A 57671-nucleotide genomic window follows, 5' to 3' on the forward strand; every position below is an offset into this window, starting at 1 on the left:
ATGTTCTAGGACACCTACACCTCGACCGCGACAAGCGATACCAAGGACAACTCCACGCCCCCGCCGCCTAGAATCGACTCTCACATCTATGTAGACATCGTGTCTCACATCTATGTAGACAGCACATACAGAGGGCTATACATTCCCACTCACATGTGCAGTGTCACTTCTTCCCCCTCGGTCCGCTCGGTGCAGATCAGCATGCCGTCGGGCCTGCCCTCGACCGGCACGCGGCAGGTGCCGCAGAATCCCTGGCGGCACGAATAGGCAACGTCGGGCCGAAAAGGCTTGACCGCGTCCAGGATCGACTTGTCGGCGGGCACTGTGATCCGCTCACCGGTGCGATTCAGTACCACGGTGAACGGTACGCCGTTCACGATCGGCGGCGCCGAGAAGCGCTCGAAGTGGAACTCCGACTCCGGGTGAACACCGCGGTGCAGGCTGTCGATCATCGGCATCGGACCGCACGCATAGATCGCGGATGCCGGCGTCGAACCTTCGAGAAGTGTCTGCGCAGAGGGGATTCCGTCCACGTCGTCGGTTCGGATCGACACACGGTCGCCGAAGCTGCGCACGTCGTCGAGGAACGGCAGCGAGTCCTCGCTACGACCGGTGTAGACCATCGAGAAGTCGACGCCCAGACGCTGGGCCAGCCGCGCCATCGGCAGGATCGGCGTGATCCCGATGCCGCCCGCGACGAAGTGCAGATGATCGGCGTCGGAGCCGTGCCCGGGTACCGCGAATGCGAACGCATTGCGCGGGCCTCGAATCGTCAGCTGCGTGCCGACGCTCACCTCGTCGTGCATCTCGATCGAACCGCCGTCACCGTCGGGTATGCGGCGCACGGCAATTCGATAGGTCGTACTGTCCGCCGGGTCGCCACACAGCGAGTACTGCCGCAGTCGCCCGGACGGCAGTTCGACGTCGATGTGCGCACCCGCACGCCACGACGGCAGCTCACCTGCACCTGCCAACACGAAACCGACGACGTTCTCGTCGTGCGCCTCGACGGTTCGTCCGACCACGACGACGGACATGCGTCGATCGTTCTGCTCGCCCACGACATCCTTTCGATGCCAGAGCCGCAGAGACTGCATGTGCGCGTTCATCAATCGTTCCAACACGCGGAGCAGCGGATCCCGCTCCCGACGTCCGTACAGGTCGCCTGGGATGGCGTCGGGAACGGGTAGCGCGACGTTCATCGGTGTGCCGCCCGAGCCGCGGGCGACTTCGCGAGGTAGGCAACGGCTTGCGCCGTGCTTCCTTCGTTCTCCGGTGTGTACGACGGCTTCAGATACCGCGCAACGCCTTTCGTCATCTGCATCAGCGACGGCAGCGCGCCGCGGCGCGTCGCGCCCAGCCAGCCGAGCCACAGCCTCACGTACCCGCGATTCTTCATACTCGCGTCCTGGGTGACGATGTACCGGGTGCCGCGCAGCAACAGCACCATGAAGGCGACGAACGCAATGACCATCGCGACGTTGCGCCGAAAGTACCCGACCCCGAAGTACATCGCGACGTCGTGTGCGACGTTGCGGTGCTCCACTTCCTCGGCCCCGTGCCACCGGTAGAGGTCGATCATCGTTGCGTCGCCGCCCAATTCGTCCCAGCGAGAGTTCAACGCATAGTCACCGAGGAATGCGGTCAGATGCTCGATGGCACCGATCAAGGCGATGCGTTCGACCAGTTGCTGCTTCTGCGCTGTGGGCGTCGACGCAGGTCGGGGTCCGAGAACCTTGCGCATCAGGTATTCGGCGTGCGCCGCGAACGGCCTTGGGTCGACGCCGTGCGCGTCGAGAAAGTCGTACAGCACGACGTTGTGGGTCTCCGCGTGCATCGCCTCCTGGCCGATGAATCCGAGCACGTCCTCGCGGAGTTTCGCGTCGGCGATCAGAGGCAGGGCCTCGGTGTACGTTGCGCAGAACCACCGCTCACCCTCGGGCAGAAGCAGATTCAGCGCACTGACCGTGTGCGACGCGACGGGTTCCGACGGCATCCAGTGCAGCGGCGTGCTCGACCAGTCGAACGAGACATTGCGTGCATGCAGCGAAATATCGCCTGGCTCATGGGCGTTCACTTCGAGTTCCTTTCGACGAACGAGGCGGTGGCGGTGGCGACCAGTTCCGGGTCCTTCAGCGGCAGCCAGTGGCCGGAGCGCACATCGGTTCGGCTGACGTCGGCCACCCAGCGATCGATTCCTGCGAACGACGCAGGCCGGACAGCGGGGTCGCGCGACGGGACGAGCAGTTGAACCGGAACGTGGGTGTAGCGCTCGTCGGGACGCAGGATCTTGCGCGGAATATTGGCGCGGTAGATGCGAAGACCGCGAATCATGTCCTGCTGCAGGGTATCCGCGAGATGAATGTGTCGCCCCGGAACCCGCTCGAACAGGCGTAGGCCGAGTGCCCACGTCCAGCGACGGCCGAACACACGAAAGACCGCGCGCGGCAATGCTCCCGCCATGAAGAACAGCGTGTACGCACCCGATACGAGCTGAGTGAACAGCTGCCACAGACCTTTCGGAGTCGACGGCGCCTGCCGCATCCACTTGCCCAAGTGATCGAGACTCGGGCCGGAGATCGACGTGAACGAGGCGACGCGCACCTCGGCACCCGGTTCGCAGATCGCCTCCCACACCTGGATCGACCCCCAATCGTGGGCGAGCACATGTACCGGCGTCGAACCGGCCACCGCGTCGACGACGGCCATGAAGTCGTCGGCCAACTGCTCGAGCCGCATCTCGGCGACGGTTCCCGTTCCGGTGGACCGACCGTGGCCGCGCGTGTCGTACGAGACGAGACGGAAGCGATCGGCGAGACGCGACGCGACCCCGTCCCACAGATGGTGGGTATCCGGCCAGCCGTGTACGAGGACGAGCGTCGGTCCGGTGGGGTTGCCGCTGACGAACACGGCCAGTTCGGCACCGTCGACGCGCACCGACGTGATCTGCCGTTCTCTCTCGATGGTCATGCGTACTCCAGGTCGTTGTTACCGACGGTACGATAAACGTTACCGCCGGTACGGCTCACTCGACAATCCACCATCTGCGACGGCGGTGTCAAGGCTTCGCCACGACTACCTGCGGTAACACCTAGGATGGTGCGATGCCGACGTCACGAGACCCGGAAGCCCGCAGGACGCACATCCGCGAAGAGTTCGTCGATGCTGCCTTTCGCGTTCTCGACGACCAGGGCCCGAATCCGAGCATGAACGACATCGCCCGCGAGGCCGGCACGACGAAGCCACGGCTGTACCGCCAGTTCGCGGACAAGGCCGATCTCTACAGCGCCGTCGCACAGCGGATGGCCGACGAGGTCTACGAGCTCGCCGTGTCGGACTTCAACTTCCTGCTCGACGCCCCGTCGTCGGCGCTGAGACATGCGATCACCGGTTATGCGCAGGTCGTGGCCAGGCATCCCAACGTGTTCCGCTTTCTCGCCCAATCACGTTCGGCGCCAGAGGGTTCGGGCGCCGCTCCGCCGCTCGATATCGGACGCGACATCAGCGATCGGTTCACAGGCGTGGCGACGTCGATCTTGAAGTCGGTCGACGTGGACACCGACGGCATCGACTACGCCTGCCGCGCCGCTGTCGGGGTTCTTCTCGCGGCGACCGACTTGTGGCTCGACGCACCCGACGCTCAGCCGGCCGAGTTCGTCGACAACGTCACCGACCTCGTGTGGGGAGTGCTCGACGCGTTTCTGCGGCGCAAGAAAGTGGATCTCGACGCCGACGAGCCCATCTTCGTCACCCTTGCCCGGTTGAAGGGAGAGTAGCCGTCGCGAACGGGTCATCCACCCATGACGGTCGGTATGAGCATGGGCAGGTTGATCAGCAGGTGCAGAAGCATTGCGGCCGGCAGATTGCGACGCACCAGGGCGATGGCGGCGATGGCGGCGGCGCCGGGAAGTTGATGCAGCAGCCACGACGGTCCGAAGAACACCAGGTGCGGTAGAACGAAGATTGCCAGGCTCGTGGCTGCCCCGAATCACCGTGCGGCCTGTCCACCCCCGAACAGCTCCCCGAGCCGTTCGGCGAGAAATCCTCGGTAGACGATCTCCTCGGTGACGGCGGCGGTGACGATCAATGCCAGAACGCCGACCACTCCGAGGGCGATGACAGTCTCGATGCCGTCGTTGTTCCGCTGTGGCGCAATCAGGCCTATCAGCCAGGCCCACGACATGACTGCGCCGAACGCGTACAAGACCCATTCGATGTCGCGTGAGGTCGGCCTACGAATGAGCAGCGATCCGAGACCACGGCGTTCGACAGCGACGACGACGACCAGCAGCAGCGCAGCGCCGAACCACTTCCATGGATCGCCCGCCGACGGTCCGCTCGATCCGAATCGCAGATCCAGCCCTGCTATTTCGATGTCCGGCGGACGACCGTAGATGCCGACGATCACGGTCGCCCCGAGGACCAGGCTGAGCAGCAGTCTTTTCCGCGACATGTCCAGCGCAGACGATTCCTCCGCTACCATGATCGCTAGAGTACATACTCTAGAGCGAACACTCTAGCGATCATGATTCGGAGGATACGATCGGTGACCCCACGAGCGCGCTCCACCGATCGACGAGACGACATCGTGGCCGCCGCCTATCGCTGTATCGCCCAGGATGGATACGAACGGACGAGCACAGCGCAGATCTGCTCGGCTGCAGGCGTGTCCTCGGGTACGTTCTTCCACCACTTTCCGACCAAGATTTCTGTTCTCGTTGCCATACTTCAGCGGGACCTCGAGCGCATTCGACAGCTGATGAACGACATCGCTCGGCACGCGACGCGCGACGCCGACGGTGCGCTGGCATTGTGGACGGAGTACGTGATTGCCGACGCGTCGGACAGCGATCTTCCCGGGTTCGTGGCGGCTCTCGCCACCGTCCCCGACCACCACGACGTGACCAGTGCGTTGAACGCCGAGACAGAACTCGTTCACGACACTCTTGTTCGGATCGTCTCCGAAGGGCAACGTCAGAAGACCATGCGCGTCGACCGGACGGCTGCGAGTAGTGCACTCTGGCTTCGCATTTTGTCGGACGGCGTGCTGCACCACGTCGTCGAGCACAGGCCGTCGACGGTCACCGAACATCGGCACGAATTGTTGGACGCTGCACGACGTCTGGTCCAGCCCTGACATCCGATCAGGGCAGCTAGCTCAGGCCCTGATCCGCCGCACGACGAACCAGAGTGCAGCCAGGAGGCCCACCAGCACCGCCGACGCCATCATGCTCGGCTCACCGCGCACGATGCCCGCGACCGCAGCGACGAACGCCATCAGCGCGAAGAACCCGAGGATGCCCGCCACGAGCTGCAGGTGGTCCTGAGCACTCACGACTTGACGCCGCCCGCGGTCAGACCGGAGATGATGCGGCGCTGGAAGATCAACACCATGACGACCAACGGAATGGCGACGATGGTTCCTGCGGCCATGATCGCCGCGTACGGCACGACGTGTGGGTCGTTGCCCGAGAACCGCGCGATCGCGACGGTGACGGGTTCGGTCTTGTCGCTCGACAGCTGGCTCGCCAGAAGGTACTCGTTGACCGCGGCGATGAAGGCCAGGATCGCGGTGGTGAACAGCGCGGGTGCGGCCATGGGCAACATCACCAGACGGAAGGCCTGGAAGCGTCCTGCACCGTCGATGCGCGCGGCTTCTTCGAGCTCCCACGGCAATTCGGCGAAGAACGCCGTCAGCGTGTAAATGGTCAGCGGCAGCACGAACGAGATGTTCGGGATGATCATCGCCTGGTAGCTCCCGATCCACCCGATATCGGTGAAGAACTGGAACAGCGGCGTCACGAGGGCGACGACCGGGAACATCGACGCACCCAGCACGATGCCGACGACGATGTACTTGAAGCGGAAGTCGATGCGGGACAAAGCATATGCGGCGAAGATGCCGATGACGAGACCGACGAGCGTCGTCACACCACCGATGATCAGGCTGTTGACGACGGCGCGCAGGAAGTTGTTGCCGTTGCTCGTCGACAGTGCGTTGGAGAAGTTCTCCATCGTCACGTGCGTCGGCCAGGGCGTCGTGTCGAACGTGTAGCGCGGATCGCGCAGCGCGGTGACGACCATCCAGTAGAACGGCGCGAGACCCCAGACGAGGATGATCACGACACCGAGGTAGATGCGTGCTGTCTTCATAGGATCTCACCTTTACGCTGCTTCTCCTGCGTCGCAACCGCATTGGCGCCCAGGAATTTCACCAGGACGAACGCGACGATGAAGATCATGATGAACGAGATGGTCGACAGTGCCGCGGCGCTGTTGAATCCTTGGCGGATCTGTTCGACGACGAGGATCGAGATGGTGCGCGTCGCGGGATTGCCCTCGGTGAGAATCGCCGGAAGGTCGTACATGCGCAGCGCGTCCATCGTGCGGAACAGAATGGCAACCATCAGAGCGGGTTTCACGAGTGGCAACGTGATCCGGGTGAACCGCTGCCACGCCGACGCACCGTCGACGCGCGCAGCTTCGTAGACGTCGGCTGGAATCATCTGCAGCCCAGCGAGAATCAACAGCGCCATGAACGGCGTCGTCTTCCAGACGTCGGCGATGATGACCGCGAACCGCGCTGGCCACGCATCACCGGTCCACAGGATGTTGGTTCCGAGAATCTTGTTGGCGATTCCGTCGTACGCGAAGATGAAGTACCAGAGCTTCGCGGTGACGGCCGTCGGAATGGCCCACGGAATCAGGATGGCCGCACGCAGCAGAGCTCGCCCGGCGAACGTCTTGCCCATGATGACGGCCATCGCGAATCCGATGACGACCTCGATGGCCACCGTCACCACCGTGAAGAAGGCCGTGTTGCCGACGGCTCCCCAGAACTGGGAACCGAGAGTGCCGGGGGGACAGGGCACGAGCGTGCCCGACGCCGACGTGCACTGCTGCAGAATCCAGTGCGTGTAGTTGGAGAATCCAGCACTGCCGCCCTTGACGAACATTCCCGTCGCGGGATCGAGCCCCTGGTCTTTCTGGAAGGACATGATCACGGCTCGAATGACCGGGTAGGCGATGACGATCGCCAGAATCACCAGTGTCGGCGCGATCAGCAACCAGGCCCGGCCGGAGGTCAGTCCGAACCGGCGCTTCTTCTCGGTGCGTGCATGTCGACCGCGGCCGGGGGAATCCCCCCCGGCCGCGGTCGTCGGTGCAGCCCCACTGGTTTCACCAGTAGGCACAGCCATATGAATTCTCCTGCTGAAGAAAGAGGACGTCAGTTCGAGCTTGCCGACTCGATACCGGCCTGCATGTCCGCGATGGCCTGGTCCACGGTCTTCTCACCCTTGATAGCGGCGAAAGCGTTGTCCTGCACGGCCTTCGAGACGGCCGGGTAGAACGGGGTGACCGGGCGAGGAACAGCGTTCTCGATCGACTGCTTCAGAGCCGGGAGGTACGGCATCTCGGCGATCAGGGCCGGGTCGTCGTACAGCGAGCCGAGCACGGGAGGCAGTGCGCCTTCGGCGATGATGCGCTGAGCCTGCTCGCCCTGCAGGAAGCGCAGGAAGTCGGCAGCCGTGGCCTTGTGCTCCGAGTACGCGCTGATCGCGGCGTTGTAGCCGCCGAGCGTCGAGGTGCCGACACCGGTGACTCCGGGCAGCGGTGCGACCGCGTACTTGCCTGCGACTGCCGAGCCTTCCTTGGCGGCGGTGCCGTAGACGTACGGCCAGTTGCGCAGGTAGAGCGCCTTGCCGTCCTCGAACGCCTGCTGGCTCTCGGGCTCCTTGAACGTGGTGTCCTGAGCGGGGATGACATTGTTCTGGAACGCCGTCACCAGTGCCTGCAGACCGGCCTTGGCCTCCGGGCTGTCGACGGTCGGCGTCGTGCCGTCCTCGCCGACGAAGGATCCGCCGTGTGCGTTGATGATCTCCGACGTGTTGACCGTCAGACCCTCGTACGACGCGAACTGTCCTGCGTAGCAGTCGATGTTGTTCTCCACCGCAACAGTGCAGCTCGCGGTGAGCTCGTCCCACGTGGTGGGCGCAGCGGGAACGAGGTCGCTGCGGTAGAACAGCAGGCCGCCGTTGGTGTTCTTCGGTGCTGCGTACTGCGTGCCGTTGTAGGTGGCGCTCTCGACGGTGGCCGGGAGAACACCGGCGTTGTCGAGTGCGAACTCGCCTTCGAGCGGAACGAGCCAGCCCTTGGCTGCGAACTCGGCGGTCCAGATGACATCGAGTGCCATGACGTCGTAGTCGGTCTGCTCTGCCTGCAGGTGCTGGACCAGGTCGTCGTGGGCCTGGTCGGCGTCGTTCGACTGTTCCTTGAACGTGACCTGCTCGTCGGGGTTGGCCGCGTTCCACTCGTCGATGATCTGGCGGACGACACCGGTCTCGGTGGTGTCCTTGCCCTCGACGTAGGTGATGGGGCCGCGACCGTCGGTGTTTTCCGACGCAGAATCGCTCGAGCCGCTGTCACTGGAACATGCGGTGATCGTCAGCAGGGCCGCAGCGGTCGCCGCCACCGCTACCTTCGTGATCGAAGACGCCATTTGTCTCTCCACTTGATTCGTACAACGTGGTGTGCGCGGGAGAAGTCACACGGGAACACCGAATGTGCCGTCCCCCACGCACATGTCGATAGGCACTGTGGCACACAAATCACCCGAAAGGGGTGATTACGCCATCACTGAATCGGTCAACAATGCTGTCGGTGTCGGGGAGTACCGTCACGCGGGTGAGTTCCGAGAAGATGCTGACCCGCATCGGCGGGCTGCTGCGGCAGGCGGAGTCGACCGACAACCCGCACGAGGCCGAGGCCTTCATGGAGGCTGCGCAGCGGCTCGCGACGTCGGCTTCGATCGATCTCGCGGTCGCGCGGTCGCACAGCGCGTCCCGTGAGAAGCAGGCGACGCCGTCGCACCGCGTCATCACCATCGGTGAGCCCGGCAAACGCGGCCTGAAGACGTTCGTGCATCTCTTCGTGTCCATCGCGTTCGCCAACGACGTCAAGTGCGACGTGGCCAGGACGTCGACGCAGGTGTTCGCCTATGGCTACGACTCCGACATCGATACCTGCGAGGCCCTCTACTCGAGCCTGCTGATCCAGATGGTTCGCGCGTCGGACGCCTACATCAAATCGGGTGCCTATCGCAGCGAGACCGCGGTGCGGACGGTCGTCGAGACGGTCGGGCGACGACGATACAAGCGTCGGGAAACAGTGCCGGTCGCCGCGGTGACGGCCCGTCTCAACTTCCAGACGGCGTTCGCCGAACGCATCGGGAAGCGCTTGGAGGCGGTGAAGAAGGAGGCCGAGGCCACGGCCATCGCGGAGGAAAGGGCCGACGCAGGTACCGCGCTCGCGCTGCGCAACAAGGAAGTCGAACTACAGGACTACTACTCGTCGACGTCGACTGCACGGGGCACGTGGAGGCGTCAGAGCGCCGGCGCCGGCTACTCCCGCGGCGCGCGTTCGGCGGGCGACCGAGCAGGCCGGGCGGCCCGGCTCGGCGGTGAGACCGAGATCGGTCACTCGACCAGGCAGCTCGGGCGCTGATGCGCGAGTAGTTTGAACGCCAGCTCCGACGGCTCGACCACCTTGTTCGTCCTTCTCGGCCGCATCGCCGATCGCACTCTCGACGACGCAACTCGTCGAGAAGCCGTGCTCGTCGAAGCCACCTTGCGAGACAGCATCCGCGCGAAGGCACTCGACGTGCCGGACATAGCCCAGGCCGCACGGGCGGCGCGGGAACGGGGCGTCACCGTTCACCTGCTCGACGACGGCGGCCTCGGACCGTACGAACCCGACGTCGCCGACGAGATCCGCGGTGCCGTCGTCGACCATTTACGCTGCGCCACATCGGGTTCCATCACGGTGCGCATACTGCCCGCCGGTAGGCCGACGCTCGCGGCCGTCGTCGTGCAGTCGGGCGATCACACGAAGCGCTACGAGTTTCCAGCGCCGACGGGCGAACAGGCGCACACTCTCTTCCATGGCTTACGACGCGGAGTTGGCAGATCGTATTCGTGACGCGCTGGCGGGGGAACCACCGGTGGTGGAGAAGAAGATGTTCGGCGGCCTCGAATTCATGGTCCGCGGCAAGATCGCCGTCGGCGCGCATGCAGATGGCGAGATGCTCGTGAAGATCGATCCTGCCTGCAACGACGAACTGACGGCACGGCCAGGCGTAAGGCGGGCCGTGATGGGCGGCCGCGACATGGGAGACAGTTGGATCGTCGTCTCGGCCGACGCGTTGGAGGGCGACGGCGTGCGGTTCTGGGTCGGCGTCGCGCTGGAGTACAACGCGGCACACACCTAGGACATTAAGCTCGCGCCGGTGAAGACGAAGGATGCGCAGCGCTCCAAGGTGTACGACGCGGAGACCATGGTGCGTCTGATGTTCGACCGCGCCGACGAGCGCAACCTGCGCACCGTGCAGATTCACGGGTCGACCATCACGCTGCCGATCGAGCGGAAGTTCGCGTCGATCGAGTCGGTGCAGGCCTACGTCGACGCGGTCCTGCAGCTGAACTGGGTCCGCGAGCGCTGGCCGGATGCGGGAGGCGTCGTACATGTGCGAGAACGGTCGGGAGCGGGCGCGTCGCACTACGAGCGGGACACGCAGACCATCGCGGTTCCCCTGCATCGCCGGAACGAGGCGTGGGCACTTCGGGAGCTGGTCGTGTTGCACGAACTGGCCCACCACTTCGAACCGCCCGACAGCGAATTGCCCTCGCACGGAGGTGAATTCGTCGAGCGTTTCGTGACGCTCGTCGAGGAGATCATCGGGCAGGAGGCAGGCTTTCTGCTACGGGCGACGATGCTCGAGGCGGGTGTGGAAATTCGTTAGGGCGGCTGCGCCGCCCGTGCAGGCGCACAATGGCGGAATGACTGTGAAGATCGGTGTTCAGCTTCAGCCCCAGCATGCTCCCGACTACGGCCTCATCCGCGACGCGGTTCTGCGCTCCGAGGACGCGGGCGTCGACATCGTGTTCAACTGGGATCACTTCTATCCCCTGTACGGCGACCTCGACGGCGCCCACTTCGAGTGCTGGACGATGCTCGGTGCGTGGGCCGAGCAGACGTCGAACGTCGAGATCGGCGCCCTCGTCACCGGCGGTGGCTATCGCAACCCCGACCTGCTCGCCGACATGGCCCGCACCGTCGACCACATGAGCGGCGGCCGGCTGATCCTCGGAATCGGCGCCGGATGGAATCAGAAGGACTACGACAACTTCGGCTACGACTTCGGCACCCCGGGCTCGCGCCTGAAACTCCTGGCCGAATACCTGCCCCGCATCGTGAACCGCCTGAAGGTCGGCAACCCGGCACCGACGCGGCAGATCCCCCTTCTCATCGGTGGTGGCGGCGAGAAGAAGACGCTGAAGCTGGTCGCCGAGTACGCGAACATCTGGCACAGCTTCGCCGATCTGGATGAGCTGAAGCGCAAGTCCGGCATCCTCGCGGGGCACGGGCAGACCGTCGGCCGCGACGTCACGTCCATCGCTCGGTCGGTGTCCTGGCCGGGGGCCGACAAGGCGCAGGATTTCGTCGACGCCGGTGCCACGCTGTTCACCGTCGGAACGGGCGGTCCCGAGTACGACCTGACCGAAGTGAAGGACGCCATCGCGTGGCGTGACGCGCACCGCTAGAAGACACGGACCGATCGCGGCGGAATACGATTCGGTCGGTGCTGGTTGGTTCCAACCGCACTCCGATTTCTGGACGTCAGCGCAGCCGCGCTAGCCTCAGGAGTCTTTCATCCACATATCGAGGAGTTCCGCCGTGACCAGTCGACGTTTACGAGGCCGTGCCATCGCAGCCATTGCTGCGACGCTTGCACTCACACTCGGGGCCGTCGCCTGTTCGAGCGACAACAGCTCCGGCGGGACGGGTGAGAACGCGCTTGCGGGCTCCGACCAGGCATCTCTCGACAAATACACGACGGACGACGTCACCCCGCTCGATCAGATCGACACCGCGAACCTCGGTCTGATCGAGCCGGGCAAGCTGTACGTCGGAACGCTGTCCGACGCGCCGCCGAACATCTTCATCGACGCGGCGGGCAACTTCACCGGCTTCGACAACGAGCTGCTGAAGGCCGTCGCCGCAAAGCTGAACCTGACGGTCGAGTTCTCGGCCACCGAGTTCTCGGCGCTGCTCGCCGCCGTCAACAACAAGGTGTACGACGCCGGCTCCTCGTCCATCTCGACGACGGATGCTCGCCGTCAGACCGTCGGCTTCACCAACGGGTACGACTTCGGTGAGATGGCACTGGTCGCGAAGAACGACTACGCCATCAAGAAGATCGCCGAGCTCGACGACCAGCAGCGCATCGGCGTCGTGCAGGGCACCGTGCAGGACGACTACGTCACCAACACGCTCGGCATCGAGCCGGTTCGGTTCCCGGACTACAACACCGCGTACGCCAACGTGAAGTCCGGACAGATCGATGCGTGGGTCGCCCCGTCGCAGCAGGCATCGGGTCAGGTCAAGGCAGAGGACGGCGTCGCCATCCTCGAGAAGACGATCAACACCACGAACTTCACGGCATTCGCCGTCGCGAAGGACAACCAGCCGTTGATCGACGCGCTGAACTCCGGACTCGACGCGGTCGTCGCCGACGGCACCTGGGCCACGCTGGAGAAGCAGTGGTACCCGGACCGTGAGGTTCCGTCCGACTGGAAGCCGGGCAGCAAGGCTTCCACGCCTCCTGCCAACTGATTCACCGATTTCATGAGCACACTGTCGAATCTGTACGACACGTTCTTCGATTGGGAACTCATCTGGGAGACCGTTCCCAAGCTGATCACCGTCGGATTGCCGAACACCCTGATCTTGGCTGCGTCCTCCGGGGTGATCGGTACGGTGATCGGACTCGGGCTTGCGGTGGCGGGCATCTCCCGCTCCCGCTGGCTGAGATGGCCTGCGCGGGTGTACACGGACGTGTTCCGTGGCCTCCCGGCGGCCGTCGTCATTCTGTTGATCGGGCTCGGTTTCGGGCCGACGCTCACGCAGTTCACCGGCAGCCGAAGTCCGTTCCCGCTCGGAATCGCTGCGCTGTCGCTGATGGCGGCGGCGTACTTCGGTGAGATCTTCCGATCCGGTATCCAGAGCGTCGATTCCGGACAGCTCGAAGCGTCACGAGCGCTCGGGTTCAGCTACCGGCGATCGATGGCACTCGTCGTCGTCCCGCAGGGCATCCGACGCGTCCTCCCGGCGATCGTCAATCAGTTCATCTCGCTGATCAAGGACAGCTCGCTGATCTACTTCCTCGGGCTGCTCGCGTCGCAACGCGAGTTGTTCCGAGTGGGCCAGGACACCGCTGCACAGACCGGCAACCTGTCGCCTCTGTTGGCGGCGGGCGTGTTCTATCTGATCCTGACGATTCCGCTGACGCACCTCGTCAACTACATCGACAAGCGGCTGCGCTCGGGCAAGGCCGACACTTCGGGAACCCTCGATCCGGTCGAGGTCTCGCTCGTGGTGGAGAGGTAGACATGACATCAGTGTCGTTGACCGGCACCGACATTCACCTCGCGTTCGGTACCAACAAGGTGCTGCGCGGGGTCAACGTACACGTCGACGCAGGCAGGACGACGACGGTCATCGGGCCGTCGGGGTCCGGCAAGTCGACGCTGCTGCGCGCGTTGAACCGGCTGCACGAACCCGATCAGGGCGACATCCTGCTCGGTGGAAAGTCGGTCCTCAGGGACAATCCCGACGAGCTACGTCAGCGCATCGGCATGGTCTTCCAGCACTTCAACCTGTTCCCGCACAAGACCGTTGCGGACAACATCACGCTCGGTCTGCGCAAGCTCAAGGGGATGTCCAAGGAGGAGGCTCGCGCGGCCGCGCTCGAACAGCTCGAGCTCGTCGGGCTGAGCAACAAGGCCGATTCGCGGCCCGGCAACCTGTCCGGTGGTCAGCAGCAGCGCGTCGCGATCGCCCGCGCCCTCGCGATGAAGCCGCAGGTCATGTTCTTCGACGAGGCCACGTCGGCGTTGGACCCCGAGCTCGTCAAAGGCGTTCTCGCGTTGATGGCCGACCTCGCATCCGGTGGTATGACGATGGTCGTCGTCACGCACGAGATGGGTTTCGCCCGTTCGGTGTCGAACAAGGTGCTGTTCATGGATCACGGCATGGCCGTCGAAACCGGCACGCCCGAGCAGCTTTTCGACGATCCGCACACCGATCGCTTGAAGCAGTTTCTGTCGCAGGTCTTGTAGGCGCCTTCGGCGCACGTGCACGAAAATACATAGGCCGCTATGTGTTTTCGTGCACATGGGACGTCAGTCGCCTATCTCCAGATCGTCGATATCCGCGAGAGTCCCACCCGCCGCGAGGATCTTCTGGTAATTGATCCGGCGGCGATTGTCGATATCCGTCGTGCTCACGCCGCGCTTCCAGTAGCCGAACACCGCGACATCGTCCTTCTCGAGTCCGTGCGTCGTGCGGAAGAACTTACGGATCGCACGCATCTCGTCGCGCTCGCCGGCACCCCACACCACATGTGCGGCAGGAGTTTCGAGTCGCAAAGCCTGCTCGGCCAGACTGTCGTTCTTGCCGATCAGGTGCAGTTCGACGCCCGGGACATCGGGCAGTTCGTCGAAAGCCTCGGCGTCGTCGGTGGCGACCCAACCGATGGCGGTTCGTCCGACAGGCCACTGCTGCAGGATCGCAAACAGTGCAGGGATGGCCGTGTCGTCGGCGAAAATTGCTGCGCGCCGGTCCTTCTCGGGCACCACGAAGTGAGGCCGCGGACCGGTCAGCGCGAACGTGTCACCGATCTGCAGGGAATGCACCCATCGCATCATCGGGCTCTCCTCGCCATGTAGAACGACGTCGACCATCATCGAGCTCGACTTCGCGTCGAACGACCGAACGGTGTAGACCCGCGACACGTCGTCGAACTCGGGGCCGAGCTGAATCCGCAGAGCGGTATTGGGCCGCAACCAATTCGGGTTCTCGGTTCCCTGCGTCAGTCGCGCGGTGAACCGCAGGATGCTCGGAGCCGGACGCTCCAAAGCCTCGATCTGCGCGACGGTGTCGTCGAGCTCACGGTCGTGTGCGCTCTCGCGTAGTACTGCCATCTCATCGTCCCTTCTGAAAAAGCGACACCAGCAGATCGACTGTCTGCATAGCGCTGTAGTAATCGAGCCTGAATGCTGCTGTGCCGAGCGAGAACACGCGGTTCTGCGAGACTGCCACCTGATTGGCCAACAACGGTTCCGCCGTCAACGCACGATCCTGATCCGCCGGCCCCATCGACACCGCGAACAATGTTCGCGAATCCGCGAAAGCCGCAGACAAGTTCTCCGGACTGACCACCGCTACGCCGGACGCGCCCTGACGCGGGGTCTGCAGATCGGCGGGTGGATCGTTGTACGTGAACCCGAGTGAGGTCAGCAGCTTGCCCTGCGGACTGTCCGACGTGAATGCCCAGACGCCGTCGGCCTGCAAGTACACGAGAGCGGTGACGGGCTGTTCCGGAAGAGCGATTTTCGCGGCCTGCTCGGCGACCCACGCGTCGTAGTCGTCGACGACGCGCTCGGCCTCGTCGTCGAGCCCCGTCGCCGTACCGAGTTCGCGAGTCACGTCCTCCCACGACGGCGTGCCGTAGTCGATCAGCACCGTGGGCGCGATGGCGCTCAGCTGGTCGTACGCGTCGAGCGTCGAGTCACCACCGTTCGACGACCCGATGATCAGATCCGGCTCGAGGAGTTGCACGGCCTCGAGGTTCAATGCGAGCCCGTCGTACGCGACCTCGACGCCGCGCGCATCGGCCTCGGACGCCCACTGAGTGAAGAAGCCCTTGTCGTCCGACAGACCCGACGGCGTGGTCGCAGCACTGCCGACGACGGGGGCACCGATCGCCAACAACGCCCCGGTCAACGACGGCGATGTCGAGACGATGCGCGTCGGTTTCGACGTCAGTTCGGTTGTGCCTGCGGCGTGCTCGACGGTTCGGGACCAGCCGCCGCTTCCCGCCGGCGGGTTCTCGGGCGTCGCGCAGCCCGCGAAAAGAAGGGCGGCGAACAGTGGGACTGCCGCCCGTGTGGATCGAAGCATTCGTCGGTCTCTCTCGCTCAGGGGTGGAACGCACGTAAAGTTAGCCAAAACTAAGTACGAAAAGTTGCCCGGGAGCGCCAACGTGTTACCAGTACCGCCATGCCGCGGCGAGACGACGGCTGCGCCGAGCTCGATGCTGTTCTGGACAATGACGGGGACGGCGCGAGTGACTGTCGATGACACGTCCTACGACGTCCCGGCCGGCACGTCGGTGCGAATTCCAGCAGGTCGACGCGTCAGCATGAACACCGCAGCAGGGACCGTCGCATTCCCGATCCTGCTGCCGCGTGCCGATCCTGCGACCGAGCCGACCGTCGTGACGCAGGCCGTCGTCCCGCCGGAATGGGACGACGGCCTGGTGCACGAGTTCGCCTTGAACCTCCGATACCTGCGCGGCGACGCGTCAGCCAGGTCCAATCTTGCCGGGTCCGTCCCGCCCGGCACGTCGACGCTTCCGCCGCTCCCGCGTTCGGCGGAGTCGTTCGACGTCGCACAGGCGATTCTCCGGGACCCTGGCTCGCGACGGTCACCCGCCGAGTTCGCCGATTTTGCCGGGATCAGTGTCAGGACCATGCAACGACGATTCGCTCACGAGACAGGACTCTCGTTCACGCAGTGGCGAACTCGGGCGCGCATTGCTGCCGCAATCGGTCATCTGGCCGATGGTCGCAGCGTCGGGTGGATCGCGAACGAGGTCGGGTTCTCGACAGTGAGCGGCTTCACCACAGCATTCACGGCCCATATGGGCGTGAGCCCGAGACGGTATCGAGCTGCACCGATACCGAACGTCGAACTACTTTCTGCACCAACGTTACCCGCGGGATCGACGTGGCCCCGCGTGAACGGTGCGCACGTCGCGGTCTGGATGTACCGAGGATGTGGGACCGCTCGGATCGGCGAGCGAGTCGTACCGCTCGACGAAGGGCAGGCAGTCATCCTGCCCGCAGGTGTCCGCAATACTATCGACGTCGACGAGGGCTCTCTGTTGTTGCCTGTCGGTTTTCGGTCACCGCAGGATGTGTCGACGACAGGCGGGCACGTGCACTTCACCCGTGCCGACGAGCCGTATCTACTGCATCGGGTCGTGTCCACCTACACGACGCTGCGGCCTCGAGTGTTCGACAGCGCCAGCCTGTTCGATTGGATGGCGTCGACGTCCGACACCGGCGCGCCGACCACATCCCTCGCCGCACGATTGGCCGCCACGATCGCCAGGCATCCGGCCGACACACGCACGCTCGCCGAGTGGGCGTCGACACTCGGCGTCGACGAACGCCGATTGCGCACGGAGTTTCGCACCGAGACGGGATCGACGTACCCCAGGTGGCGGGCGCTGTCACGAATGACGCACGCGCGCAATCAACTTCACCTGGGTGTCGCGCCGAGCGTCGTCGCCCGACGGCTAGGGTACGCGCACATGTCCGCGTTCACCCGGGCGTTCACCACCGCGCACGGAATTTCGCCCAGAGATTTCGGGCGGCTTCGCCATGTGCATAGAAATACATAGCGGGCTATGTATTTTCGTGCACGTGCGCCGAAGGCGCCTCCCGTTGGTCCCGGCGTAACCGAGACGTTCCTTTACCTTTGCTTTTGACTGACACTGTGCCGAGTCATGAAGCCACTACCCCTGTTCGCGGTGCACGACGGAAGCTCCGCACGCTCCAACATGACCTGCAAGTACAAGTGCGGCGACGCCTGCTTCCACGAGGTCCCGAACACCTCGAAGGGGCAGTACTTCGGTGACATCGTCAAGACGGCCATGACCAGGCGCGGCATCCTGCGCGGCGGTGCGATGGCGGTCGTCGCAGTCGGTGCAGGCGGCGTGCTCGCAGCGTGCAGCAGCGACGACTCGTCGACGACCACCGCAGCGTCGGGCAGCACCACCGCTCCCGAGGTCGACGGTGTCGACTTCACCGCGGTCGCGCCGAACACCGAGGACGCCGTCGTCGTCCCCGAGGGCTACGAGCAGCAGGTGTTCCTTCGCTGGGGCGACCCGGTCGTCGAGGGTGCACCGGCGTTCGACTTCGACAACCAGACCGCTGCGGCTCAGGCCATGCAGTTCGGCTTCAACAACGACTTCGCGGGCCTGCTGCCGATCGAGGGCACCCCGAACGCGTACCTCCTGGTCGTCAACCACGAGTACACGACCGAGCCGTTCCTGTTCAAGGGATACGACGAGGAGAACCCGACCCGCGAGCAGTTCGAGATCGGCCTCGCCGCTCACGGCCTGTCGGTCGTGCAGGTCAACGGCGAATCCGGTTCGGGAAAGCTGACTCCCGCGTTCGGCCAGTACAACCGTCGTATCACCGGCACGACCGAGTTCCTCGTCACCGGCCCCGCTGCGGGTAGCGACCTGCTGAAGACGTCGGTCGACCCGACGGGCACCCGCGTGCTCGGTACGTTCAACAACTGCTCCGGCGGCCTGACGCCGTGGGGCACGGTGCTGTCCGGCGAGGAGAACTTCAACCAGTACTTCGGCAACGCCGAGACGGTCACGGATCCCGCTGCGGCAGAACGCCTTGCGCGCTACGGCATCGAAGGGGCCGGCAGCGACCGCAAGTGGGAACGTTTCGACAAGCGCTTCGACATCGCGCAGGATCCCAACGAGGTCAACCGATTCGGGTACGTCGTCGAGGTCGATCCGTGGGATCCGAACTCGACCCCGATCAAGCACACCGCCCTCGGACGCTTCAAGCACGAGGCCGCGACTATCTACGTCACCGACGACGGCACGGTCGTCGCCTACAGCGGTGACGACGAGCGCTTCGACTACATGTACAAGTTCGTCTCGAGCCGAAAGGTCATGCCCGGCAACGGACAGGCCGCGATGCGCGAGAACATGCGCATCCTCGACGCGGGCACCCTGTACGTCGCCGTCCTCACCGGCGATGCTCCCGACCAGATCGACGGCAGCGGAACGCTTCCCGAGTCCGGCAAGTTCGCGGGCAAGGGCGAGTGGATCCCGATCCTGCGCACGAACGAGGACGGACGCGGAGAGTCCCTCGTCGACGGCATGTCCGCCGAAGAGGTCGCCGTGTTCACGCGTCAGGCAGGCGACAAGGTCGGCGCGACGAAGATGGACCGCCCCGAGGACTTCGAGCCGAACCCGGTCACCGGCAAGGTGTACGTCGCGCTGACCAACAACACCAACCGCGGCACCGAGGGCAAGGCAGCAGCCGACGAGGCCAACCCGCGCAACAAGAACAAGAACGGTCAGGTCCTCGAGATCGAGGACGACCACGCGGGCACATCCTTCGTGTGGAACCTGCTCATCGTCGCCGGCGACCCGAACGAGGCCGACACCTACTTCGGCGGCTTCGACAAGAGCCAGGTCAGCCCGATCTCCTGCCCGGACAACCTCGCGTTCGACAGCAAGGGCAACCTGTGGATCTCCACCGACGGCAACGCCCTCGAGTCCAACGACGGCCTGTTCGCCGTCGTGCTCGACGGTGAGCGTCGCGGCGAGACCCGTCAGTTCCTGACCGTCCCCGCAGGCGCCGAGACGTGCGGCCCGATCATCCAGGACGAGCGCGTCGTCGTCGCCGTGCAGCACCCGGGCGAGTTCGACGAGGCGTCGGCCGACAACCCCATCTCGCACTGGCCCGACGGTGGCAGCTCGCAGCCGCGGCCCGCGATGGTGGCGGTCTGGAAGGCCTGACTGCCAGCACGACGCTGACCGAGGAGGGCGCGTACTAGCCGGTTCGTTCCGGCTGTGCGCGCCTTCCTCGTTGTTAGTTCTCCTCCAATCGTCACAGCAGTTCTGTGACTTCTCTTCAGGCTCTCGGCGCACCCTGTAACGCGGTTGACCGGTGGTAACGATTGTGTAAACCTCGTGTGCACACAATCCGGTGACCAGGGACTTTCCAGGCACGAGTGCAGACGGCGTTACGGGGCAGCGCGGTTCTGCCTTTCATCCCGACGAACTCCGTCATCGGCAGGGCTCCCGAACTCGAGAGAGCGACTCGTGGAATCTGTGGAATCGCTGGAACTGCGTGAATTCAGCGTCGATCGTCGCGCCGACGGAACGTCCGAGCCTTTTCCGCTCACGGCGGCACAACGTGGCCTCTGGTTCGCCCAGCACCTCATGCCGGACGTACCGATCACGATCGCGAACTTCATCGACATCCGCGGCGAGGTCGACGAGCAGGCGATGCGGTACGCCGTACGTCGCGCCGTGCGTGAACTCGGTGCGGGATCACTACGACTGGTCGAGATCGATGGTGAGCCGCACCAATATCTCGAGGCCGCCGACGACGCCGCGGAGCAGCTCGACTTCGGTGGCGAGTCCGACCCAGTTCGGGCCGCACACGATTGGATGCGTCGGACCTACTCCCGTCCGATCGATCCGACACGCGGGCCTCTCGTTCACGCCGCGATCCTTCGAGTCGCTCCCGACCGCACCTTCTGGTACTCGCACGTCCACCACCTCGCGCTCGACGGGTACGGGGCCGTTCAGCTGATGAACCGTACGGCCGAGATCTATTCGGCCGTCTCGGCGGGCGAGGAACCGATTCCGTCGAAGGCGGGCAGTCTGCGCGACGTCTACCGAGCCGAGGACGAGTATCGGGCGTCGTCGCGCTTCGACAAGGACGCACGCTACTGGCAGGCCAAGACGCACGACCTGCCGTCGCCGCCGAGCATCACCGGTGTCGTTGCCCCGCCTGCCGCTCGGTCGCGGATCTGCGGCGCACCGCTGCCCGCCGCGATGGAACAGGCCCTCGCCGGTGCCATCGACCGGTTGGATTCCGCCTTCGCACCGATCGCCGTCGCCGCAGTGGCCGCGTTTCTGTCGCGGATGACGGCCTCGGACGACGTCGTACTGAGTCTGCCTGTCGCAGGCCGGACGACGGCGCTTCTTCGACGGTCCGGCGGCATGGTCTCGAACGTGCTGCCCATTCGGGCCCGCATCGACGCGTCGACGACCGTTGCCGGTCTCGTCTCGGCCGTGCAGCTCGAACTCACGGGAGCACTGCGGCATCAGCGATACCGGGCGGAAGACATTCGGCGAGCGGGAAATTCGTCGCAGGACCAGCGCGGCTTCTTCGGCCCGGCGATCAACATCATGGCCTACGACCGCGACGTCCGATTCGGCTCTCGAATCGGTGAATTCAACATTCTGTCCACCGGACCCGTCGAGGACTTGTCGGTGAACATCTACCCGGCAGGCCCGTCGGGCAGCTCGCGCATCGACTTCGAGGCCAACCCGAACATCTACACGCAGGACATGTTCGACGGCCTCTACCGGCGCTTCCTGGGAATGCTGGGTCGTTTCCTCGACGCGGATCCGGCCGCGGCGGTGCACGACCTCGAGATTCTGCACGACGACGAGGCCCGCCTGCTCGTTCCGGCGCGCGGCCCAGGCGTCGCGACGCCTGCACTGCTCCCGGACATTCTCGCCTGCGGTCCGACCACCCACCCCGACGGCACGGCACTGATCGAGGGCGAACGGCACGTCACGTACCGCGAGCTGGCACGCCGCAGCAACGCGATCGCGCGAGCTCTCATCGCCCGCGGCGCGGGACTGGAGACCGTCGTCGCCGTCGCGTTTCCGCGCGGCATCGACTCGGTGACGGCGTTCTGGGCCGTCGCCGCGACCGGCGCCGCGTTCGTGCCCGTCGACCCGTCGTACCCGCCCGAACGCATCGCACACATGGTCACCGACTCGGGCGCGCTCGTCGGACTCAGTACGCTCGCCGTCGCAGATACCCTGCCGGACCGGGTGCACTGGCTTTCCCTCGACGACCCGTCGTTCCAGTCCGAGATCGCCGACAGGTCGGATGCGCCGATCACGTCCGACGACCGCCGCAGCCCGCTGCGTCCGGACAACACGGCGTACGTCATCTACACGTCCGGTTCGACGGGGACACCCAAGGGAGTCGCGGTCACGCACGCCGCACTGACGACGTTCACGGCGCGGGAGCGGCCCGAACTCGAACTCACCCCGTCGGCGCGTGTGCTGCGGTTCTCGTCGTCGAGTTTCGACGCGTCCCTGTTCGAGATGATCGCCGCGTTCGGTGCGGGCGCGACGATGGTCATCGCACCGCCCGACGTCCACGGCGGCGCAGACCTGACCGACCTGCTGAACGAGCAGCGCGTCACGCACGTCATCACGGCCCCCGCATTGTTGTCGACGGTGGACGTCGGTGCCGTCGAATCGTTGGAACACGTTGTCGTGGGCGGAGATTCCTGCCCGCCCGACCTCGTGGAGCGGCTTCGCGGCCGCGCCGTTCTGCACAACAGCTACGGCCCCACCGAATCGACCATCGTCATCACGATGACGCCGCCGCTGACCGATCCGCGGGCCGTCACCATCGGCACCCCGCTGCAGGGCGCATCCGCGCTCGTTCTCGATCGGTGGCTGCGACCGGTTCCGCTCGGCATCGCCGGCGAACTGTACGTCGGCGGGCCTGGTCTCGCCCGCGGCTATCTGCATCGCGCGGGCGTCACCGCCGACCGTTTCGTCGCCGACCCGCACGGCAGCGGCACTCGGCTGTACCGGACCGGTGACATCGTGCGCTGGCGCGGGCACGATCCCGCCGACGCCGAGCTCGAGTTCGTCGGACGCAGTGACTTCCAGGTTCAATTGCACGGTCTCCGAATCGAACTCGGCGAGGTCGATGCCGTGCTGTCGTGGCATCAGTCCACGGACTTCGTCGTGTCCGCTGTTCTCGAGCGGGGTGACCGGTCACAGCTCGTGTCGTACGTCAAGATCAAGCCGGACCACGAGTTCGATGCCGCATCGCTGCATGCGCTCGCATCGGATTTCCTGCCGTCGCAGATGGTTCCGGTCCACATCGTCGAGTTGACGTCGGTGCCTCTCACACCGTCCGGCAAGGTCGACCGGTCCGCACTGCCCGACCCCCGGGACCACGACGAGGCCACGCCCCACCGTGCCCCGACCGACGAGACCGAACAGATCATCGCCGACGCGATGGCCGAGGTACTCGGGCGTGACGCCGTCGGCATCGACGACTCGTTCTTCACCCTCGGCGGCGACAGCATCGTCGCGATCCAACTGGTTTCGCGGGCCAAGGCGTCGGGAATCGCATTCACCCCTCGCGACGTGTTCGAGCAGCGCACGGTTGCCGGCCTCGCACGCGTCGCGACGTCCGTGGCCGACCGCGTGCGACTCGACGAACTACCCGGTGGTGGCGTCGGGTCGATGCCGCTGCTCCCGATCGCCCGCAGCGTGCTGGCGCGCACGTCGCGGCCGTCCGACATCGACTACTTCTTCCAGGCGCTCGTGCTGACATCGCCACCGGACCTGACCGACGACGATCTCGTGCGCACAGTCGCCGCCGTCGTCGACCATCACGACATGCTGCGCGCTCGCCTCGTCGGTGACGAACTCGTCGTCGACCCGGTAGGCACTACCGTTGCGGCGAAACTGGTTTCGACCGATACGGGTGACCTCGACGCAGTCGTTCGACGCGCAGGCGAGCGGTTGCGTCCGCGCGACGGAGTCGTGCTGCAGGTGGTACGCCTGACGGACGCGGATCGCATCGTGCTCGTCGCCCACCACTTCGTCGTCGACGGTGTCTCCTGGCGCATCCTGGTTCCCGATCTCGCGACGGCATGGTCGCAGCGTGCCGGGTCGATCGTGCTGCCGCCCGTCGAGACCTCGACGCGACGGTGGTCGCACGCGGTGCAGGATCTCGAAGTCGTCGCCGAAACCGATTCGTGGAGAGCCATTCTCGACGGTCCGTCCGGTCCGTTCGACTCGGTGAACACACGAATCTCTTCCGCGCACAGCGAACTGACCGTCGAAGCCGACCTCACCGAGAAGCTTCTCGGCAACGCCGCCACCACCTACCGGATGAGCGCCGACGACGTGCTGCTGACGACGCTGGCGATGGCGCTCTCGCGCTGGCAGTCGTCCCCGTCATTGCTTCTGCAGCTCGAAAGCCATGGACGGGACGAGGATTCGATACCGGGGTCGGATCTCACCCGGACGGTCGGCTGGTTCACCACGACCTATCCGGTGCGTCTCGACGTACCGAACGCCGACGTCGATGTCGTCGCGAAGTCCATCAAGGAACAGATCCGCTCGGTACCGAGCCGCGGTCCCGCATACGGTGTGCTCGCGGCGTCCGGCGCCTTCGACGACCTGCCGCGCCCGCAGATTTCCGTCAACTACCTCGGACGCCTCTCCACCCGCATTCCCGACGCTCTGGCCGGCCAGGGTTGGATTCCGGATCTCGCGAGAACCGTGGGGTCCGACAGCGGACGCGACCTGGCCCAGGAGTTCGCCGTCGAGATCGACCTCGCCGTCGTCGACGGAGTTCTGCAGGCGCGCATCGGATATGCCGTAGACCTCGTCGATGCCGACGCGCTCGGTGAACTGTGGCACCGCTCGATCGCCCGGATGGCCGACCGCGCGTCCGCTCCGGACGCGGGCGGGCTCACGCCGTCGGACATGTCGTTGATCTCGGTCGACCAGAAGCGAATCGAGCTGTGGGAGAGTCGCTTCGGTACGCTCGACGATGCTTGGCCACTGTCACCGCTGCAGCGCGGACTGCTGTTCCACGCCGACCTGACGCGCGGCGGGGTGGATCCGTACACCGCGCAGATCGTCTTCGCACTCGGCGGCGACGTCGACACCGCACGGCTGCGCCGCGCTGCCGGCCGCCTGCTGGACCGTCACGCCGCGCTGCGCGTGTCGTTCGACTCCGACGCTCACGGACGCCCCGTGCAGATCGTGCATCACCACCACGACGTGCCGTGGTCCGAGATCGAGGCCGACGACCTCGGTGACGCCGTCGCCCGGATACGTTCGCAGCCGTTCGACCTGGCCACGGGCCCGCTCGTCCGATTCGCCGTCGTGCGCAGCGGGGAGCGAACGCACCTCGTCGTCACCAATCACCACATCCTGTTCGACGGTTGGTCGATGCCCATCTTCGTCCGGGATCTGCTGGTGCTGTACGCGGCCGACGGTCCGATCCCGACGCCCGCTCCGTCCTACCGCGACTACCTGGCGTGGCTGTCCCGACGCGACGGTGCCGCGGCGCTTACGCGGTGGACGGACGTGCTGTCGGGCTCGACCGAACCGACCCTGGTGGCCGACCGATTCACGGGCACGACCGTTCTGCCTCAGGACGTTCCGGTGCGACTCGACGGCCCCGCACTCGACGACCTGGCACGCAGCCTGGGCGTCACGATCAACACCGTCGTGCAGGTGGCCTGGTCGATCGTACTGTCCGCGGTGCTCTCTCGACGCGACGTCGTCTTCGGCGCGACGGTCTCCGGTCGTCCCGCCGAACTGGCCGGCGCGACGGACACTCTCGGACTGTTCATCAACACGTTGCCGGTCCGGGTGCGCACCGAGGTCGCGGACACCGCACGGACACTGCTGACCCGCATCCAGCAGGATCAGGCAGACCTGCTCGATGTCCACCACGTCGGGCTGGCCGAGATACAGGCAGCCGCGGGACCGGGCGCGATGTTCGACACGCTGACGGTGTTCGAGTCGTACCCCGTCGACCACAACGCGCTCGGCGACGCCACCGACATCGGCGGCATGCGCGTGCTCGGCATCGACGTCGCCGACTCGACGCACTACCCCCTGACCCTCGTCACGGTGCTGGAACCGACACCGGCCATGACGCTGCGGTACTCGCCCGACGCGTTCTCTCACGGCGAGGTCACGACGATCGCGCAGCGACTCGAACGCGTCATGGCCGCGATGATCGACGCTCCCGAGGGTCGCGTCGTCGACATCGACGTCCTCGGCGAGGAGGAGCGACTCGCCGTCACCGATCGGTGGATCGACACCAGGCGGGAGGTGGCACCGACGACACTGCTCGATCTACTGCGCGAACCGGCGTCGACGCACGCGGACAGCACGTGCGTGGTGTCCGACGGCCGGTCGCTGACGTACGGCAACTTCGCCGCCCGCGTGCGGTGCATGGCGCGCTTCCTGATCTCGCGCGGGATCGGGCCGGAAAGCGTCGTCGCCGTGTCGCTGCCGCGATCGATCGACCAGCTCGTCGCTATCCACGCGATCGTGCATACGGGAGGCGCCTATCTCCCGCTCGACCCGGCACTGCCTGCGGCTCGGCTCGCGCACATGATTGCCACCGCCGCGCCGACGCTCGTCCTGGGGACGCAGATCGAGAGTGCCGTGCCGGTCATCGATCCGAGGACGCTCGACCTGTCGTCGTTCGACACCGGTCCAATTCTCGACCGCGAGCGCCCTACGCCGCTGCGCGCCGACAACACCGCGTACGTCATCTTCACGTCGGGCTCGACCGGAGGGCCGAAAGGCGTCGCGGTATCGCATCGATCCATCGTGAACCGACTGGTGTGGATGCAGGACACCTACCCGATGGACGCGTCCGACGTCGTCCTGCACAAGACCCCGACGACGTTCGACGTGTCCGTGTGGGAGCTGTTCTGGCCGCACATGATCGGCGCTCGGACCGTCATCGCCGAACCCGGTGGTCATCGCGACCCCAAGTACCTCTCCAGCCTGATCCACGAGCAGGCCGTCACGACAACGCATTTCGTGCCGTCGATGCTCGATCTGTTCCTCGCTCACGGAGATCTCGACGCGTGCGGCTCGCTGCGGCAGATCTTCGCGAGCGGCGAAGCCCTTCCTCGCTCGACGGTCCAGCGCATCCATGCAGCGCTGACCACCGAGCTGCACAACCTGTACGGGCCCACCGAGGCCGCCGTCGACGTCACCTACCACCGCACCGACGCAGACGGCGACGGTGCCGTTCCGATCGGCGTGCCGGTGTGGAACACCGGCGTGCGCGTACTCGATTCGGCGCTGCGCACGGCCCCGATCGGCGCCGTCGGCGAGCTCTATCTGTCGGGTGTGCAGCTCGCTCGGGGATACGTGACACGCAGCGCGCTGACGTCGGATCGTTTCGTCGCGGACCCGTTCGCGGTCGGCAGCCGCATGTACCGCACCGGGGATCTGGTGCGGTGGACGCCGGGCGGAGAGCTGGAGTATCTGGGCCGCAACGACTTCCAGGTGAAATTGCGCGGGCAGCGTCTCGAGCTCGGTGAGATAGAAGCATCGATCCTGGGGACGCCCGGCGTCGCGTCGACCGTTGCGACGGTGTACGGCGAAGGAACGAAGGAACGCCTCGTCGCGTACGTCTGTGGAACTGCCGACGTCGACACGATCCGCGCACATGTCGAGTCGGAACTGCCCGCGTACATGGTGCCGACGGTCTTCGTCGAAATGGACCGCATGCCCCTCGGGCGCAACGGCAAGCTGGACCGTTCGGCACTACCGGAACCGTCCGCGTCACCTGTTGTTTTCGAGCCACCCGCCGGTGACGTGGAAGTTGCCGTGGCGCAGATCTTCTCCGATGTGCTCGAGGCAGTCGACGTCGGTGCCACGACGAGTTGGTTCGAACTCGGGGGGAACTCGCTGACCGCGACACAGGTGATCGCACGCATCAACTCCGACCTCGGCGGCTCCCTGAGCGTACGTGATCTGTTCGACGATCCGACGGTGCGTGGTCTGGCTTCCAGAGTCGAGATCGGTTCGGCAAGCACGACTCTCGTTGCCGGCCCGAGACCGTCGACCATTCCGCTCGCGCCGAACCAGCATCGCATGTGGCTGCTGAACCGGTTCGATCCGTCGTCGCCCGCCTACAACATCGCAGGCGCGGTCCGGCTCGACGGCATCGTGGATGTCGGCGCACTCACCCAGGCCGTCGCGGACGTCGTCGCACGACACCACCCCCTGCGCACCTTCTATCCGGATTCGCCGACGGGCCCACGCCAGGTGATACTCGACGATGTCGCACTCGATGTTCCGGTCGTCGACACCACCGCGGACCGCCTGACCGCCGCGCTGCTGACCGCCGCGGGCCGCGGGTTCGACGTCACGGATCGGCCGCCATTGCGCGCTACGGTGTTCCGTCTGTCCGCGACCGAGCATGTCCTGCTCGTTGTCACGCATCACATAGCGGCCGACGGCTGGTCGATGCGGCCGTTGGCGCGAGACGTGATGCTGGCGTACACCTCTCGCGCGCAGGGTGTCGCTCCGTCGTGGAGCGCCCTGCCCGTAGAGTACGCCGACTATGCGCTGTGGATGCTGGACAAGCTCGGAGCGGAGGACGATCCGGAGTCGGTGGCGTCACGTCAGATCGAATTCTGGACGCGAGAACTCGACGGTGTTCCGCACCGGCTTGCGTTGCCGACAGATCACCCTGCGCCGCAGCTTTTCTCGTATCGCGGAGACTCGGTGTCGTTCGCAATCCCCGACGACGTCCGCACATCCGTCGCCGACCTCGCCGCGCGCACCGGAACGACCCCGTTCATGGTGCTGCACGCGGCACTCGCGGTTCTGCTCGCACAGTTGTCGGGGGAGCGGGACATCACGATCGGTACCCCGGTCGCAGGCCGCGGTGAGCAGGCGCTCGACGATCTGGTCGGAATGTTCGTCGGCACGTTGGCACTACGGGCCTTCGTGGACTCGGCGTCGAGCTTCACCGAGGTTCTCCAGCAGGTCCGGGACCGTGACCTCGCCGCCTACGCGCATGCCGACGTGCCGTTCGACCGCCTCGTCGAACTCCTCGCTCCCGCACGTTCCACCGCGCACCATCCGCTCTTCCAGGTGATGCTGTCGCTCGACGAGCCTGCCCCGGCCGTCGAACTGCCGGATCTGACCGTCACCCCGTTGACCGGCGTTGCACCGATCGCAAAGTTCGATCTGCAGTTCGGTCTCGACTCCAGTACGTACGACGGAACTCTCACGTACGCAACCGATCTCTTCGACCGCAGTACCGTCGAAAGATTCGCCGAGCAGTTCGTGCGCATTCTGACGGCGGTGCTCGCAGATCCGGCGACGGTGGTCGGGGACATTCCGGCGAGCTGCCCGTCGGTGCGGCGCGGCCGGCCGGTCGCCGCGCGACGAACCCTGCCGGACATCATGGCTGGAGCGCTGAAAGCCGGAGATGTAGCTCTGCTTCACGATGAAAGAGTCTGCAGCTACGACGAACTCGACGCAGTCTCGAACTCCGTGGCTCGACAACTGATCGCCCGCGGCGCAGGACCGGAGACGTCGGTCGTCGTCGCTCTCTCTCGGAGCGTTCAGTCGATCGCCATGGTGTGGGCCGTCGCGAAGACCGGTGCCGCGTTCGTGCCCGTCGACCCGCGCTATCCGGCGGACCGGATCGAGCACATGATCACCGATTCCGAAGCGGTGCTGGGTATCTCCGACACGGTCCGGCTCGGGGGCATCGAATGGATCGACCCGGGCGATCTCCCCGACGGTTCCACGGCACCGATAACCGATAGAGACCGCCTGCTGCCGCTGAGGCCCGAACATCGCGCGTACGTCATCTACACGTCCGGTTCGACGGGCGTGCCGAAAGGTGTTGCCGTCACACACGCGGGCCTGGCGCATCTGACGGCCGAGTTCGTCGAACGCTTCGGACTCGATCCGCGCAGTCGCACGCTTCATTTCGCGTCACCGAGCTTCGATGCCTCGATTCTCGAGCTGCTGATGGCCGTCGGCGCCGGGGGCACGATGACGATCGTCGACCCCGACGTCTACGGTGGCGCGGAGCTCACGGCTGCGATGCACGGCGTCACGCACGCGTTCCTGACGCCTGCGGCCGCCGCCACGGTCGATCCGGACGCACTTCCCGAGCTACGGGTACTCCTCGTCGGCGGCGACGTGTGCAGTCCCGAGCTGGTGCGGACCTGGGCCGACCGCGTCTCGCTGTTCAACGCCTACGGGCCGACGGAGTGCACGATCGTCGCCACCCTGGAAGGCCCGCTCGACGCCGACACACCGGTTCGTATCGGCGGACCGACCCGCGGGATCGACGCCTACGTACTCGATGCGCGACTGCATCCCGTCGGCCTCGGGGTCGTGGGCGAGCTGTACGTGGCCGGTGACGCACTCGCCCGCGGGTACCACGGCAACCCGGCACTGACGGCAGCGTCGTTCGTCGCCGGGCCCGGTGGTGAGCGGCTGTATCGCACCGGCGATCGGGTGCGCGTCGTCGGGGACCGCCTCGAATACCTGGGCCGGGCGGACGCCCAGGTGAAGGTCCGCGGCTTTCGCATCGAACTCGCTGAGGTCGACGCGGTGCTCGCGCGGCATCCGAGCGTCGCCCACGCGGTGTCGGCGGTGCACGCGGACAGCGTCGTCGGCTACGTCGTCCCCGCAGGTGGGGACGTGGACGACGCGGCGCTGACGGACTTCGCGCGACAGTCTCTGCCGTCGCACATGGTTCCTCGCTCGATCACCACGATCGACCGCATCCCGGTGACGGCGGCGGGCAAGATCGATCGAAAGGCGTTGCCGCGACCTGTCTTTGTAGGCGCCGTCTACGTCGCACCGCGCACGAACAGCGAGATTCTGGTTGCCGACGTGTTCGGGACGGTCTTCGCGGTGGACCGCATCGGCGCCCACGACGACTTCTTCGACCTCGGCGGCACGTCGCTCGTCGCGACGCGTGTGATCGCCCGCATCAACGAGGAAGCCGGGACCGCACTCGCGGTACGCGCTCTGTTCGAAGCATCGACCGTCGCCGGGCTCGCGGCGCGGGTCGACGGTGCGGAGCGGTCGTCGCTGCCGCGGTTGGTCGCCGCCGATCGTCCGGACCGAATCCCGTTGTCGGCCGCCCAGACTCGCATGTGGTTGCTGAACCAGGCTGCGCCGGAAAGCCCGGCGTACAACATCGCGTTCGCGGTACGACTCACCGGAGAGCTCGACGCCGATGCGCTACGCCTGGCCGTACACGACGTTCTCGAGCGGCACGAGTCGCTGCGCACGCTGTACCCGGTCGCCGACGAGCCCGAGCAGGTGATCGTGGACGCGGCCGATGTCGGCCTGGATCTGCGCGTTGCCGAGGTGGAGGAGAAGAACGTACTCGCCGCCGTGACCGATGTTCTCGGTCGCGGCTTCGACGTCACCGCGGCTGTTCCGATCCGCGGCGCTCTGCTGCGGACCGGCGTCGACCGCTATGTGCTCGTCCTCGTCGTGCACCACATCGCGGCCGACGGCATGTCGATGGCGCCACTGGCTCGGGACGTCGTCACCGCGTATTCGGCTCGGCTGCAGGGAACTTCACCCGGATGGGATCCGCTTCCCGTGCAGTACGCCGATTTCGCGGTCTGGCAGCGCACGGTACTCGGATCCACCGACGATCCGGACTCGGTCGCGTCACAGCAGCTCGGCTACTGGCGTCGCACGCTCGACGGGCTGCCCGACCTGCTCGAACTCCCCACCGACAGGCCGCGTCCGGCGGTGGCGTCGCAGCGCGGTGCGGAGGTCGGATTCGACCTCTCACGAGACGAGGCGGTGGCCGTCCGATCGCTCGCACTGCGCTGCGGTGCCTCGGTGTTCATGGTCATGAATGCCGCGTACGCGGTCCTGCTTGCGCGGCTGTCGGGAACGACGGACATCGCCGTCGGTACCACCGTGTCGGGCCGCGGCGCCGGGACACTCGACGACGTGGTCGGCATGTTCGTCGGGACGCTCGTGCTCCGGACCGAGTACCGCGCCGGCGAGAGCTTCGAGGACTTGGTGCGACGGGTACGCGAGACGAGTCTGGACGCGTTGGCGCACAGTGACATTCCGTTCGAACAGGTCGTTCAGGCGATCGCGCCCACGAGGTCGACGTCGCACGCGCCGTTGTTCCAGGCGTTGCTCGCGTACGAACCGCAGCGGCCGTCCACGCTGGAGTTGCCGGGTCTGACCGTGTCGGAGTTTCCGTACGAGTCATCCGTCACGCGATTCGATCTGGCACTCACCCTCACAGACGTGGCCGACGGCATCCACGGATCGCTGCGCTACAGCACCGACCTGTTCGACGCGGCCACCGCGAGGCGGTTCGCATCGATGTTCGGTGTGATCGTGACTGCGGCGATGCAGGATCCGAGTCGGGCGGTGGGCGACATCGAGTTGCTGTCCGCGGCCGAGCGAGCGGCGTCGACGCCGGTACACGGCGCGAATGCGGTTCGGCCACAGACGCTCTCGCAGCTGATCGACACGGCCGTCATGGCCAACCCGAACGGCATCGCCGTCCGGTGGAACGGTCACGGACACACCTACCGTGAGGCGGACGAGGCGTCGAACAGGCTGGCTCGGGTGCTTCTCGGGTACGGAATCGGGCCGGACACCGTCGTCGCACTCGGTCTTCCGCGGTCGTGGGAGTCGGTGGCGGCAGTGTGGGCGGTGACGAAGACGGGAGCGGCCTATCTGCCCGTCGATCCCACCTATCCGCGAGACCGAGTGGCGCACATGGTGTCCGATTCCGGAGCGGCGATGGGGATCACGCTCGCCGCGCACAGATCGTCTCTGCCCGACGGGATCACGTGGCTCGAACTCGATGACGCGGACACCGTCGCCGATCAGGATGGAGCGTCCGCCGAACCGCTGGGCGCGGACGAACTCGCCGGGGTCGTAAGGCTCGATTCCGCCGCGTACGTCATCTACACGTCCGGCTCGACCGGGCTGCCGAAGGGAGTCGTCGTCCCCCATCGCGGTCTGGCGAATCTCGCTGCAGCACGGCGTGATCTGCATCGCGTGACGGCCGAGTCGCGGTTCCTGCACGCGGCGTCCCCGAGCTTCGACATGGCCGTCGGTGAGATGGTGTCGGCGCTGTCCGCGTCGGCCACGCTCGTCGTGTCTCCGCCGGAGATTCTGGGTGGTGACGAACTGGGCGACCTGATCCGATCCGAGGGCGTCACCCATGCGCTGATGACACCGTCCGCGCTGTCGACACTCGACCCGGACGGCCTCGAGACGCTGCGCGTCGTCTGCGTCGGAGGTGAGGCGTGCAGTCCCGAGTTGGTCGCGCGCTGGGCACCGGGGCGGCTCATGCTCAACGGATACGGACCGACCGAGGCCACCGACATCTCGACACTCGGCGCAGTCGACGTCGGCGCGCCGGTCGACATCGGTGCACCCATAACAGGTTTCGAGGCAGTCGTACTGGATTCCCGCCTGCACCCGGCGCCGGTCGGCGTTCCCGGTGAGCTGTACGTCGCAGGGCCCGCGGTGGCGCGCGGCTACCACGGGCGAGAAGGCCTGACGTCGACGCGTTTCGTCGCGAACCCGTTCGGAGCGGGCCGGATGTATCGCACCGGCGACATCGTGCGGTGGACCCCCGGCGGCCGTCTGCGCTACAGCGGCCGCGGTGACTCCCAGGTGAAGGTACGCGGCTTCCGCATCGAACTGGGGGAGATCGACGCGGCACTGTCGACGCATCCCGACGTCGACTTCGCCGTCACGATCGGCCGACCCGGCCCGTCGGGGGAGACGATTCTCGTCTCCTACGTACTCGGCAGTCCCGACGACGCGCGTGCCCATCTTCGAAAAATGTTGCCGAGCTACATGATTCCGTCGGCTGTCGTCGTTCTCGACGCGGTGCCGCGGACACCGACAGGCAAGTTGGACACGGCACGGCTCCCCGCTCCGAATCACGCCGAGCGGAGCTACACACCGCCCACCACAGAATCCCAAGAGATCGTCACACGTGTATTCGCGGAGGTACTCGATATGAACAAGGTTGGCATCGACGACGACTTCTTCGCCCTCGGCGGGACGTCGCTGACGGCGATGCGCGTCGTCTCGGCCATTCGAGAGAACACCGGGACGGTGTTGTCGCTGCAGGCGCTGTTGACCGAACCGACGCCCGAATCGATTGCGGCTCTGCTCGATTCAGAGGGGTCGGCGGGCTCGTCCTACGACATCGTGTTCCCCATACGTACGGAGGGAACGTCCGCGCCGCTGTTCTGCATCCATCCGATCGTCGGATTGTCGTGGTGCTACACCGGATTGGATCGATACACGGACGGCCCGATCTACGGCCTGCAGACGCCCGGTCCCGCCGACTTACCCGATTCTCTCGGCGGTGTGGCGCGCCGCTACATCGAGGAGATCGAGAAGATCGCACCCGACGGGCCGTACCACCTGCTGGGCTGGTCGCTCGGCGGCACGATCGCGCACGAGATGGCCGTGCAACTCCGCGACGCAGGCAAGGACGTGGCGTCGCTGACTCTGCTCGACAGCCACGCCATGCAACCCGAGGACGTCTGGAACGCCGAGATTCCGGCGTCGGATCTGCTCGACGCGGTGGGACTGTCGTTGCCCGGCGTCGAGAATCAAGTCGTCGCGCTCGACACTCTGCCGACATTGCTCGGCGGGTCCGGAATCATCGAGACCTCAGACGCCGAACGGCTTCTCGCCGCGGCACTGCACAATCACGATCTGGCGGTGCGCCATCGTCCACGTGTGTACGACGGCGACGTCCTCTACGTCGCGGCAGGGATGGAAGATCGGTCGGGTGTCGCCACGTGGCATCCCTACGTCCGCGGTGAAATCACGAATGTGTCCGTCGCACACTCGCATTGGCAGATGATGTCCGCGCCTGCCGTCAAGACCTACGGCCCGGTGGTTGCGCGGCGGCTGTCCCGAGGTGGTGGGCGGTGATCTGGTTACGCCGCGCGGTCCTCGGGGTTCTGGCTCTGTTTCTGCTGATGCCGACGGCTGTTGCCGTCGCCGATCCGCCCAGCTCGGTGGACCGTATCGACAAGAAGGACGATCGCCGCTGGGACGTCTTCGTCTACTCGCCGTCGATGGATCGCGTCATCCAGCTGCAGGTGCTTCGTCCCGCAGACACGTCCGCACCGCGGCCGACGCTGTACATGCTCAACGGTGCAGGCGGCGGCGAGGACGGCGCGAACTGGTTGCGGCAGACGGACATGTCTCAGTTCTTCGGAGACAAGAACGTCAACGTGGTCATCCCCGTCGGCGGCTATCTGTCGTACTACACCGACTGGCAGCACGACGACCCGGTGCTCGGCCGCAACAAATGGCAGACCTTCCTGACGCAGGAGCTCCCGCCCGTACTCGACGACGCACTGGATGCCAACGGCGTCAACGCAATCGGTGGACTGTCCATGTCGGCCGGATCGGTGCTCGATCTCGCGATTCAGGCTCCCGGCCTGTATCGAGGAGTGGCGTCGTACAGCGGGTGTGCGCAGACGTCGGATCCTGTGGCACGCAACTTCGTTCGACTGCTGGTCGAAGCGCGCGGCCGCGGCAACACCGACAACATGTGGGGTCCCGACGGAGACCCGCGCTGGGTCGAGCACGATCCGTACGTCAACGCCGAGAAGCTTCGCGGACTCGAGCTGTTCGTCTCCAACGCGACCGGGTTGCCGGGGCCGTACGAGGTGCCGGGCGTCGTCCGGCCGGCGGGATCGCCTCCGCTACCCGATCAGATCGTCGTCGGCGGCGCGATCGAGGCCATCACGAACAGCTGCGCGATGCGGCTGCAGCAGCGTCTCGACGACCTGGGCATCCCCGCCGACTTCGACCTCGGGTTCCCGGGCACGCACTCGTGGATGTACTGGCAGGATGCGCTGCGGGCGTCGTGGCCGACGCTGGCGAGGGCGTTGGGCGCCTGACGGCGCACGTGCACGAAAATACATAGTGGGGTATGTATTTTCGTGCACATGGGCCGAAGGCCCCTACCAGCGCGCCAACCGCCGGAGATCGCCGCCGGACCCGCTGTAGTTGTTGATGTCGGTCGGCGCCTCGATGCCCGGGATGCGACCGTTGTCGGTGAACTGCCAGAACATCCACTGCGTCCACCCACCCGGAAGCGGACCGAGCGTGTCGTTGTAGTCCGCGATCCACAGGGGATAGTGGTTGAACTCGTGAGTGTCGGCCATCGCCGTCCGCCAGAAGTTCGGATAGGTGTAGATGATCGGCTGGCGTCCGGTCAGCGCTTGCACCGTGTTCAGGTAGCGGTGTGTCCAGTCGATCAGTTGTGCCGGCGAAAGACCATGCGACTGTTCGAGATCCAGGACGGGCGGCAGATCACCCGGTCCGTTGATGCCGAGGACGACCGTCGAGTAGTACGCCGCCTGCAGTTCGGGTGATTCCCGGACGTCCGCGTAGTGATACGCGCCGCGAGCAACACCCGCGACCCGCATGACGACGCAGTCCTGCACGAAGTACGGGTTGACGTAGTTCAGACCCTCGGTGGCCTTGACCATCGCGAAGTCGTGGCCCGATTCGCGCACCGCGAACCAGTCGATCGTGGTGCCGTCGATGTGTTGCCACGACGACACATCGGGCCCCTGTGGATTCGCCGACGCCACCGCAGGCATCGCGCACACGAGCGCACTGGCAAGAACGACTGTCGCAACACTGCGTTTCATGGCCACTCGCTGACGGTAGGTAGCCGGCAGCGACGGTTCAATGGTGAGTCGTCACAGACCTCGTGCGCGCGAATGTACAGCTCGCTATACATTCGCACGCACGTGCGCTAGCCGAGCCAGTCCAATACCGCCGCCGCCGTCCACGACTGCTGCATACTCCCGAGCGGCTCACCGGTGAACGGTTCGTAGTACTCGGCGAAGCTGCCGTCACTGGCCTGACGCAACCCCTCCTCGCGCAAGGACAGTGACCGTTCGGCCCACCCTCGCCGCGCGAACGCCCACGAGAAGAGCCACGTGATGACGGGCCACACCGGCCCGCGCCAGTACTCGCGTGGACGGAAGTCCCTCGACACCGGTGACGTCGACGGCGGAACGGCGTATCGCAGGTCGGGGTGTCCACAGAAGCGGGTGCCTTCGAACGTCCGCAGCAGCGTCCGTTCCTGTTCCCGCGGCAACCCACCGCACAGCAGCGGTGCGAACATGGCGATGGTGTCGGTGGTGATCCACCGGTTCGCGCGCACGTCGTAGTCCCGGGCTGCACCGGAGCGGGCATCCGTCGTCGCGATGACGCCCTTCCCGAACCGTTCGGACCACGCGCGGAGTTCACGGACATCGGAATTCGGTTTCGAATGTTCCTCGCCGATCGTCGCCAACACGTCGCACGCCATCGCGAACACCGCGCTGACGAAGACGTCCTCGACCGCGAAGCTCATCGTGGCCGCCAGGGCCGCGTCGTCGTAACCCGCTTGTTTCATCTCTTCGACGAGCCAGATGTACCGGTCGTATTCGTGGTTGGTCGGGCGCTGCGACGGGTCCGTGATGACGGCGTGGTCCTCGCGCTGGTACGGAGGCATGGCTCCCGCAACGACATTCCGGTACGACGCGTCCCACCGCGGCGAGTTGTCCATGCCGGATTCCCAGCCGTGGAAGAGGGTGATGCGCCCGTTGTTCTCGATGTCGCGCGCCTCGGCGAGCCAGCGATGCCATCGCACGAGGTTCTCCCAGCGACGGTCGAGAAACTCCTCGGCGACGGCCCGAGTCGTCCGACCGTGGCGTCGCGAATGATCGAGAATGCGTTGGACGGCGATGGCATGCACCGGCGGCTGCGTGATGCCCGACGTCTGAGGCGCTGTCGGCGCATGTGCGGCCAGCTGTCCCGTCTCCCACCGTGCCGGGCCGGGGAAGTAGCCGTCGACACCGTTCGCGAACACGATGTGCGGAATCATCCCGTTCTTCCACTGCGCGGACAGCAGCGTGTCGAGTTCGACGACGGCCCGTTCGACGCTGAGCGGTGCGAGTCCGACGGACACGAACGCCGCGTCCCAACTCCACATGTGGGGGTACAGCCGCGGGGCGGCGCTGGTCATCGTGCCGAGGTCGTTGCCGCGCAGAAGGTAGGCGGCCCGAGCGGCCAGCTGTGTCGAGGTGAATCCGCGGTCGGCCATGAGACCCAGTGTGCGACCAGTCCCCGTTTTCCGCCTTTCGAGAGACCGAATCGAAAGCGGACCGTATCTGTCCGCAATCGTACCTACAGTAGTTCTCACCAGCCACGAAAGGACCCGACATGACCCTCACCGGTGAGAAGGCCGACATCCTCCGCATGTTCGCCGACCAGCGCAAGAACTTCCTCTACACCGTCCGCGGCATCACCGACGAGCAGGCGAGGCAGCGCACCACGGTCAGCGAACTGACTCTCGGCGGTCTGCTCAACCACGTCGTCAGTAACGAACGCGGTTGGATGAAGGTCATCGCGGACATGGACGAGAACGCCGAGTTCGACCTGTCGCGCATGGGCACCGAGTACGTCATGGGCCCCGACCAGACCGTCGAAGGGTTGATCGCCGAGTACGCGCGCGTCGCCGAGGCGACCGAAGCCGCCGTCGCCGATATGGATCTCGACATCCAGGTACCTTTGCCGACGGCACCGTGGGCGCCCGAACGTGCTTGGCAGTCAGCACGTTTCACGCTGCTGCACATTCTGCGGGAAATCGCGCAGCACGCGGGACACGCCGACATCATCAGAGAGTCGCTCGACGGCGGCAACACGACCGCGGCCATGGCTGCCGAGGCGGGGATGCAGTTCGACTAGTTTGGGTTTGTGACTCTTACAGCTTTGGTGACGGGCGCGAGTCGGGGCCTCGGCGCAGCGGTGGCGAGGCAGCTCGCGTCCGATCACGGTGTGTTCCTCGGTGGACGGACGGAAGAGTCGCTGGCCGACATCACGCGAGAACTGCACGGGGCGACGCCGTGGCCCGTCGATCTCACCGACCACGACGCCGTCGCACGCGCAGCACGCGAGATCGACTCGCTCGACGTGCTGGTACACAACGCAGGCGTCGCGTCCCTCGGATCCATCGCCGAATCCTCGATCGAGGAGTGGCGTCGCCAGTACGAGAGCAACGTCCTCGCCGTCGTCGCACTGACGCAGGCACTGCTTCCTGCGTTGCGACGCGCGGGAGGCCACGTGGTCCTCGTGAACTCCGGCGCCGGCTTGCGCGTCAATCCGGGCTGGGGTGGCTATGCCGCGTCGAAGTTCGCGCTGCGCGCGTTCGGCGACGCCCTGCGACAGGAGGAGCCGTCGATTCGGGTCACGTCGATTCACCCAGGGCGCATCGACACGGACATGCAGCGAGCGATCGTCGCGCACGAGGGCGACGACTACGACGGCTCGAAGTTCCTGCAGCCCGAGACCGTCGCGCTGGCGATCCGGAACGCCGTCGACACCCCCGCCGACGCGCACCCGACCGAGATCGTCATCCGGCCGCGGTAGGCGGCGTTGCCGGGCGGGTTCCTACAACACTCCCGCTCGTTCACAACGCACAGGACTGTTGTAAACGAGTGGCAGTGTTGCAAGAAGCACGGCGATACTTGCCCCCATGATCGTCCGACGCGAACGCCCCGCCGACCGTCCCGAGATTCTCGCCGTGATCCGCGCAGCGTTTCGGAAAGACTCCGAGGAGCCCATCGAAGTGGGCCTCACCGAAAAGCTGTTCGACGACGGTTACCTGCCCGAGCTGTCACTGGTGGCCGTATCGGAGGAGCAGATCGTCGGATACGTCATCGGGACGCTCGGGTGCATCGGTGACACCGAGGCCATCGGCGTCGGGCCGCTCGCCGTCCTGCCCGAGTTCCAGGGACAAGGCGTCGGGCAGGCGTTGATGTATGCGCTGATCGGAGCATCGGAGGCATTGCACGAACGGGTGCTCGCGCTGCTCGGTTCGCCCGAGTACTACTCGCGCTTCGGTTTCCGGGCCGGATGCGAGGTGGGTGTCGATTCACCCGATTCGACGTGGGGTCGCCACTTCCAGGCGCTACAGCTCACCGACGGGCCGGTGAACGGTGCGTTTCGATACGCGAAACCCTTCGACGACCTGTAGCGATCGCCCTATGGTTGCTGCATGCCACTGTCGAGATCGGAACGTGAAGAATTTCTGTCCGAGCCGCACATCGCGGCACTGTCGGTGTTCGCCGGCAACGATCGAGGTCCGCTGACGGTGCCGATCTGGTACCAGTACAGCCCGGGCGGTGAAGCGTGGGTGCTTACCGGAAAGTACTCGAAGAAGGCCGAATTGATCAGGGCTGCAGGACGGTTCAGCCTCATGGTGGAACGCGTCGAACCCACGATCAAGTACGTCGCCGTCGACGGGCCCGTCGTTCGCGAGGAGGAGGCAACGGACGCGTACCTCCGCGAAGTGTCCGAACGCTACCTGGCGCCCGAGAAGGTCGAGGGATACGTGCAGTTCGCCAAGAGCGACCACGGTGAAAGCACGGTGTTCTTTCTGAAGCCCGAGCACTGGCTGTCTGCCGATATGGGCGCCATCTAGTGCGGCTGCGCCACTGATAGATTTCCGACGTGAGATCACCGGTTCCCGATTACCTGCGCGAAGTCCTCGACAGCCTGGCCGACAACACGAACGGGGAGGTCGCCGACTACATTCCCGATCTGGCACAGGCGAATCCCGACGTCTTCGGAATCGCGGTCACCACCGTCGACGGCCGGACGCACTCGGTGGGCGACGACGAGGTCGAGTTCTCCATCCAGTCCATCTCGAAGCCGTTCGCGTACGCGGCCGCACTGACCGACCGCGGGTTCGACGCCGTCGCCGCCATCGTCGGTGTCGAGCCGTCGGGAGAGGCCTTCAACGAGCTGTCCCTCGAAGGCGGGACGCGTCGACCGAAGAACCCGATGATCAACGCAGGCGCCATTGCGACGCACTCCCTTCTGGGTGCCTCGGTCGACGAACGCGTATCCCGCGCACTGAGTTTCTTCTCGACGCTCGCCGGGCGGCAGTTGTCCGTCGACGAATCGGTCTGCCGATCCGAATTGGACACCGCAGACCGAAACCTCGCCATCGCGCACATGCTGCGTAACTACGAAATTCTCTCCGACACTGCCCACGCCGTGGTCGAGGGCTACACGACGCAGTGCTCGATCAACGTGACCGTGCGCGATCTCGCGGTCATGGGTGCGACGCTCGCCGCCGGGGGAGTGCGGCCCGGAACCGAAGAACGCATCGTCTCCAGAGCCGTTGCGCGACAAGTACTGTCGGTGATGGCCGGCGCAGGCATGTACGACGCCGCGGGCCACTGGTTGACGACCGTCGGCATCCCTGCGAAAAGCGGTGTCGCAGGCGGTCTTCTGGGTGCACTGCCCGGCCAGGTGGGCATCGGCGTCATGTCACCGCGACTGGACAAGCACGGCAACAGTGTTCGCGGCGTGAAGGTCTTCGAGAGATTGTCCGACGACATGGGCATGCACCTCATGGCGGCCGAGCCTTACGGATCGTCGGCGCTGCGAAGCATGTCCGACACGTCGGGTGAACTGCGCGTCGAGATACAGGGTGCGGTGCGTTTCAGCGGTGCGGAGAGCATCCTCGACGCGTTGTCCCACGACACCGGTACCGGCACGGTGGTGTTCGACGCCTCCCGCGTCGATCGCTTCTCCGACGTCGGCCGGCGGATGCTCCTCGAGGGGATGCGACGCATCAAGCTCGACGGCCGCGATGTGGTCCTCGTCGATCCCGACGGGGTGCTGCCGGACCCCGACCTCGGCGACGGTACGTTCCCGCTGCCCCGCTGAGTCAGGACCCCTGCCGAAGCAGGTAGTCGGTGAACGCCGCGGTGACCGACGTGGTGTTGCTCGGATTCGTGACGACGGACACCGTCCGGGTGGGCGCGTCGACCACGTCGATTCTGTGCAACCTCGGGAACAGCGACGCCAACGACGTCGGCAGCAAGGTCACGCCGAGGCCCGATTCGGTCAGTCCGGCAACGATGTCCGAGGAATCGGCTTCGATGATCGTGCCCCTCGGCACCGAGGACTGTGTGAACGCGTAGTCGGTCTGCATTCGGGCTTCGCTGCCCGCGGGCCGGTCGATCATCGTCATGCCGTCCAACTCGACGAGCCTGACGGACCGCCTCCGCGCCCATTCGTGCTCGGCGGCGACGAACAGCGACAACGGTTCGGTCCACAGGGCCGTCGACGTCAGACCCGTGTGCGTGCGACCGGGCGCGAGGCCGACGATCCCCACGTCGAGCGAGCCGTCGGAGACCCCGTCGAGCGTGATCGCGCTGCCTCTGGGAAGCAACGACACCGCCGTGTTGGGGTGAGACGCCGTCAGCGACGCGACCGCTGCCACGACGTCGACACGCGTCAGCGGCACGATCATGCCGACGCGAAGGCGTCGTACCTCGGTGGTCGACGGCGAGACGTCGGCGACCAGGCGCGACACCGACCCCAGAACGCCGTAGGCGCGTTCGAGAAAGACGCGACCGGCATCGGTGACGGTCACGCTTCGGCTCGTTCGGGAAAACAGTTCGACGCCCAACTCGCGTTCGAGGTCGCGGATCTGACTGCTGAGCGCGGACTGCGCCACATGGAGTCGGGCGGCGGCGCGGCTGAAATGCTGCTCCTCGGCGACTGCGACGGCGTATTGGATGTGACGGAGTTCCACGCCGCTGATTCTATCGCTGTGACAGATGGATCATGCTGATCGATCTATTGGACAGCACAGTCGCTCGAGAGAATGCTGTTACTCGTGAACACATCGTCCAGAGAATCCGGCATCGGCACCCCGGTCGTCGCCCTGATGGCCGTCGCGACCGGCCTGAGTGCCGGAGGCAACTACCTCAATCAGCCACTGCTCGATCTCATCGCCACCCAGTTCGGAGTCTCGCAATCCGCTGCCGCGGTGTCGGTGACCGTTGCACAGGTGTCCTACGCGCTCGGACTGCTTCTTCTCGTACCGCTGGGTGATGTGGTCGACCGCCGGACGTTGAGCGTCGGACTGATGGTGCTCGCCGCGACGGGGCAGGCGATCGCCGGATTCTCCCCAGCTCTGTCGTGGCTGTTGGTCGGTACCGCGATGGCCGGATTGTTCTCCGTCGCAGCGCAAGTCATCGTTCCGTTCGCGGCCTCGATGGCGCATCCCTCGGACTCGGGGCGCATCGTCGGTATCGTCATGGGTGGGCTGCTGACGGGAATCCTGTTGGCGCGCAGCATCTCCGGCGTTCTGTCCGGAGTCACCGGATGGCAGGGGGTCTATAGACTGGCGGCGGTACTGATGCTGCTGTCGGCCTTCGGCCTCTGGCGAGTGCTGCCCCGCAACACGACGACTGCCGGCGTCGCATATCTGCCCGCCCTGGTGTCGATGGGCCGACTCGTGCGTCGTCACCCACGGCTGCGCACGCGGTCGCTGCTCGGAGCGTTGTCTTTCGCGTCGGTCAGTACGGTGTTCGCGACGATGACGCTCCTGCTGACCACGAAGTACGGATTCTCTGCGGCCCAGATCGGTCTGATCGGACTCTCGGGCGTCGCCGGTGCGTTGATGGCGTCGGTCGCCGGTCGCCTGGCCGACCGCGGATACGTGCAATGGGCCACCGGCTCGGGCGTCGTGCTGCTGGTCGCGGTGTGGCTGCTGTTCGCTGTCGGAGGCACGTACTGGCTCGTGTTCGTGCTGGCGTTCGTGCTCGTCGACCTGGCGTTGCAAGGGGTGCACGTCAGCAACCAGAACGTCGTCTACGCGCTGGAGCCGGAGGCCAGGGCACGTATCAACTCGATCTACATGACGACGTACTTCGTCGGCGCGTCGGCGGGATCGGCTGCAGGCACGTTCGCCTGGACGCACTTCGGCTGGACGGGCGTCTGCATGACGGGAGCTGCTTTCGCAGTCGTGGCGTTGCTGGTCTGGGTGCGGGATCTGCAGCTGAACAAGACCGGGGACCTCGTCACCGTCTAAGGCGCGTCGGTCTTGATGAGCTTCATCGTGATGCGCGAGTCGACGCGGGCGATGGCCTTGTCGCCCATCAGCTGGACCGTCAACCATTGCTCGTAGGCCGCGAGATCGGCGACGCGCACGCGAATGAAGTAGTCGGGGATGCCGAACATGCGCCGGAGTTCGGCAACCTCGGGCATCGCTGCGATCCGATCCTCGAACGCCTGCGTCGTCGCCAGATTCTTGGCGACGAGGTCTGCGTGAATGATGACCTCGAACCCCTTGCCGAGGCGGGTCCGATCGACGATCGCGGAGTATCCGGTGATGATGCCGTCGTCCTCTAGCTTGCGGACACGCCGCAGGCACGGGGCCGGGGTGAGGCCGACGCGGGCCGCCAATTCCTGGTTGGTCAGGCGACCGTTCTCCTGCAGGAGCAACAAGATATGTTCGTCGATCGAATCCACGTGAATATCTTGCGCGTGCATCCCCGTATCGGCAAGATCGGGCAATAAAATCACGCGCCGAATTTCCTATCCTTGCGTCATGACCGTGCACGAAGAACTGCAGCCGACCACCACGGGATCGTTCGTCGACGCGTTCCGCTCGGCGGGCGTGATCTGGTTCGGGCTGTTCACATTGGGACTCGGCTTCGGCGTCGTCGTGACGTCGCACGGTTTTCCGTGGTGGATCGCGCCGATCATTTCGGGAGTGCTGTTCGCCGGATCGGTCGAGTTCGTTCTCATCGGCATGCTCGCGGCGGCTGCGCCTCTGGCAGCGGTTGCGGTGACGACGTTTCTGGTCAATTCGCGACACCTCTTCTACGGGCTGTCGTTCCCGCTGCATCGTGTCGAGGGCCGATTCGCCAAGCTGTACAGCATCTTTGCGCTGTGCGACGAGGCGTTCGCAATGATCACCAGCCGCATGCGCAGCGGTCGAATCCTCTGGACGCAGCTGGGACTGCACATGTCGTGGATGGTCGGATCGTTTCTCGGAGGGCTCGCCGGGCACACGGTGCTCGGCGACGTTCAGGGCCTCGATTTCGTGCTGACAGCTCTGTTCGTCGTCCTCGTAGTCGACGCGTACCGCGCGGACCCGAACCGCGTGACGCTCGTGCTTGCCGTGTTGTCGGGTGCAGTCGGGTTGCTGTTCTCGCCCGGGTCGATGCTGGTGGTGTCGATGTGCGTGTTCACGATGACGTTGATCGTTCGGCATGTGAGGAGCGCTCGTGCCTGATTACGGCTATCTCGCAGGAGCGGTCGGGGTGGCCGTTGCGATCACATTTGCATTGCGCGCCATACCGTTCGCGGTTCGCGCACGGCTACGTGAATCGGCACTGCTGGACTCCATCGGACGGTGGATGCCTCTCGGCGCAGTCGCGATTCTGGCCATGTACGCGCTGTCGTCGATCGACGTCGGCGCTACGCATCACGGGATTCCGCAGATCGCAGGCGTTCTCGTCACCGCAGGCGTACACCTCTGGCGACGCAACGTCGCCCTGAGCATCCTCTCCGGGACTGCAGTGTGCGTCGTGCTTCTGAACTGGGTCGTCTAACAGCTGTCGACGCGCGGGATACCCAGTGCGACAAGGTCGTCGAACAACCGGTCGGCCATCCGCGCGTGGCCGCGGGTGTTCGGGTGGATGCCGTCGGGCGCATAATCGGTCGAGAAGTTCAGCCAACCCTCGGCCCGTGGGTCGAGGAAGGTGACGCCGGTGAGCTGCGCCGCGTCGCGCAGGGTGCGTCGGATCGTGTCGATGTTGTCGTGCTTGGCATTCGGAGCACCCGTCGGCGCGACGACGACGATCCGTGCCTGCGGTGCGATGACGCGGAACGTCGCGTACAGACCGGTGGCCGCGACGAACAGCCTCGCGTCACCGCGGTCGTTGCCGGAGCCCTGGATGACGATGACGTCGGGCAGCGTCGACGCGGCTTTCGTGACTCGTTGCAGACTGACGAACGGGTTCGGGCTCGCCGCATAACCACTGCCCGACTCGGCGACGAGGTTCGAGTCCCAACAGCCGCGCGCTGCAAGCACGGTGGCGTACCCGGCTCCGGCGCTCGCTCCGACGCCGGCGCTGAACGAATCGCCGATGATCGACACCTTCAGGGGCGGGGCCGCAGCGTGGGCGGTTCCGGTCGTCAGCGAGGTCGCGGCGAATGCGACGGCCGCGCACAGTGCCAGCCGGATGCGTCGGCGTCGAGCAGCAGTCTCGGTCACATGTGGATGGTAGGTGTCGGGGTCGCCAGGTTTCCGCTCTTCGCTCGACGGCTTCTGCATGAGTGCCGATTCGTTATGAGACCCGGGTAACACATTGCGACTCTCACCCGACATATTCGTCAGGCAGAACGAAGACACACACCCCCTCGGAGGCTCAGCATGACCGTCGTCAACGATTACTCGAAGCCGGCCACCGAGCTGCCCGATCACACCATCACTGCCTACGCGGCCCCGGCCATCGTGCCCATCCGAGCAACCGGAACCCAGGCACCCGTCTTCTGCATCCACCCGCTCGAAGGCCTGACCAGCTGCTACGCCGAACTCGTCGAATACATCGACGACGATCGCCCCGTCTTCGGAGTCCAGGCGATCGGTGAGCGGCCTGCATCGTTGACTGCACTCGCGGCCCGTTACGCCGACCACATCCTCGACGTCCACACCGACGGCCCGCTGCATCTGCTCGGCACGTCGTTCGGCGGACTGCTCGCGCACGCGGTGGCCGTCGAGTTGCAAGCCAGGGGCGTGGCGGTCGACAGCCTGGTCCTCGTCGACAGCGATCCGCTCGCCCACCGCCCTCAGCCGGACCTGCTGTCGCGCATGGGTGACGTCATCGACCGCAGCCGCGTCGAGGAACTACTCGCCGTCGCCGCCCACAACGAGAAGCTGGCCAGCCGTCACTTCCCGGGCGTCTTCGTCGGCAAGGCGTTCGTCGTCTCCGGGGTCGAATCCGACGGCGGGCCGGCATGGCACGCGTTCGTCAACGGAACCGTCGCCAAATACCTCGTTCCCGACGCCTCGGCCTTCGGTCTCGTCGGGCCGTTGGTCAATCGATTCTTCTGAAATTTACCCTCCTATTGTGCGGTTTCGAGCCCGGATTCCGCACAATAGGAGGGTAAATTTCGACGGTCAGAGCGCCAACCGCTCCAGCAGTGGCGCGATCGGCCCGAGGTCGATGCATCCACTTCCGGCTGCTCGTTCGGATGCCGCCGGCAACAACGCCTCGTGAACGCGCTGCATCGAATCCCTATGTCCCACAGCGAGTGCCGCCACACCCGTCAGGTACCAGCACACCTCCGACATCAGGTCGTGCGGCGGATCGGGAACGGAATCGAGCACTTTCGGCTCGAACAATCCACGCGCCCACGGCTCGTAGGGCCCGAAATCGCCGTCGGGCAGCGGCTTTCCGTTCCGCACGGCGACTGTCAGATCGGACAGTGCGTGCAACCCGGTCACGAAACCCGGCATCTCGGCCGTCTCCACAGGATCCGGTCCGTCCTCGAACGTGTACCGGAACCACGCGATGAACACCGACGCCAGGGGACGATCGAACCGCTGAGCCAACCCGTCGATCAGGTCTGCTTCCCTCGAAGCGGCTGGGATGTCGTCGAGCGCGCACAGTGACTGCATCCGGTACAGCCGGCCGGCGATCTCGAACGTCGACAGTTCCGCCTCCACCGCGAGCTCCACTGTCTCGTCGGCTATGTCGCATCGGTCGCGCGCCAGACCAGTCGACTCGAACGCCTGCAGGTAGCGCGCGCCGAGCGTCAGGCACAGCAGCGCGGGGTCGCCGAGCCGTCGGGCAATGGCCTCCGCTTCCACAGCCTCCGCCATCCGACTCCCCACCCCGCGGGATTCCATCGCGATGGTCGAAAGCAACCGCGCACGAACACGTTTCGACGCCGACGCCGGCAATCCTGTGAGCGCCCGGTCCGCTGCGGCGACGATCGCGGCGGACAACTCCGAATCGTCCGACCGCGTCCAGCTGCCGGGAACGTCGTAACCGACGATTACCCGTGCGGTCAGTTCCGGGTCGCCCACCTGCTCGGCCGCGGCGATCGTCGCGAGACGTTGTTCGGTCGCCGCACCGACGGATCCCGACAGGGCAAGCAAAGGCACGAGCGCAGAGGCACTTTCGAGCTGTGACCGTGTGCTCGGCCGAGACTGCTCGGCTACCTGCATCAGGATGGAGCCGCTTCGGTCGAGTCCCGGATCGCGGTTCAGGATTCGCTGTTCCATGTCGCCCAGACGATCACTCGGATCCAAACCGAGTCCCTCGGCGAACGTCACGCGGGCACGGCGCAGCACCGCAAGCGCATCCGCCTGTCGCCCCACGCGATACAACGCCAGGGCGAGGATTCGCCATCCTTCCTCACGCCACGGGTGCTCGTCGACGAACGCGTCGACTAAGGGAACCACCGCACCCGGACGCCCCTCGTCCAAGAGCTCGCCCGCGCGCCGCTCCGTCATTCCTGCTCGAAGCTCGGCATTCCGAGCACGCTCCCCGGCCGCCCAGGGACGCGTCGCGAATTCGTCGAAAGCCGTTCCGCGCCACTCGTCGAGGCCGGCTTCTCCCGCCTCCACCCGCCACAGGTCGACGCTGCACTGTTCGAGCGCATATCCGGATCCTCGCGTCACGACGACAGCCGACGCCGCCCGCGGCGGACGCGTCGGCTCCAGGATCCTGCGGAGTTCACCGATGAACGTGCGGACGGATCCGACGGCGCCGGCGGGGGCGTCGTCCCACAGGTCGTCGACCAGGCTGGACGTCGACACCGTGCGTCCGCGCCCCACCACCAACAAGCTCAGAATCTCGCGGTGCCGCGGTTTCGACAGGGGCACTGCCACGCCGTCGATCTCCGCCTCGACCTGGCCGAGAACGCGGATTCGTAGCTCGCTCACCGGCCGAATTCTAGTGTGCGCTGATCGAGTGCTGATCGGACCGCGCGACGATCGGGGCATGGATCTGAAACTCTCCGGCAAGTCGGCGTTCGTCAGCGGGTCGACGCAGGGAATCGGCTACGCGGTCGCCCGAACACTCGCCCGAGAAGGCGTCGACGTCACCCTCAACGGCCGCGACCGCGACACACTCGCGACGGCCGTCGAACGCCTACGGCGCGACGCACCCGGTGCATCCGTCGACGGCATCGCAGCCGACTTCTCCGACGACGAGCAGGTGAACCGACTGTGCAGCACCATCGCCGACGTCGACATCCTCGTCAACAACGTCGGCCTGTTCGAGCTGAAGGCGTTCGACACCATCTCCGACGCCGACTGGCGCCGCTACTTCGACGTCAACGTCATGAGCGGGGTGCGGTTGTCGCGCCGACTGCTACCCGCCATGCTCCACCGAGGCTGGGGCCGTGTCCTGTTCGTGAGCAGTGAGTCGGGCGTGAACGTCCCGGCGGACATGATTCACTACGGCACGTCGAAGTCGGCGATGCTGGCCGTCGCCAACGGCCTCGCCAAGCTCACGAAAGGCACTGCGGTGACGGTCAATTCGGTGCTCGGCGGCCCGACGTACTCGGACGGCGTAGCACGGACGGTGGAAGCCATCGCCGATGCACAGTCCATACCCGTCGCCGAGATGAAGGCCGCGATCATGGCCGGCAACCCGACGTCGTTGCTGCAGCGGTTCATCGAGCCCGACGAGATCGCGAACATGGTGGCGTTCCTCGCCAGTCCCGCAGCGTCCGCTACGAACGGCTCGGTAGTGCGCGTCGACGGGGGAATCTAGTGCGCCTGCGGCGCATCACGGCACGGGCGTCGGGGCGAGACTATTGCCGACCGGGATGGTGGCGCAGTTGCTGTGCGTCGGCGATCCCGCGAAGCGTTCGGTCAGGAACTGCAGGCCCTGAGCTTCGAAGGGCAGGAACGCTTCTCCGTGCGTCAGCCCGTCGTACTGCGCGTACTGAACATCGACGCCGTCGGTGCAGTACTGGTGCGCGAGCGCTTGCACATCGGCGGTGATCATGATGGTGTCGCCGATCGGATCCGCGTGACCCACCGCAAGGAACATCGGGGTCCTCGGTGTGCCTGCCGTGCCCATGATGTTGTCGTTGATGGCCTCGACGACTTCCGGCACATCCAGCAGCGAGGTGTACGGCGCGCGCACCATGCTCGCGTCGGTCAGGGTGGGGTAGTCGTCGGCGAACTGCGCGATGCACTCCTGGTCGACTTGATCGATCACCTGTGCACCGTACTCGGACAGGAACGACGCGGTGTCGAGTCCGTATGCGCGCTGGTACGCCACGATCAACGCCGGAATGACGCCCGCCCACTGCGCACTTCCGCTCACGTACGGCAGGTTGTGTGCCAGATCGACGGGCAACCCACCCGCCGCGATTCCGACGAGATTCAGCTCGGGCGCGTACGTCGGCGCGACCTCGGCGCCCCACTGCGTCGGCACCGATCCGCCTGAATAGCCGATCATCGCAACGGGTGTCGACGACGGGACCTGCAGGAACGACTGAGCCGCACGGATGCCGTCCAGCGCCGCGTACCCCGACTGACGCCCGATGGTCCATTCGAGCTCTTCGCCTTCGTAATCCGGTGCGACGACGGTGTATCCGGCAGCCAGATAGCCGGCGATGACGCCTTGCTCCGCGGTCGCGATCGGGCTCGTCGCACCGCCGCTGAGCGTGTACGACGGGTCGCACTGAGAACCGAGGGCGTCGTACGCCATGTGGTACGAGACGATCTTCGTCGGCCCGGGAACGAGGGGTCGCAGAACCGTCGCCACGGTCACGACGGCGTCACCCTGCTGATCGGTGGTGCGATACAGCACCTGCTCACCCCGGATGGGCGTGGTCAGCGTGGGCGTCGCGAACGTCATCGGCCGGGACCGCAGGACGGCTCCCGGCGCGACGTCGAGCGAGGAGTCCCAGCTGTAGAACGGGTCGTCGGCCGGAATGGGCGAGCCCGGCCCCGGGTCGGCCTGCGCGACGAGAGCGCTTGTTCCGACGACGAAGGCAATCAACGTGAGGACGAGCGCTTTACCGACCTGTGACATGGAACGAATTAAAGCGCATGCCAAGAATCTCGGCTGTGCATTCACACGAAAAGGGTGAGAGTGCGGCGTCGCCACCCGTGCGCGGAAAGTTGCAGCGGAGGCCGACTTTCCGCGCACGGGTGCGTCAACGCACTATTTCACGACGATGTTGACCATCCGACCCGGGATGACGATGACCTTGGTCGGCGCCTTGCCACCCAGCAGAGCAACGATCTTTTCGTCTGCCAGCGCGGTCTTCTCGACGTCGCCGTTGGTGGCATCCGCGGGCACGGTGATGCGGCTACGCACCTTGCCGTTGACCTGGATGGGGTAGTCGACGGTGTCGGCGACGAGCCACTTCTGATCGGCACGCGGGAAGGGTCCGTGCGCGAGCGAACGGTCGTGTCCGAGACGCTTCCACAGCTCCTCCGACAGGTGCGGAGCCATCGGGGCGAGCATCAGGATCAGCGGCTCGACGACACCGCGTGGGGCGCCGTCCGGGTACGCCTTCGTCAGATGGTTCGTCAGCTCGATGAGCTTGGCACCGGCCGTATTGTCGCGCAGCGCAGTGTAATCCGCTTCCACACCGTCGATGACACGGTTGAGCACACGCAGTGTGTCCTCGGTCGGCTTGTCGTCGGTGACGCGGACAGCGCCGGTCTCCTCGTCGAGCACGAGACGCCACACGCGCTGCAGGAAACGCTGTGCGCCGACGACGTCCTTCGTCGCCCACGGGCGCGACGTGTCCAGCGGACCCATCGACATCTCGTAGACACGCAAGGTGTCGGCTCCGTATTCGGCGAAGATGTCGTCGGGAGAGACCGAGTTCTTCAGGCTCTTGCCCATCTTCCCGTACTCCCGGTTGACCGGTTCTCCCTGGTAGAAGAACCCGCCGTCCCGCTCCTCGACCTCGTCGGCCGGCACGTAGACACCGCGCGCATCGGTGAACGCGTACGCCTGGATGTAGCCCTGGTTGTACAACCGGCGGTACGGCTCGCTGGAGCTGACGTGTCCGAGGTCGAACAGCACCTTGTGCCAGAAACGCGAGTACAGCAGGTGCAGCACCGCGTGCTCGACGCCGCCGACGTACAGGTCGACACCGCCGGGGTCGTTCGGTCCGTGCAGCTCGGGACGCGGTCCGACCCAGTACTTCTCGTTCTCCGGGTCCGCGAACGTCTCGGAATTGGTCGGGTCGATGTAGCGCAGCTGGTACCACGAGCTGCCTGCCCACTGCGGCATGACGTTGGTGTCGCGGCGGTAGGTCTGCAGGCCGTCACCGAGATCGAGCTCGACGTTCACCCAGTCCGACGCCTTGGCCAGCGGCGGCGACGGCTCGGAGCTCGCGTCGTCGGGATCGAAGGAGACCGGGGCGTAGTCCTCGACCTCCGGAAGTTCTACGGGCAGAACCGAATCCGGCAGTGCGTGAGCGTTGCCGTCCTTGTCGTAGACGATCGGGAACGGCTCACCCCAGTACCGCTGACGCGCGAACAGCCAGTCGCGCAGCTTGTACTGGATGGTGCCGCGGCCCTTGCCGTCCTCCTCCAATTTCGCGACGACCGCAGCCTTGGCGTCGTCGACCGAAAGTCCGTCCAGGAAACCGGAATTGACCAACGCGCCGTCGCCGACGAAAGCAGCTTCGGTGACATCTCCGCCCGAGATGACCTCACGGATGGGCAGATCGAACTTGGTTGCAAACTCCCAGTCGCGCTGATCGTGACCCGGGACGGCCATGATCGCGCCGGTACCGTACCCGGTGAGCACGTAGTCGGCGATGAAGACCGGAACCTGCTCTCCGTTGACCGGGTTCTCGGCATAGGAGCCGGTGAACACACCGGTCTTCTCCTTGTTCTCCTGACGCTCGAGATCCGACTTCGCGGCGATCGACGCGCGGTAGGCCGCAACGGCTTCCGCAGGAGTGGCAGCGCCTCCGGTCCAGACGGCAGGCACGTCGGACGGCCACTCGGCCGCAACCAGGCCGTCGACCAGATCGTGTTCGGGAGCGAGAACGACGTAGCTGGCACCGAACAGGGTGTCGGGGCGCGTCGTGAACACCTCGATCCCCGAGAACGAGACCTGCGCGCCGCGGGAGCGGCCGATCCAGTTGCGCTGCATGGTCTTGACCTTGTCAGGCCAGTCCAGGTACTCGAGGTCGTCGATCAGCCGGTCCGAGTACGCGGTGATGCGCATCATCCACTGCCGCAGGTTCTTTCGGAACACCGGGAAGTTGCCGCGGTCGCTGCGGCCGTCGGCGGTGACTTCCTCGTTCGCCAGCACGGTGCCCAGACCCGGGCACCAGTTGACGAGCGAGTTGGACTCGTAAACGAGGCGGAACCCGTCGAGCACCGACGCGCGCTCACCGGCACTCAACGACGACCAGTCACGGCCGTCCTCCAGCTGCCGTGAGCCGTCGGCGAATTCCTTCTCGAGCTCCGAGATCGGACGCGCCTTCTTCACGTCGACGTCGTACCACGCATTGAAGATCTGCAGGAAGATCCACTGCGTCCAGTGGTAGAAATCGACGTCTGTCGTCGCGAGCGAACGGCGACGGTCGTGTCCGAGCCCGAGGCGACGCAGCTGACGGCGCATGTTGGCGATGTTCGCCTCGGTGGTGGTGCGGGGGTGCGTGCCGGTCTGAACGGCGTACTGCTCGGCCGGCAACCCGAAGGCGTCGTAACCGAGAGCGTGGAGAACGTTCCGTCCGTGCATCCGGTGGAACCGCGCGAAGACGTCCGTCGCGATGTACCCGAGCGGGTGTCCGACGTGCAGACCGCTGCCCGACGGGTACGGGAACATGTCCTGAACGAAGAGCTTGTCCTGAGGCACGTCACCGGCAAGCGGGCCGACCGGGTTCGGGGCGTCGAACGTGCCCTGCTCGTCCCACAGGTCCTGCCACTGCTGCTCGATGCGCCCGGCCACATCCGCGGTGTAGCGGTGCTCGGGAGTTGCGTCCACTGGATCAATCACGCAACCAGAGTAGTGGGGTCCATCGGGCCGCCTGGTATGAGGACCCGTGGTGGCCGTATCCTTACCGGCGTGATCGTCGTGTCGATACTGCTCTTCGTACTCGCTCTCGTCGTCGGCTCCGTCGCCGCCGCGAGCCTGACGGGCAAACTCCCCCGTAACCGCTGGGCAGGTGTCCGTACCGCAGAGTCGATGCGTGACGACGAAACGTTCGCCATGGCCAACAAGGTGGCCGGTCCCACCACGGCCGCGTCGGCACTCCTGCTGCTGATCGGCGGCGCCGCCGGCCTCATGCTGAGCGGGGTGTTCGCCGTCGTCGCGGTGGTGGCCTGCTTGATCGCGGCGTTCGTCACCGCGGGTGTCGGTGGTTCCATCGGCGCCCGCGCCGCCGCCGCGAAGCCGGTCGAGGAGACGGGCGGATGCGGGCACTCCTGCATCTCCTGCAGCCTCAAGGATGCGTGCGCTCCGAGCTGATGCCGGGAGCGGAGCCTGCGGAGTGAGCAAAATCCGATGTCGGGAGCGGAGCCTGCGGAGTGAGCAAAGCTGAACCGGCGATGAAGCAACGGACGTTCGATCCGGCAGGCGTTGTTTTCGGCGTCTTCCTGCCGATCGCGGCAGGTGTGTTCGGGATCGTGCTCACCCGGATCTGGCGCCCACGCCTACCCGACCAGATCGCGACGCACTGGTCCGGCACGGCTCCCGACGGCTTCACCAGCCCGACGACCAGCTCCATCACCCTCGCCATCATCGTGATTCTCGTCGGCGGTGGCTGCAGCGCGATCGCGTCGCTCGCGCATGCCCTTCTGATCATGCGCAGAACCATGCTGATGATCGGCTCGACCGTCGTCGGCCTGATCGTCGTACTGCAGGTAGCCATCCTGTCGCGCCAGCTGGACGTCACGGACGTCACGACGATCGAGATTCCCGGCTGGGCGCTCGCCTTCGGAACCGCCGTCGGGTTCGCCGTCGGCCTTCTCGGTGCGTCGCTGCTGCGTGACTACCGCGATCGCGTCGTCGCCACCGAGCCGCCGCCCTCGTCGCTCCCACGCGCCGACGCGGACCTGCCGATCGTCGAGCCGCTTGGTGCCGGCCGCGTCGGGACCATCGTGCTCTTCGCGATCGTCGCTGCCGCGGCCGTCCTGACCTGCTGGCTGGTCGAGTCGTGGTGGCCACTGGCCATCTTCGTCCCGCTGGCGATCCTCCCGGTGTCGCTGATGCGCTACGAACTCGTCGTCGACCGTGCGGGTCTGCACGTGCGCAGCCTCGGAATGGCGGCGTTCGACTACTCGATCGACGAGATCACCGGAGCGTCGGTCCGCGAGGTCACTCCGTTCGAGGACTTCGGAGGGTGGGGCCTACGCGTCAAGGGACGCGGCAACTACGCCGTCGCGACCGCGAAAGGTCCCGCGGTGTTCGTGACGTTCGCCAACGGCCAGCGCCTGACCATCACCACCAAGCACGCAGAACGTATTGCCGGGGCACTCAACACGCTCGCGTCCTCCCGGTGATTCGCCGAAAACAAACCGATCGCCGTTTTTGTCGTTTAGGCTCTTTTTCAACCACTGGGTGACGACTGGAGGCTCGCACGAACGAGAACAGGCCGTCGGCACAGGACGCTGTCTCACGTAGCCGACCCGCGAGTCATCGTCGGCCGAACACCTATTCGGTTCGTGCCGTACTGACGGAGTGGTACACCCAGCCGTTCGACTACGAATGGATCGTCTCCCATCGGTCGACGCGTGGACTGCACGGACCACTTCGAATCGTGTTCGGTTCAGCGACACTGCTGTTCGCTGCGTCGTCCATCCTGATGTTGTTCTCCTCGCGCGGGCCGCAGGGATTCTGGGCACAGGCGTGGGTCGGCGTCATGCTGCTCGTTCAGCTCGCCGTCGCGCTGCGGTGCTTCTTCGGTCCGCTCCCCGTACGACGCGATTTCATCGGTTTCGCCGTGTTCGGAGACCTCGGGTTGACGTCCGTCCTGGTGCTCTACGAACCGATCGGGGCCTTGATCGGGTGCTGCCTGTTCGTCGTCACCGGCGCGCTCTGCACCTACTTCTGCAGCCCGAGGTTGCTGCTCGCGCATCTGATCTGGTGTGTGGGCTTGATCGTCGTCATCACCATTCGTGCGTGCCTGTCCGTCGAAGAAGACATTGCGACGATCCTCGCCGCGGGTCTCGTCGTCCTGGCCGTCAACGGCGCGATCCCGTTGTTCGCGCACATCGCGTGGACCGCGATCGGCCGTGACGCGCGGCGGTCCCTCGTCGACCCGCTCACCGGCCTGCTCAACCGCCGGGGCCTCGAGGACGCGGCCGAGGAACTCGTCTCGTTCAGTCAGGAACTCGGGCAGTGTCTCGTCGTTCTCGTGATCGACATCGACCGCTTCAAGCAGGTGAACGACTACTTCGGCCACGACACGGGAGACCGCGTCATCGTCACGGTGTCGGACCGTCTGGCCGCGCTCTTCGACCGGGACGGCCTCGTCGCGCGGACGGGAGGGGAGGAATTCGTCGTCGTGTTCCGCGCGCCGTACGAGACCACTCATGCTCGCATCGGTCAGGTGGGCCACGCTCTGTATCGGCGCGACGATCAGGTTCCCGTCACCGTCAGCGTCGGCGCTGCCATCATCGCTCGACCCGGCGAGATCTGGGGCGGGGAAACATCGGTGGTCACCCGGGCCACCCGCGCCGCGGACTCGATGATGTACCAGGCCAAGTACGACGGCGGAAACCGCACCGCGTCGACATTTCTCTGACGACGCGATGCGGTTCGGTTTCATCCGGCGATCAGCCGCCGGTCACAGGTCCGTTCCACACGCACGGGATGGCACTGGCCGGCGTGCCTTCCGGATCGAGCGCGTTCTTGATGATGCCGATTGCCCTCGGGGACACCGAGATCGACAGGTGGTCCGAGAAGTCGACGCCGCAACCGTCCTGAAGCAGAACATTGTTGACGGTGGCACCTTCACCGGCGGTGAGGAACGTCGTCTTGTACGGAGTCACCACCTCGTCGAAGCGAGTTCCGATGACCGTGTAATCGATGCCGGGTTCGGTGTCGCCGCCCGCGTCGAGTGCCTTGACGAGCGGTGAGTCGATCACCTGATCGGATGCCGCGGGTCCGGCGATGGCGCCCACGAGACCGAGCACGTTCAGTCCGAGGTTGTTGATCGTCCGGCCCAACGAGCCGATGCCGACGAGAGTGGTTCCGTGATTGGATCCGGCGACACTGACGACCGTGCCGACCTTGTTCTGGCTCGGGTCGGCCGGGTTGGCTCCGCCTTCGAATCGAAGGTACTGCCTGGTCACCAGACCACCCTGCGAGTGACCGACGATGTCGACCTTGTCCGCCCCGGTGCGAGCGAGGACCGCGTCGACATACGTGGCGATTTCCTTGGCACTCTCGGCGACAGGGCCGGTACCACGGATGGACTTGACGTGTCCGAGTCCGCTCGAATCGGTGTCACCGTAGTTCAACGCGAACACGCAGTGACCCGCTTCCTTCAACGCCGGCGACAGACGCGCGAAGTTGTTGTACGCGTTCTCCCACGTACCGTGAAGCAGGACAACGGGATTCGGGTGGGCCTCGGTCGGCTTGCAGTTCCAGTCGTTGGCGCCCTGCGGTGCCACGTCAGGATGGACGATGTTGTAGAGGAACCCGGCGATGAAGTTCTTCTGAACCGGGCCGTAGCCGACGGTTTCACTCTCCGGATCGTAGGTGGATCGTGCCTCGGACGGCACCTCGGAGATGTCCGGGCGCTCGATTCCCTGTTCCTCGGCCTTGGGGCGCTCCTCCTCGCTACCCTCCGGAGGAACCACCTCTGTCCCGTCCTCGGTGACGACGGCCGGCGGCGCCGGTTCCTCGGCGGGTTGCGCCGACGCGACGGACATGCCCGCGCACATGATCGCGGCCGACAGCGCGGCAACGGACGCGGTAGTTCGGGACATGTTTCCAGCTCGGACTGTTCTGATCGACATTCTTCGTCTGCTCTCTACTGACGGCATCACGCGAAAGTTGCCGTGGCTGCATCGATTACGACACGAATCGACGAGATCTCGAGAAATCCCGTGAAACGTCTCGGGGTCGAACCAGGTAAGTACGCAGCATGAACGGCCCCCCGGACCTCAACCCCCCTGTGGCACAACGTCGATGCTGTCCGCTGAACCTCGCCACACAGTAGAGCGCAACGACGAGCGCGCGGAAGTCATTGCGCGACTTTCGGGACATCCACGCTTCGTGCCGATCTCCGGTTGGGGTCGGTCACAAGGTCGCGTGCGTCAGCGCTGACCGCCGGGGATATCGTGAGCCGAGTGAACGTTCTCCGACAGGCTCGTCCCGACGGCTTC

General features: G+C 65.7%; 46 protein-coding genes and 1 pseudogene (1 of these 47 running past the window's edge). 27 read left to right on the forward strand and 20 right to left on the reverse strand.

All coding sequences use genetic code 11. The features are described 5' to 3' along the window. Window positions 1-149: 149 nt before the first annotated feature. Genes RhoFasB10_RS18905 through RhoFasB10_RS18915 form a run of 3 tightly spaced genes read right to left on the reverse strand, consistent with a single transcriptional unit; the run spans window position 150 to window position 2970 of the window. A complete protein-coding gene (locus RhoFasB10_RS18905) occupies window positions 150-1202 on the reverse strand; it encodes a PDR/VanB family oxidoreductase (protein ID WP_068430673.1) in 1053 nt (350 codons plus the stop codon). Then, window positions 1199-2077 (reverse strand): metal-dependent hydrolase, encoded by an 879-nt coding sequence (locus tag RhoFasB10_RS18910; protein ID WP_068430670.1) that lies wholly within the window; start codon window positions 2075-2077, stop codon window positions 1199-1201. The genes RhoFasB10_RS18905 and RhoFasB10_RS18910 overlap by 4 nt, the downstream gene beginning before the upstream one ends. After that, entirely contained in the window at window positions 2074-2970 is an 897-nt protein-coding gene (locus RhoFasB10_RS18915; RefSeq protein ID WP_068430667.1) for an alpha/beta fold hydrolase, read from the reverse strand. The genes RhoFasB10_RS18910 and RhoFasB10_RS18915 overlap by 4 nt, the downstream gene beginning before the upstream one ends. A 134-nt stretch (window positions 2971-3104) precedes the next feature. On the opposite strand from RhoFasB10_RS18915, the gene RhoFasB10_RS18920 reads away from it, so the two are divergent. Beyond that, window positions 3105-3776: a TetR/AcrR family transcriptional regulator gene (locus RhoFasB10_RS18920; protein ID WP_068430664.1), complete on the forward strand. Its 672-nt coding sequence runs from the start codon at window positions 3105-3107 to the stop codon at window positions 3774-3776. A gap of 14 nt (window positions 3777-3790) precedes the next feature. Here the strand turns inward: RhoFasB10_RS18920 and RhoFasB10_RS18925 are convergent, their stop codons facing one another. Further along, window positions 3791-3943: a hypothetical protein gene (locus tag RhoFasB10_RS18925; protein WP_167678018.1), complete on the reverse strand. Its 153-nt coding sequence runs from the start codon at window positions 3941-3943 to the stop codon at window positions 3791-3793. Between the two features lie 45 nt (window positions 3944-3988). Beyond that, window positions 3989-4483 carry a hypothetical protein gene (locus RhoFasB10_RS18930; RefSeq protein ID WP_167678020.1) on the reverse strand — a complete coding sequence of 165 codons (495 nt, stop codon included), beginning with the start codon at window positions 4481-4483 and terminating at the stop codon, window positions 3989-3991. Window positions 4484-4546: 63 nt separating this feature from the next. Between RhoFasB10_RS18930 and RhoFasB10_RS18935 the strand changes: the two genes are divergently transcribed. After that, window positions 4547-5137 (forward strand): TetR/AcrR family transcriptional regulator, encoded by a 591-nt coding sequence (locus RhoFasB10_RS18935; protein WP_068430658.1) that lies wholly within the window; start codon window positions 4547-4549, stop codon window positions 5135-5137. Window positions 5138-5158: 21 nt separating this feature from the next. Here RhoFasB10_RS18935 and RhoFasB10_RS18940 read toward each other — a convergent pair whose 3' ends face one another. The 4 genes from RhoFasB10_RS18940 to RhoFasB10_RS18955 are packed head-to-tail and all read right to left on the reverse strand — an operon-like array spanning window position 5159 to window position 8500. Further along, window positions 5159-5335, reverse strand: coding sequence for a hypothetical protein (locus RhoFasB10_RS18940; protein WP_165839539.1), 177 nt, complete (start codon window positions 5333-5335; stop codon window positions 5159-5161). Next, a complete protein-coding gene (locus RhoFasB10_RS18945) occupies window positions 5332-6153 on the reverse strand; it encodes a carbohydrate ABC transporter permease (RefSeq protein WP_068430655.1) in 822 nt (273 codons plus the stop codon). Before RhoFasB10_RS18945 ends, RhoFasB10_RS18940 begins: the two co-directional genes overlap by 4 nt. Continuing rightward, window positions 6150-7199: a sugar ABC transporter permease gene (locus RhoFasB10_RS18950; protein ID WP_206031096.1), complete on the reverse strand. Its 1050-nt coding sequence runs from the start codon at window positions 7197-7199 to the stop codon at window positions 6150-6152. Before RhoFasB10_RS18950 ends, RhoFasB10_RS18945 begins: the two co-directional genes overlap by 4 nt. Window positions 7200-7228: 29 nt before the next feature. Further along, entirely contained in the window at window positions 7229-8500 is a 1272-nt protein-coding gene (locus tag RhoFasB10_RS18955; protein WP_068430652.1) for an ABC transporter substrate-binding protein, read from the reverse strand. 185 nt (window positions 8501-8685) lie between these two features. Between RhoFasB10_RS18955 and RhoFasB10_RS18960 the strand changes: the two genes are divergently transcribed. From RhoFasB10_RS18960 to RhoFasB10_RS18995, 7 genes and pseudogenes are all read left to right on the forward strand, one after another. Continuing rightward, window positions 8686-9504, forward strand: a complete 819-nt coding sequence (locus RhoFasB10_RS18960; RefSeq protein WP_068430991.1) for a DUF2786 domain-containing protein — start codon at window positions 8686-8688, stop codon at window positions 9502-9504. Between the two features lie 12 nt (window positions 9505-9516). Next, the gene (locus RhoFasB10_RS18965; RefSeq protein ID WP_167678021.1) at window positions 9517-9978 is read left to right on the forward strand and encodes a hypothetical protein; all 462 of its coding nucleotides are present in this window, start codon (window positions 9517-9519) and stop codon (window positions 9976-9978) included. After that, window positions 9941-10267 carry a TfoX/Sxy family protein gene (locus RhoFasB10_RS18970; protein WP_167678023.1) on the forward strand — a complete coding sequence of 109 codons (327 nt, stop codon included), beginning with the start codon at window positions 9941-9943 and terminating at the stop codon, window positions 10265-10267. Before RhoFasB10_RS18965 ends, RhoFasB10_RS18970 begins: the two co-directional genes overlap by 38 nt. Before the next feature lie 18 nt (window positions 10268-10285). Continuing rightward, complete coding sequence (locus RhoFasB10_RS18975; protein ID WP_308115173.1) at window positions 10286-10798, forward strand: TIGR04338 family metallohydrolase; 513 nt, start codon at window positions 10286-10288, stop codon at window positions 10796-10798. Between the two features lie 37 nt (window positions 10799-10835). Further along, the gene (locus tag RhoFasB10_RS18980; protein ID WP_167678025.1) at window positions 10836-11600 is read left to right on the forward strand and encodes an LLM class F420-dependent oxidoreductase; all 765 of its coding nucleotides are present in this window, start codon (window positions 10836-10838) and stop codon (window positions 11598-11600) included. A gap of 133 nt (window positions 11601-11733) precedes the next feature. Next, window positions 11734-13446 (forward strand): annotated as a pseudogene (locus tag RhoFasB10_RS26450) (ABC transporter substrate-binding protein/permease). Between the two features lie 2 nt (window positions 13447-13448). Then, the gene (locus RhoFasB10_RS18995) at window positions 13449-14177 is read left to right on the forward strand and encodes an amino acid ABC transporter ATP-binding protein (protein WP_068430635.1); all 729 of its coding nucleotides are present in this window, start codon (window positions 13449-13451) and stop codon (window positions 14175-14177) included. A gap of 63 nt (window positions 14178-14240) precedes the next feature. Here RhoFasB10_RS18995 and RhoFasB10_RS19000 read toward each other — a convergent pair whose 3' ends face one another. Continuing rightward, window positions 14241-15041 (reverse strand): SIP domain-containing protein, encoded by an 801-nt coding sequence (locus RhoFasB10_RS19000; RefSeq protein ID WP_068430631.1) that lies wholly within the window; start codon window positions 15039-15041, stop codon window positions 14241-14243. Between the two features lies 1 nt (window position 15042). Continuing rightward, window positions 15043-16020, reverse strand: a complete 978-nt coding sequence (fepB, locus tag RhoFasB10_RS19005) for a Fe2+-enterobactin ABC transporter substrate-binding protein (protein ID WP_068430627.1) — start codon at window positions 16018-16020, stop codon at window positions 15043-15045. A gap of 166 nt (window positions 16021-16186) precedes the next feature. Here fepB and RhoFasB10_RS19010 point away from each other — a divergent pair, with 166 nt between their 5' ends. The 4 genes from RhoFasB10_RS19010 (at window position 16187) to RhoFasB10_RS19025 (ending at window position 35412) form a co-directional block, all read left to right on the forward strand. Further along, a complete protein-coding gene (locus RhoFasB10_RS19010) occupies window positions 16187-17527 on the forward strand; it encodes an AraC family transcriptional regulator (RefSeq protein ID WP_254303628.1) in 1341 nt (446 codons plus the stop codon). A 105-nt stretch (window positions 17528-17632) separates the two neighbouring features. Beyond that, complete coding sequence (locus RhoFasB10_RS19015; RefSeq protein ID WP_167678027.1) at window positions 17633-19678, forward strand: PhoX family phosphatase; 2046 nt, start codon at window positions 17633-17635, stop codon at window positions 19676-19678. Between the two features lie 306 nt (window positions 19679-19984). Continuing rightward, window positions 19985-34432: an amino acid adenylation domain-containing protein gene (locus RhoFasB10_RS19020; RefSeq protein WP_346764429.1), complete on the forward strand. Its 14448-nt coding sequence runs from the start codon at window positions 19985-19987 to the stop codon at window positions 34430-34432. Between the two features lie 47 nt (window positions 34433-34479). Next, window positions 34480-35412: an alpha/beta hydrolase family protein gene (locus tag RhoFasB10_RS19025; protein ID WP_068430985.1), complete on the forward strand. Its 933-nt coding sequence runs from the start codon at window positions 34480-34482 to the stop codon at window positions 35410-35412. A 63-nt stretch (window positions 35413-35475) separates the two neighbouring features. On the opposite strand, the gene RhoFasB10_RS19030 is transcribed toward RhoFasB10_RS19025, so the two are convergent. Together RhoFasB10_RS19030 and RhoFasB10_RS19035 are read right to left on the reverse strand one after the other, a co-directional pair. After that, window positions 35476-36171 (reverse strand): glycoside hydrolase family 25 protein, encoded by a 696-nt coding sequence (locus RhoFasB10_RS19030; RefSeq protein WP_167678029.1) that lies wholly within the window; start codon window positions 36169-36171, stop codon window positions 35476-35478. A 107-nt stretch (window positions 36172-36278) separates the two neighbouring features. After that, entirely contained in the window at window positions 36279-37616 is a 1338-nt protein-coding gene (locus RhoFasB10_RS19035; protein WP_114330037.1) for a glycogen debranching protein, read from the reverse strand. A gap of 119 nt (window positions 37617-37735) precedes the next feature. Between RhoFasB10_RS19035 and RhoFasB10_RS19040 the strand changes: the two genes are divergently transcribed. The 5 genes from RhoFasB10_RS19040 to RhoFasB10_RS19060 all read left to right on the forward strand — a co-directional run bounded on the left by RhoFasB10_RS19040 (window position 37736) and on the right by RhoFasB10_RS19060 (window position 41251). Beyond that, window positions 37736-38260: a DinB family protein gene (locus RhoFasB10_RS19040; RefSeq protein ID WP_167678031.1), complete on the forward strand. Its 525-nt coding sequence runs from the start codon at window positions 37736-37738 to the stop codon at window positions 38258-38260. Window positions 38261-38269: 9 nt separating this feature from the next. Beyond that, window positions 38270-38941, forward strand: coding sequence for an SDR family oxidoreductase (locus tag RhoFasB10_RS19045; protein ID WP_167678033.1), 672 nt, complete (start codon window positions 38270-38272; stop codon window positions 38939-38941). 106 nt (window positions 38942-39047) lie between these two features. Continuing rightward, window positions 39048-39548 (forward strand): N-acetyltransferase, encoded by a 501-nt coding sequence (locus tag RhoFasB10_RS19050; RefSeq protein WP_206031097.1) that lies wholly within the window; start codon window positions 39048-39050, stop codon window positions 39546-39548. Between the two features lie 21 nt (window positions 39549-39569). After that, window positions 39570-39995, forward strand: coding sequence for a pyridoxamine 5'-phosphate oxidase family protein (locus RhoFasB10_RS19055; protein ID WP_167678035.1), 426 nt, complete (start codon window positions 39570-39572; stop codon window positions 39993-39995). A gap of 29 nt (window positions 39996-40024) precedes the next feature. Next, window positions 40025-41251: a glutaminase gene (locus RhoFasB10_RS19060; protein ID WP_068429567.1), complete on the forward strand. Its 1227-nt coding sequence runs from the start codon at window positions 40025-40027 to the stop codon at window positions 41249-41251. A gap of 1 nt (window position 41252) precedes the next feature. Here the strand turns inward: RhoFasB10_RS19060 and RhoFasB10_RS19065 are convergent, their stop codons facing one another. Next, window positions 41253-42125, reverse strand: a complete 873-nt coding sequence (locus RhoFasB10_RS19065) for a LysR family transcriptional regulator (RefSeq protein ID WP_068429570.1) — start codon at window positions 42123-42125, stop codon at window positions 41253-41255. 135 nt (window positions 42126-42260) lie between these two features. Here RhoFasB10_RS19065 and RhoFasB10_RS19070 point away from each other — a divergent pair, with 135 nt between their 5' ends. Beyond that, window positions 42261-43409: an MFS transporter gene (locus RhoFasB10_RS19070; protein ID WP_240931287.1), complete on the forward strand. Its 1149-nt coding sequence runs from the start codon at window positions 42261-42263 to the stop codon at window positions 43407-43409. Here RhoFasB10_RS19070 and RhoFasB10_RS19075 read toward each other — a convergent pair. Continuing rightward, window positions 43406-43849: an Lrp/AsnC family transcriptional regulator gene (locus RhoFasB10_RS19075; RefSeq protein ID WP_068430035.1), complete on the reverse strand. Its 444-nt coding sequence runs from the start codon at window positions 43847-43849 to the stop codon at window positions 43406-43408. The genes RhoFasB10_RS19070 and RhoFasB10_RS19075 overlap by 4 nt on opposite strands. Window positions 43850-43928: 79 nt before the next feature. On the opposite strand from RhoFasB10_RS19075, the gene RhoFasB10_RS19080 reads away from it, so the two are divergent. Together RhoFasB10_RS19080 and RhoFasB10_RS19085 are read left to right on the forward strand one after the other, a co-directional pair. Beyond that, a complete protein-coding gene (locus RhoFasB10_RS19080; RefSeq protein ID WP_068429575.1) occupies window positions 43929-44618 on the forward strand; it encodes an AzlC family ABC transporter permease in 690 nt (229 codons plus the stop codon). Continuing rightward, on the forward strand, window positions 44611-44937 hold the full coding sequence (locus RhoFasB10_RS19085) for an AzlD domain-containing protein (protein WP_068429578.1): 327 nt from the start codon (window positions 44611-44613) through the stop codon (window positions 44935-44937). Before RhoFasB10_RS19080 ends, RhoFasB10_RS19085 begins: the two co-directional genes overlap by 8 nt. Here RhoFasB10_RS19085 and RhoFasB10_RS19090 read toward each other — a convergent pair. After that, window positions 44934-45602 (reverse strand): SGNH/GDSL hydrolase family protein, encoded by a 669-nt coding sequence (locus RhoFasB10_RS19090; protein WP_346764432.1) that lies wholly within the window; start codon window positions 45600-45602, stop codon window positions 44934-44936. The genes RhoFasB10_RS19085 and RhoFasB10_RS19090 overlap by 4 nt on opposite strands. Before the next feature lie 159 nt (window positions 45603-45761). On the opposite strand from RhoFasB10_RS19090, the gene RhoFasB10_RS19095 reads away from it, so the two are divergent. Beyond that, complete coding sequence (locus RhoFasB10_RS19095; RefSeq protein ID WP_167678039.1) at window positions 45762-46442, forward strand: thioesterase domain-containing protein; 681 nt, start codon at window positions 45762-45764, stop codon at window positions 46440-46442. A 66-nt stretch (window positions 46443-46508) separates the two neighbouring features. On the opposite strand, the gene RhoFasB10_RS19100 is transcribed toward RhoFasB10_RS19095, so the two are convergent. After that, on the reverse strand, window positions 46509-48281 hold the full coding sequence (locus tag RhoFasB10_RS19100) for a BTAD domain-containing putative transcriptional regulator (RefSeq protein ID WP_167678041.1): 1773 nt from the start codon (window positions 48279-48281) through the stop codon (window positions 46509-46511). A 58-nt stretch (window positions 48282-48339) separates the two neighbouring features. Between RhoFasB10_RS19100 and RhoFasB10_RS19105 the strand changes: the two genes are divergently transcribed. Then, window positions 48340-49116, forward strand: a complete 777-nt coding sequence (locus RhoFasB10_RS19105) for an SDR family NAD(P)-dependent oxidoreductase (protein WP_068430040.1) — start codon at window positions 48340-48342, stop codon at window positions 49114-49116. A gap of 15 nt (window positions 49117-49131) precedes the next feature. Here RhoFasB10_RS19105 and RhoFasB10_RS19110 read toward each other — a convergent pair whose 3' ends face one another. Then, window positions 49132-50391: a lipase family protein gene (locus tag RhoFasB10_RS19110; protein ID WP_157105388.1), complete on the reverse strand. Its 1260-nt coding sequence runs from the start codon at window positions 50389-50391 to the stop codon at window positions 49132-49134. Between the two features lie 132 nt (window positions 50392-50523). Beyond that, on the reverse strand, window positions 50524-53334 hold the full coding sequence (leuS, locus tag RhoFasB10_RS19115; protein WP_222634487.1) for a leucine--tRNA ligase: 2811 nt from the start codon (window positions 53332-53334) through the stop codon (window positions 50524-50526). Window positions 53335-53403: 69 nt separating this feature from the next. Here leuS and RhoFasB10_RS19120 point away from each other — a divergent pair, with 69 nt between their 5' ends. The 3 genes from RhoFasB10_RS19120 (at window position 53404) to RhoFasB10_RS19130 (ending at window position 56083) form a co-directional block, all read left to right on the forward strand. Further along, the gene (locus tag RhoFasB10_RS19120; protein WP_068429594.1) at window positions 53404-53805 is read left to right on the forward strand and encodes an SdpI family protein; all 402 of its coding nucleotides are present in this window, start codon (window positions 53404-53406) and stop codon (window positions 53803-53805) included. An 80-nt stretch (window positions 53806-53885) separates the two neighbouring features. Continuing rightward, on the forward strand, window positions 53886-54839 hold the full coding sequence (locus tag RhoFasB10_RS19125) for a DUF1648 domain-containing protein (protein WP_167678065.1): 954 nt from the start codon (window positions 53886-53888) through the stop codon (window positions 54837-54839). A 257-nt stretch (window positions 54840-55096) separates the two neighbouring features. Then, window positions 55097-56083 carry a GGDEF domain-containing protein gene (locus tag RhoFasB10_RS19130; protein WP_308115170.1) on the forward strand — a complete coding sequence of 329 codons (987 nt, stop codon included), beginning with the start codon at window positions 55097-55099 and terminating at the stop codon, window positions 56081-56083. Window positions 56084-56114: 31 nt separating this feature from the next. Here RhoFasB10_RS19130 and RhoFasB10_RS19135 read toward each other — a convergent pair whose 3' ends face one another. After that, the gene (locus RhoFasB10_RS19135; RefSeq protein ID WP_240931278.1) at window positions 56115-57272 is read right to left on the reverse strand and encodes an alpha/beta fold hydrolase; all 1158 of its coding nucleotides are present in this window, start codon (window positions 57270-57272) and stop codon (window positions 56115-56117) included. A 363-nt stretch (window positions 57273-57635) separates the two neighbouring features. Here RhoFasB10_RS19135 and RhoFasB10_RS19140 point away from each other — a divergent pair, with 363 nt between their 5' ends. Beyond that, on the forward strand, window positions 57636-57671 hold the beginning of the coding sequence (locus tag RhoFasB10_RS19140) for a bile acid:sodium symporter family protein (protein ID WP_167678045.1). The gene runs 966 nt beyond the window's last position; 36 of the gene's 1002 nt are visible here — the first part of the coding sequence; it begins with the start codon at window positions 57636-57638; the stop codon falls past the right edge of the window.

The organism is Rhodococcus sp. B10 (assembly GCF_011770055.1).
GTDB classification, from domain to species: Bacteria; Actinomycetota; Actinomycetes; order Mycobacteriales; family Mycobacteriaceae; genus Rhodococcoides; species Rhodococcoides kyotonensis_B.

Excerpts from the sequence above, each read along its gene's own strand:
- RhoFasB10_RS18905 (WP_068430673.1), bottom strand. The coding sequence starts at position 1,202 with ATGAACGTCGCGCTACCCGTTCCCGACGCCATCCCAGGCGACCTGTAC.
- RhoFasB10_RS18915 (WP_068430667.1), bottom strand. The coding sequence starts at position 2,970 with ATGACCATCGAGAGAGAACGGCAGATCACGTCGGTGCGCGTCGACGGT.
- RhoFasB10_RS18920 (WP_068430664.1), top strand. The coding sequence starts at position 3,105 with ATGCCGACGTCACGAGACCCGGAAGCCCGCAGGACGCACATCCGCGAA.
- RhoFasB10_RS18930 (WP_167678020.1), bottom strand. The coding sequence starts at position 4,483 with ATGGTAGCGGAGGAATCGTCTGCGCTGGACATGTCGCGGAAAAGACTG.
- RhoFasB10_RS18945 (WP_068430655.1), bottom strand. The coding sequence starts at position 6,153 with ATGAAGACAGCACGCATCTACCTCGGTGTCGTGATCATCCTCGTCTGG.
- RhoFasB10_RS18950 (WP_206031096.1), bottom strand. The coding sequence starts at position 7,199 with ATGGCTGTGCCTACTGGTGAAACCAGTGGGGCTGCACCGACGACCGCG.
- RhoFasB10_RS18955 (WP_068430652.1), bottom strand. The coding sequence starts at position 8,500 with ATGGCGTCTTCGATCACGAAGGTAGCGGTGGCGGCGACCGCTGCGGCC.
- RhoFasB10_RS18970 (WP_167678023.1), top strand. The coding sequence starts at position 9,941 with ATGGCTTACGACGCGGAGTTGGCAGATCGTATTCGTGACGCGCTGGCG.
- RhoFasB10_RS18980 (WP_167678025.1), top strand. The coding sequence starts at position 10,836 with ATGACTGTGAAGATCGGTGTTCAGCTTCAGCCCCAGCATGCTCCCGAC.
- RhoFasB10_RS18995 (WP_068430635.1), top strand. The coding sequence starts at position 13,449 with ATGACATCAGTGTCGTTGACCGGCACCGACATTCACCTCGCGTTCGGT.
- RhoFasB10_RS19000 (WP_068430631.1), bottom strand. The coding sequence starts at position 15,041 with ATGGCAGTACTACGCGAGAGCGCACACGACCGTGAGCTCGACGACACC.
- fepB (WP_068430627.1), bottom strand. The coding sequence starts at position 16,020 with ATGCTTCGATCCACACGGGCGGCAGTCCCACTGTTCGCCGCCCTTCTT.
- RhoFasB10_RS19015 (WP_167678027.1), top strand. The coding sequence starts at position 17,633 with ATGAAGCCACTACCCCTGTTCGCGGTGCACGACGGAAGCTCCGCACGC.
- RhoFasB10_RS19025 (WP_068430985.1), top strand. The coding sequence starts at position 34,480 with ATGCCGACGGCTGTTGCCGTCGCCGATCCGCCCAGCTCGGTGGACCGT.
- RhoFasB10_RS19030 (WP_167678029.1), bottom strand. The coding sequence starts at position 36,171 with ATGAAACGCAGTGTTGCGACAGTCGTTCTTGCCAGTGCGCTCGTGTGC.
- RhoFasB10_RS19035 (WP_114330037.1), bottom strand. The coding sequence starts at position 37,616 with ATGGCCGACCGCGGATTCACCTCGACACAGCTGGCCGCTCGGGCCGCC.
- RhoFasB10_RS19040 (WP_167678031.1), top strand. The coding sequence starts at position 37,736 with ATGACCCTCACCGGTGAGAAGGCCGACATCCTCCGCATGTTCGCCGAC.
- RhoFasB10_RS19050 (WP_206031097.1), top strand. The coding sequence starts at position 39,048 with ATGATCGTCCGACGCGAACGCCCCGCCGACCGTCCCGAGATTCTCGCC.
- RhoFasB10_RS19055 (WP_167678035.1), top strand. The coding sequence starts at position 39,570 with ATGCCACTGTCGAGATCGGAACGTGAAGAATTTCTGTCCGAGCCGCAC.
- RhoFasB10_RS19070 (WP_240931287.1), top strand. The coding sequence starts at position 42,261 with ATGGCCGTCGCGACCGGCCTGAGTGCCGGAGGCAACTACCTCAATCAG.
- RhoFasB10_RS19080 (WP_068429575.1), top strand. The coding sequence starts at position 43,929 with ATGACCGTGCACGAAGAACTGCAGCCGACCACCACGGGATCGTTCGTC.
- RhoFasB10_RS19095 (WP_167678039.1), top strand. The coding sequence starts at position 45,762 with ATGACCGTCGTCAACGATTACTCGAAGCCGGCCACCGAGCTGCCCGAT.
- RhoFasB10_RS19105 (WP_068430040.1), top strand. The coding sequence starts at position 48,340 with ATGGATCTGAAACTCTCCGGCAAGTCGGCGTTCGTCAGCGGGTCGACG.
- RhoFasB10_RS19110 (WP_157105388.1), bottom strand. The coding sequence starts at position 50,391 with ATGTCACAGGTCGGTAAAGCGCTCGTCCTCACGTTGATTGCCTTCGTC.
- RhoFasB10_RS19125 (WP_167678065.1), top strand. The coding sequence starts at position 53,886 with ATGAAGCAACGGACGTTCGATCCGGCAGGCGTTGTTTTCGGCGTCTTC.
- RhoFasB10_RS19135 (WP_240931278.1), bottom strand. The coding sequence starts at position 57,272 with ATGTCCCGAACTACCGCGTCCGTTGCCGCGCTGTCGGCCGCGATCATG.